The organism is Mesorhizobium sp. P2_B11 (assembly GCF_056404855.1).
The window spans coordinates 951379-1004562 of the sequence record NZ_JBFUDF010000003.1; the positions used below are offsets into that span (position 1 = coordinate 951379).

General features: G+C 62.2%; 64 protein-coding genes and 3 tRNA genes (2 of these 67 cut by a window edge). 54 read left to right on the top strand and 13 right to left on the bottom strand.

Annotated elements, in window-relative coordinates; translation table 11 throughout:
* Both AC1DYJ_RS13235 and AC1DYJ_RS13240 read right to left on the bottom strand, forming a co-directional pair.
* Nucleotides 1–665, bottom strand: the 5' portion of a protein-coding gene (locus tag AC1DYJ_RS13235; RefSeq protein ID WP_477281430.1) for an NAD kinase. Its footprint begins 103 nt before the window's first position; 665 of the gene's 768 nt are visible here — the first part of the coding sequence; the start codon lies at nucleotides 663–665; its stop codon lies off the left edge, out of view.
* A gap of 439 nt (nucleotides 666–1104) precedes the next feature.
* Entirely contained in the window at nucleotides 1105–4149 is a 3045-nt protein-coding gene (locus AC1DYJ_RS13240; RefSeq protein WP_477281432.1) for a caspase family protein, read from the bottom strand.
* A gap of 277 nt (nucleotides 4150–4426) precedes the next feature.
* On the opposite strand from AC1DYJ_RS13240, the gene AC1DYJ_RS13245 reads away from it, so the two are divergent.
* The 4 genes from AC1DYJ_RS13245 (at nucleotide 4427) to AC1DYJ_RS13260 (ending at nucleotide 8434) form a co-directional block, all read left to right on the top strand.
* Nucleotides 4427–5455 carry an extracellular solute-binding protein gene (locus AC1DYJ_RS13245; RefSeq protein ID WP_477281434.1) on the top strand — a complete coding sequence of 343 codons (1029 nt, stop codon included), beginning with the start codon at nucleotides 4427–4429 and terminating at the stop codon, nucleotides 5453–5455.
* A gap of 102 nt (nucleotides 5456–5557) precedes the next feature.
* The gene (locus AC1DYJ_RS13250) at nucleotides 5558–6985 is read left to right on the top strand and encodes an amidase (protein ID WP_477281436.1); all 1428 of its coding nucleotides are present in this window, start codon (nucleotides 5558–5560) and stop codon (nucleotides 6983–6985) included.
* A 67-nt stretch (nucleotides 6986–7052) separates the two neighbouring features.
* Nucleotides 7053–7742, top strand: coding sequence for a TetR/AcrR family transcriptional regulator (locus tag AC1DYJ_RS13255; RefSeq protein WP_477281438.1), 690 nt, complete (start codon nucleotides 7053–7055; stop codon nucleotides 7740–7742).
* Between the two features lie 137 nt (nucleotides 7743–7879).
* Nucleotides 7880–8434, top strand: a complete 555-nt coding sequence (locus AC1DYJ_RS13260; protein ID WP_477281440.1) for a DUF2569 family protein — start codon at nucleotides 7880–7882, stop codon at nucleotides 8432–8434.
* 155 nt (nucleotides 8435–8589) lie between these two features.
* Here the strand turns inward: AC1DYJ_RS13260 and AC1DYJ_RS13265 are convergent.
* Nucleotides 8590–8665 (bottom strand) — tRNA-Thr (locus AC1DYJ_RS13265).
* Between the two features lie 158 nt (nucleotides 8666–8823).
* Between AC1DYJ_RS13265 and AC1DYJ_RS13270 the strand changes: the two genes are divergently transcribed.
* Complete coding sequence (locus tag AC1DYJ_RS13270) at nucleotides 8824–8991, top strand: hypothetical protein (RefSeq protein WP_477281442.1); 168 nt, start codon at nucleotides 8824–8826, stop codon at nucleotides 8989–8991.
* A gap of 163 nt (nucleotides 8992–9154) precedes the next feature.
* On the top strand, nucleotides 9155–9463 hold the full coding sequence (locus AC1DYJ_RS13275) for a BA14K family protein (protein WP_477281443.1): 309 nt from the start codon (nucleotides 9155–9157) through the stop codon (nucleotides 9461–9463).
* A 182-nt stretch (nucleotides 9464–9645) separates the two neighbouring features.
* Here AC1DYJ_RS13275 and AC1DYJ_RS13280 read toward each other — a convergent pair whose 3' ends face one another.
* A complete protein-coding gene (locus AC1DYJ_RS13280) occupies nucleotides 9646–10056 on the bottom strand; it encodes a hypothetical protein (protein WP_477281445.1) in 411 nt (136 codons plus the stop codon).
* 123 nt (nucleotides 10057–10179) lie between these two features.
* Between AC1DYJ_RS13280 and AC1DYJ_RS13285 the strand changes: the two genes are divergently transcribed.
* On the top strand, nucleotides 10180–10536 hold the full coding sequence (locus AC1DYJ_RS13285) for a hypothetical protein (RefSeq protein WP_477281447.1): 357 nt from the start codon (nucleotides 10180–10182) through the stop codon (nucleotides 10534–10536).
* 56 nt (nucleotides 10537–10592) lie between these two features.
* Here the strand turns inward: AC1DYJ_RS13285 and bhcR are convergent, their stop codons facing one another.
* Entirely contained in the window at nucleotides 10593–11414 is an 822-nt protein-coding gene (gene bhcR / locus AC1DYJ_RS13290) for an HTH-type transcriptional regulator BhcR (RefSeq protein ID WP_477281749.1), read from the bottom strand.
* 203 nt (nucleotides 11415–11617) lie between these two features.
* On the opposite strand from bhcR, the gene gcl reads away from it, so the two are divergent.
* The 3 genes from gcl to AC1DYJ_RS13305 all read left to right on the top strand — a co-directional run bounded on the left by gcl (nucleotide 11618) and on the right by AC1DYJ_RS13305 (nucleotide 15361).
* Entirely contained in the window at nucleotides 11618–13399 is a 1782-nt protein-coding gene (gcl, locus tag AC1DYJ_RS13295; protein WP_477281449.1) for a glyoxylate carboligase, read from the top strand.
* A gap of 26 nt (nucleotides 13400–13425) precedes the next feature.
* Nucleotides 13426–14223: a 2-oxo-tetronate isomerase gene (gene otnI / locus AC1DYJ_RS13300; RefSeq protein WP_477281451.1), complete on the top strand. Its 798-nt coding sequence runs from the start codon at nucleotides 13426–13428 to the stop codon at nucleotides 14221–14223.
* A 148-nt stretch (nucleotides 14224–14371) separates the two neighbouring features.
* On the top strand, nucleotides 14372–15361 hold the full coding sequence (locus tag AC1DYJ_RS13305; protein WP_477281751.1) for a 2-hydroxy-3-oxopropionate reductase: 990 nt from the start codon (nucleotides 14372–14374) through the stop codon (nucleotides 15359–15361).
* Nucleotides 15362–15827: 466 nt separating this feature from the next.
* Here the strand turns inward: AC1DYJ_RS13305 and AC1DYJ_RS13310 are convergent, their stop codons facing one another.
* Entirely contained in the window at nucleotides 15828–16685 is an 858-nt protein-coding gene (locus tag AC1DYJ_RS13310; protein ID WP_477281453.1) for a TrmH family RNA methyltransferase, read from the bottom strand.
* Between the two features lie 210 nt (nucleotides 16686–16895).
* Here AC1DYJ_RS13310 and AC1DYJ_RS13315 point away from each other — a divergent pair.
* Together AC1DYJ_RS13315 and AC1DYJ_RS13320 are read left to right on the top strand one after the other, a co-directional pair.
* A tRNA-Tyr gene (locus tag AC1DYJ_RS13315) sits at nucleotides 16896–16980 on the top strand.
* 27 nt (nucleotides 16981–17007) lie between these two features.
* Nucleotides 17008–17081: transfer RNA gene (locus AC1DYJ_RS13320), tRNA-Gly, on the top strand.
* 88 nt (nucleotides 17082–17169) lie between these two features.
* Here AC1DYJ_RS13320 and AC1DYJ_RS13325 read toward each other — a convergent pair.
* Complete coding sequence (locus AC1DYJ_RS13325; protein ID WP_477281455.1) at nucleotides 17170–17559, bottom strand: VOC family protein; 390 nt, start codon at nucleotides 17557–17559, stop codon at nucleotides 17170–17172.
* Nucleotides 17560–17652: 93 nt separating this feature from the next.
* On the opposite strand from AC1DYJ_RS13325, the gene AC1DYJ_RS13330 reads away from it, so the two are divergent.
* A complete protein-coding gene (locus AC1DYJ_RS13330; RefSeq protein ID WP_477281457.1) occupies nucleotides 17653–18534 on the top strand; it encodes a helix-turn-helix transcriptional regulator in 882 nt (293 codons plus the stop codon).
* Here AC1DYJ_RS13330 and AC1DYJ_RS13335 read toward each other — a convergent pair.
* The gene (locus tag AC1DYJ_RS13335; protein ID WP_477281459.1) at nucleotides 18531–18992 is read right to left on the bottom strand and encodes a YidB family protein; all 462 of its coding nucleotides are present in this window, start codon (nucleotides 18990–18992) and stop codon (nucleotides 18531–18533) included. The genes AC1DYJ_RS13330 and AC1DYJ_RS13335 overlap by 4 nt on opposite strands.
* A gap of 132 nt (nucleotides 18993–19124) precedes the next feature.
* On the opposite strand from AC1DYJ_RS13335, the gene AC1DYJ_RS13340 reads away from it, so the two are divergent.
* Complete coding sequence (locus AC1DYJ_RS13340; protein WP_477281461.1) at nucleotides 19125–19382, top strand: GlsB/YeaQ/YmgE family stress response membrane protein; 258 nt, start codon at nucleotides 19125–19127, stop codon at nucleotides 19380–19382.
* 38 nt (nucleotides 19383–19420) lie between these two features.
* Here the strand turns inward: AC1DYJ_RS13340 and AC1DYJ_RS13345 are convergent, their stop codons facing one another.
* Nucleotides 19421–20308, bottom strand: a complete 888-nt coding sequence (locus tag AC1DYJ_RS13345; protein ID WP_477281463.1) for a DMT family transporter — start codon at nucleotides 20306–20308, stop codon at nucleotides 19421–19423.
* A gap of 296 nt (nucleotides 20309–20604) precedes the next feature.
* Between AC1DYJ_RS13345 and tuf the strand changes: the two genes are divergently transcribed.
* The 29 genes from tuf to AC1DYJ_RS13490 all read left to right on the top strand — a co-directional run bounded on the left by tuf (nucleotide 20605) and on the right by AC1DYJ_RS13490 (nucleotide 37758).
* Nucleotides 20605–21780 (top strand): elongation factor Tu, encoded by a 1176-nt coding sequence (tuf, locus tag AC1DYJ_RS13350; RefSeq protein WP_013895701.1) that lies wholly within the window; start codon nucleotides 20605–20607, stop codon nucleotides 21778–21780.
* Between the two features lie 67 nt (nucleotides 21781–21847).
* Nucleotides 21848–22156 (top strand): 30S ribosomal protein S10, encoded by a 309-nt coding sequence (gene rpsJ / locus AC1DYJ_RS13355; RefSeq protein WP_010909272.1) that lies wholly within the window; start codon nucleotides 21848–21850, stop codon nucleotides 22154–22156.
* Between the two features lie 61 nt (nucleotides 22157–22217).
* Entirely contained in the window at nucleotides 22218–22931 is a 714-nt protein-coding gene (rplC, locus tag AC1DYJ_RS13360) for a 50S ribosomal protein L3 (protein WP_112395064.1), read from the top strand.
* A complete protein-coding gene (rplD, locus tag AC1DYJ_RS13365; RefSeq protein WP_023672750.1) occupies nucleotides 22931–23551 on the top strand; it encodes a 50S ribosomal protein L4 in 621 nt (206 codons plus the stop codon). Before rplC ends, rplD begins: the two co-directional genes overlap by 1 nt.
* Entirely contained in the window at nucleotides 23548–23841 is a 294-nt protein-coding gene (locus AC1DYJ_RS13370) for a 50S ribosomal protein L23 (RefSeq protein WP_023672751.1), read from the top strand. The genes rplD and AC1DYJ_RS13370 overlap by 4 nt, the downstream gene beginning before the upstream one ends.
* A gap of 22 nt (nucleotides 23842–23863) precedes the next feature.
* On the top strand, nucleotides 23864–24697 hold the full coding sequence (rplB, locus tag AC1DYJ_RS13375) for a 50S ribosomal protein L2 (RefSeq protein WP_112618131.1): 834 nt from the start codon (nucleotides 23864–23866) through the stop codon (nucleotides 24695–24697).
* A 16-nt stretch (nucleotides 24698–24713) separates the two neighbouring features.
* Complete coding sequence (gene rpsS / locus AC1DYJ_RS13380; protein WP_006205463.1) at nucleotides 24714–24992, top strand: 30S ribosomal protein S19; 279 nt, start codon at nucleotides 24714–24716, stop codon at nucleotides 24990–24992.
* A 2-nt stretch (nucleotides 24993–24994) separates the two neighbouring features.
* Complete coding sequence (gene rplV / locus AC1DYJ_RS13385; protein ID WP_006205462.1) at nucleotides 24995–25384, top strand: 50S ribosomal protein L22; 390 nt, start codon at nucleotides 24995–24997, stop codon at nucleotides 25382–25384.
* Nucleotides 25384–26109, top strand: a complete 726-nt coding sequence (gene rpsC / locus AC1DYJ_RS13390) for a 30S ribosomal protein S3 (protein WP_013895697.1) — start codon at nucleotides 25384–25386, stop codon at nucleotides 26107–26109. Before rplV ends, rpsC begins: the two co-directional genes overlap by 1 nt.
* 26 nt (nucleotides 26110–26135) lie before the next feature.
* Nucleotides 26136–26549 (top strand): 50S ribosomal protein L16, encoded by a 414-nt coding sequence (gene rplP / locus AC1DYJ_RS13395; RefSeq protein ID WP_006205460.1) that lies wholly within the window; start codon nucleotides 26136–26138, stop codon nucleotides 26547–26549.
* A gap of 13 nt (nucleotides 26550–26562) precedes the next feature.
* Nucleotides 26563–26763, top strand: a complete 201-nt coding sequence (gene rpmC, locus AC1DYJ_RS13400; RefSeq protein WP_006205459.1) for a 50S ribosomal protein L29 — start codon at nucleotides 26563–26565, stop codon at nucleotides 26761–26763.
* An 11-nt stretch (nucleotides 26764–26774) separates the two neighbouring features.
* On the top strand, nucleotides 26775–27014 hold the full coding sequence (rpsQ, locus tag AC1DYJ_RS13405; RefSeq protein ID WP_296747247.1) for a 30S ribosomal protein S17: 240 nt from the start codon (nucleotides 26775–26777) through the stop codon (nucleotides 27012–27014).
* Between the two features lie 84 nt (nucleotides 27015–27098).
* Nucleotides 27099–27467 carry a 50S ribosomal protein L14 gene (rplN, locus tag AC1DYJ_RS13410; RefSeq protein ID WP_006205457.1) on the top strand — a complete coding sequence of 123 codons (369 nt, stop codon included), beginning with the start codon at nucleotides 27099–27101 and terminating at the stop codon, nucleotides 27465–27467.
* Nucleotides 27468–27479: 12 nt separating this feature from the next.
* On the top strand, nucleotides 27480–27794 hold the full coding sequence (rplX, locus tag AC1DYJ_RS13415) for a 50S ribosomal protein L24 (protein WP_013531428.1): 315 nt from the start codon (nucleotides 27480–27482) through the stop codon (nucleotides 27792–27794).
* The gene (rplE, locus tag AC1DYJ_RS13420) at nucleotides 27787–28386 is read left to right on the top strand and encodes a 50S ribosomal protein L5 (RefSeq protein WP_477281467.1); all 600 of its coding nucleotides are present in this window, start codon (nucleotides 27787–27789) and stop codon (nucleotides 28384–28386) included. The genes rplX and rplE overlap by 8 nt, the downstream gene beginning before the upstream one ends.
* A 27-nt stretch (nucleotides 28387–28413) precedes the next feature.
* Nucleotides 28414–28719, top strand: coding sequence for a 30S ribosomal protein S14 (gene rpsN / locus AC1DYJ_RS13425; RefSeq protein ID WP_010909282.1), 306 nt, complete (start codon nucleotides 28414–28416; stop codon nucleotides 28717–28719).
* Between the two features lie 12 nt (nucleotides 28720–28731).
* Nucleotides 28732–29130: a 30S ribosomal protein S8 gene (rpsH, locus tag AC1DYJ_RS13430; protein ID WP_006205453.1), complete on the top strand. Its 399-nt coding sequence runs from the start codon at nucleotides 28732–28734 to the stop codon at nucleotides 29128–29130.
* A gap of 96 nt (nucleotides 29131–29226) precedes the next feature.
* The gene (gene rplF / locus AC1DYJ_RS13435; protein ID WP_023682603.1) at nucleotides 29227–29760 is read left to right on the top strand and encodes a 50S ribosomal protein L6; all 534 of its coding nucleotides are present in this window, start codon (nucleotides 29227–29229) and stop codon (nucleotides 29758–29760) included.
* Nucleotides 29761–29900: 140 nt separating this feature from the next.
* A complete protein-coding gene (gene rplR, locus AC1DYJ_RS13440; protein WP_477281469.1) occupies nucleotides 29901–30260 on the top strand; it encodes a 50S ribosomal protein L18 in 360 nt (119 codons plus the stop codon).
* A gap of 92 nt (nucleotides 30261–30352) precedes the next feature.
* Nucleotides 30353–30916, top strand: a complete 564-nt coding sequence (gene rpsE / locus AC1DYJ_RS13445; RefSeq protein WP_006333394.1) for a 30S ribosomal protein S5 — start codon at nucleotides 30353–30355, stop codon at nucleotides 30914–30916.
* 24 nt (nucleotides 30917–30940) lie between these two features.
* Complete coding sequence (gene rpmD, locus AC1DYJ_RS13450) at nucleotides 30941–31138, top strand: 50S ribosomal protein L30 (protein ID WP_006205449.1); 198 nt, start codon at nucleotides 30941–30943, stop codon at nucleotides 31136–31138.
* Nucleotides 31139–31160: 22 nt separating this feature from the next.
* A complete protein-coding gene (rplO, locus tag AC1DYJ_RS13455; RefSeq protein ID WP_477426103.1) occupies nucleotides 31161–31634 on the top strand; it encodes a 50S ribosomal protein L15 in 474 nt (157 codons plus the stop codon).
* 256 nt (nucleotides 31635–31890) lie between these two features.
* On the top strand, nucleotides 31891–33231 hold the full coding sequence (gene secY / locus AC1DYJ_RS13460) for a preprotein translocase subunit SecY (RefSeq protein ID WP_477281473.1): 1341 nt from the start codon (nucleotides 31891–31893) through the stop codon (nucleotides 33229–33231).
* A complete protein-coding gene (locus AC1DYJ_RS13465) occupies nucleotides 33228–33836 on the top strand; it encodes an adenylate kinase (RefSeq protein ID WP_477281475.1) in 609 nt (202 codons plus the stop codon). Before secY ends, AC1DYJ_RS13465 begins: the two co-directional genes overlap by 4 nt.
* 192 nt (nucleotides 33837–34028) lie before the next feature.
* Nucleotides 34029–34397 (top strand): 30S ribosomal protein S13, encoded by a 369-nt coding sequence (gene rpsM / locus AC1DYJ_RS13470; protein WP_006205445.1) that lies wholly within the window; start codon nucleotides 34029–34031, stop codon nucleotides 34395–34397.
* Between the two features lie 126 nt (nucleotides 34398–34523).
* Nucleotides 34524–34913, top strand: a complete 390-nt coding sequence (rpsK, locus tag AC1DYJ_RS13475; protein ID WP_006205444.1) for a 30S ribosomal protein S11 — start codon at nucleotides 34524–34526, stop codon at nucleotides 34911–34913.
* 103 nt (nucleotides 34914–35016) lie between these two features.
* The gene (locus tag AC1DYJ_RS13480; RefSeq protein WP_477281477.1) at nucleotides 35017–36027 is read left to right on the top strand and encodes a DNA-directed RNA polymerase subunit alpha; all 1011 of its coding nucleotides are present in this window, start codon (nucleotides 35017–35019) and stop codon (nucleotides 36025–36027) included.
* A 104-nt stretch (nucleotides 36028–36131) separates the two neighbouring features.
* Nucleotides 36132–36563, top strand: coding sequence for a 50S ribosomal protein L17 (rplQ, locus tag AC1DYJ_RS13485; RefSeq protein ID WP_477281479.1), 432 nt, complete (start codon nucleotides 36132–36134; stop codon nucleotides 36561–36563).
* Between the two features lie 244 nt (nucleotides 36564–36807).
* The gene (locus AC1DYJ_RS13490) at nucleotides 36808–37758 is read left to right on the top strand and encodes an acyltransferase family protein (RefSeq protein ID WP_477281481.1); all 951 of its coding nucleotides are present in this window, start codon (nucleotides 36808–36810) and stop codon (nucleotides 37756–37758) included.
* Here AC1DYJ_RS13490 and AC1DYJ_RS13495 read toward each other — a convergent pair.
* Nucleotides 37740–37886 (bottom strand): hypothetical protein, encoded by a 147-nt coding sequence (locus AC1DYJ_RS13495; protein WP_477281483.1) that lies wholly within the window; start codon nucleotides 37884–37886, stop codon nucleotides 37740–37742. The genes AC1DYJ_RS13490 and AC1DYJ_RS13495 overlap by 19 nt on opposite strands.
* Before the next feature lie 133 nt (nucleotides 37887–38019).
* Here AC1DYJ_RS13495 and AC1DYJ_RS13500 point away from each other — a divergent pair, with 133 nt between their 5' ends.
* The 8 genes from AC1DYJ_RS13500 (at nucleotide 38020) to AC1DYJ_RS13535 (ending at nucleotide 47229) form a co-directional block, all read left to right on the top strand.
* A complete protein-coding gene (locus tag AC1DYJ_RS13500) occupies nucleotides 38020–39513 on the top strand; it encodes a DegQ family serine endoprotease (protein WP_477281485.1) in 1494 nt (497 codons plus the stop codon).
* Between the two features lie 47 nt (nucleotides 39514–39560).
* On the top strand, nucleotides 39561–40871 hold the full coding sequence (locus AC1DYJ_RS13505; RefSeq protein ID WP_477281487.1) for a replication-associated recombination protein A: 1311 nt from the start codon (nucleotides 39561–39563) through the stop codon (nucleotides 40869–40871).
* Between the two features lie 232 nt (nucleotides 40872–41103).
* Nucleotides 41104–41934 carry an aspartyl/asparaginyl beta-hydroxylase domain-containing protein gene (locus AC1DYJ_RS13510; protein WP_477281489.1) on the top strand — a complete coding sequence of 277 codons (831 nt, stop codon included), beginning with the start codon at nucleotides 41104–41106 and terminating at the stop codon, nucleotides 41932–41934.
* A gap of 26 nt (nucleotides 41935–41960) precedes the next feature.
* Nucleotides 41961–42332, top strand: a complete 372-nt coding sequence (gene crcB, locus AC1DYJ_RS13515; RefSeq protein ID WP_477281491.1) for a fluoride efflux transporter CrcB — start codon at nucleotides 41961–41963, stop codon at nucleotides 42330–42332.
* A 123-nt stretch (nucleotides 42333–42455) separates the two neighbouring features.
* Nucleotides 42456–43436 carry an RluA family pseudouridine synthase gene (locus AC1DYJ_RS13520; protein WP_142865539.1) on the top strand — a complete coding sequence of 327 codons (981 nt, stop codon included), beginning with the start codon at nucleotides 42456–42458 and terminating at the stop codon, nucleotides 43434–43436.
* A gap of 62 nt (nucleotides 43437–43498) precedes the next feature.
* Nucleotides 43499–44356 (top strand): DMT family transporter, encoded by an 858-nt coding sequence (locus AC1DYJ_RS13525; RefSeq protein ID WP_477281753.1) that lies wholly within the window; start codon nucleotides 43499–43501, stop codon nucleotides 44354–44356.
* 10 nt (nucleotides 44357–44366) lie between these two features.
* Nucleotides 44367–45161, top strand: coding sequence for an ATP12 family chaperone protein (locus tag AC1DYJ_RS13530; protein WP_477281493.1), 795 nt, complete (start codon nucleotides 44367–44369; stop codon nucleotides 45159–45161).
* A gap of 181 nt (nucleotides 45162–45342) precedes the next feature.
* Complete coding sequence (locus tag AC1DYJ_RS13535) at nucleotides 45343–47229, top strand: MFS transporter (protein WP_477281494.1); 1887 nt, start codon at nucleotides 45343–45345, stop codon at nucleotides 47227–47229.
* 97 nt (nucleotides 47230–47326) lie between these two features.
* Here the strand turns inward: AC1DYJ_RS13535 and AC1DYJ_RS13540 are convergent, their stop codons facing one another.
* Nucleotides 47327–47524: a DUF2735 domain-containing protein gene (locus tag AC1DYJ_RS13540; protein WP_477281496.1), complete on the bottom strand. Its 198-nt coding sequence runs from the start codon at nucleotides 47522–47524 to the stop codon at nucleotides 47327–47329.
* 318 nt (nucleotides 47525–47842) lie between these two features.
* Here AC1DYJ_RS13540 and AC1DYJ_RS13545 point away from each other — a divergent pair, with 318 nt between their 5' ends.
* A complete protein-coding gene (locus AC1DYJ_RS13545) occupies nucleotides 47843–48883 on the top strand; it encodes a glutamine synthetase beta-grasp domain-containing protein (RefSeq protein WP_477281498.1) in 1041 nt (346 codons plus the stop codon).
* 103 nt (nucleotides 48884–48986) lie between these two features.
* Here the strand turns inward: AC1DYJ_RS13545 and AC1DYJ_RS13550 are convergent, their stop codons facing one another.
* Both AC1DYJ_RS13550 and AC1DYJ_RS13555 read right to left on the bottom strand, forming a co-directional pair.
* Nucleotides 48987–50150: a DmpA family aminopeptidase gene (locus AC1DYJ_RS13550; protein WP_477281500.1), complete on the bottom strand. Its 1164-nt coding sequence runs from the start codon at nucleotides 50148–50150 to the stop codon at nucleotides 48987–48989.
* A gap of 133 nt (nucleotides 50151–50283) precedes the next feature.
* Nucleotides 50284–50886 carry a TetR/AcrR family transcriptional regulator gene (locus AC1DYJ_RS13555; protein WP_477281502.1) on the bottom strand — a complete coding sequence of 201 codons (603 nt, stop codon included), beginning with the start codon at nucleotides 50884–50886 and terminating at the stop codon, nucleotides 50284–50286.
* 146 nt (nucleotides 50887–51032) lie between these two features.
* Here AC1DYJ_RS13555 and AC1DYJ_RS13560 point away from each other — a divergent pair, with 146 nt between their 5' ends.
* Both AC1DYJ_RS13560 and AC1DYJ_RS13565 read left to right on the top strand, forming a co-directional pair.
* A complete protein-coding gene (locus tag AC1DYJ_RS13560; RefSeq protein ID WP_477281504.1) occupies nucleotides 51033–52457 on the top strand; it encodes an APC family permease in 1425 nt (474 codons plus the stop codon).
* A 201-nt stretch (nucleotides 52458–52658) separates the two neighbouring features.
* A protein-coding gene (locus tag AC1DYJ_RS13565; RefSeq protein WP_477281505.1) for a hypothetical protein crosses the window boundary here: on the top strand, nucleotides 52659–53184 show its start. The gene runs 557 nt beyond the window's last position; only the first 526 of its 1083 coding nucleotides appear in the window; it begins with the start codon at nucleotides 52659–52661; its stop codon lies beyond the right edge, outside the window.

Sequence of the window (53184 nt, forward strand, 5' to 3'; positions counted from 1 at the left end):
GCTACCGCCTTGACCTCGGTGTGGTCGGCAGCGGCGTTCACCGGGCGCTTCTCCGGCTCCAGAATATCGAAGCGAACGGTCGCCTTGTTGGACAACAGGGCACCCCGCCAGCGGCGCGGCCGGAACGGGCTGACCGGTGTCAGCGCGAGCAGCGGCGCGTCGAGCGGCAGGATCGGCCCGTGCGCCGACAGATTGTAGGCGGTGGAGCCGGCCGGCGTCGCGATCATCACGCCGTCGCAGTTAAGCTCCTCGATGCGGACCTGTTCGTCGACGGTGATACGGATCTTTGCCGTCTGATAGGACTGACGCCACAGCGCCACTTCGTTGATGGCGAGCGCCGACACCGTTTCGCCCTCATGCGTCACCGCCAGCATCTCCAGCGGGCGGATGGTTTCGGCGACTGCGGCGGCGATGCGCTCGGTGAGGCCGCCGACACGATACTCGTTCATCAGGAAGCCGATGGTGCCACGGTTCATGCCGTAGACCTTCTTTCCCGTGCTCATCGTGTCGCGCAGGGTCTGCAGCAGAAAACCGTCGCCGCCCAGCGCCACGATCACCTCGGCGTTGTCGACAGAGGCCTGGCCATAGCGGGCCGACAGGCTTTCCATCGCCGCCTTGGCGTCGGCAGTGTCGGACGAAACGAAGGCGAGACTGGCTGTGCTCATGACTTCCCGATGGCGGTCGGCAGGGGTTGCGTGGGGTAGCATGGGCGAGGGCGTCTGCAAAGGGAGGCGCGTCCGGTTACGCCAAGGCTGGGGCTGAAGCAAAAAAACGGCGGCTCGCGCTTCATGTCGCCGGAGCGGCGAATGTGATGGTTAAGGCGGCGCTTAAACACTCGTAAAGCCTAAGCGATCATGTTAGCCGGCAGAGGATGGGTGGCTGGGGGGCTAGCCAGTTGAGACCTGTCTATTGCCGGTGACACGCCTGATTATCGTCTTCCTCATGCTGGGAAGTTTCGCGCTTCTCTTCGCCGAACTTGTGCGACAGTCCGAGGACATGAGTTCCAGGCCGACGGCCTCACGCTGCGGCGACGCCGGCATGCCATGCCCGCAAAACGCTTTGTAGGCTGAAGCCGCAGCCGATCCGCCGACGGCGATCCATCGCTTACTGCGCGACAATCTGCAGATTGGCGTTGCCGTAGAATGTGTAGGCGAGGTAGGTCGGGTCTCCGGTCCGGTAGAATTCTTTGCGTACGTTCTGCAGGATTTCGGCCAGATAGACCGGGCCGTCCTTGATCCGCGTGCTGATGCCGCCATAGAAATCGGTCGAGAAAGCCGCTGCCCCACGGTCGGTCAGTGGCCACATGCCGCCGATGAAGCCTGAGGCGCCGCCCGCCAGCACCGCCGGACCCCAGCCCTGCACGAAGCCGCCGAGCATCTGGGAACGGCCGGTGTCACAGGCGTTGAAGAAGTAGAACGGATTGCCCTTGCCGTGCGCGGACGCGATCAGCGCGCTCCACGTATCGGGGTCGAGCGACTGATCGACGAGATCGATGGCAAAGACCGGCCGGCCACTGCCCGGCTGGTTGACCTCGCCATGACCGGAAAAATGAATGAAACCGGTCGAGACTTCGCCGACCAGTTTTTCGAAGGAGATGAAATCGCCATCGAAGCGGCGGTAGCCGGCAAGCTTGCTCAACGCCGCGATCTCGTCCTGCTGAAAGCGCAGCGACTGTTTGTCGACATAGGAGGGCGCAACCGTCGCGACACCGGTGAAGGTCATGCGGTCGAGCGGGTTGTCGACCTGTGAGGCAGTGCTGCGCGGCGCCCACCGCGCCAGCCGATAGCCCATGCCGAGAAAACCGTCGGCAGTGGCGCCGTCGTCGCTGCGCGGGCGGATCAGTTCCCAGGGCAGCGTCGGGCTGTTCGACGTGATCTGGATCGAATGCAATTCGCCTTTGCCACGCAGCGACCAGAACACGTCCTTGAACGCTTTCGGCACGTAGTCGCGGTAGAGCGCATCGCCAAAACCTTCGGCGGCGAGCGTGACAAAACGCTTTTGCGCGTCGGGATCGCTGCTTGCCGCGGGCTGCTGCAGCGAAACCGCGCCGCGCAGGCTCAGGCCGAGCTGCAGCAGGCGGCGGTATTCGGAGTCCAGCCATGCCGCCATCTCGGGTGGCGTCGAGAACGTATCGGTCACCGGGCCGGCCAGATGCGGCGAGTGGATGATGATCTGCCCCGAACCCAGCCCGCTCGGATCGTCATAAAGGATGGTCACGTCGAGGTCGGGGACGTCATCCGCGCCTGCGCCGCCAAGGCTGACATTGCCTGTCACTGGCAGCGGCGGCGCCGCAGCCAGCATCAGCATGGCCGGTCCGGCGGAACGCGCGGCTGTGGCGCTTGGCGCGGCCGCCTCCACAGGCGCCGTTCGATGAACGGTCACAGGCCGTGACGCCGATCCCAGGAATTTTCCGGCGCTGTAGATGCGCGCGATGAACTGGCCCGGCTTGCTATCCTTGGCAATCGGCCGTGCCTTGATGTCGAAGCGGACGAAGTCGCTGTCGCCCTGGCGATAGAGCGTCGTGCGCCGGCTCCATTTGCCGCCGTCGGTGAGATCGAAGCCGGAGGCGAACAGATCGATGTCGATCGGCCATTGCTCGGCGCCCGCCGGCATCGCCATGGCCAAGGCGCCATCTTCTGTCACCGACGAGCCCGGCGCAGCCTTCACCTTCACTTCTGGCGTCAATTGCTCTTCGGTCAGGGCAATCGAAACAGTCACCGTCTCGCCGGCGATGACTTCGTCCGGCGCATCGATGGTCGGATGGCGCACCACCTCGATAGCACCTGTGCCGGGATGCGGAAGAGCGGGCGAGCCGCCGGAGGGAGGGGCTTGCGCCTGGTCGACAGGAGGTGGTGCCGGTTTCGGCGGCGCCTGCACCTCCGACGGGCTTTCGGAATCGGGCGGGGCCGGCGATGTCATGCCGTCCTCAGGGGAAATCTCTGCCTGATCGGGGGAAGGCGCTTCGGTGGTGGCAGGCGGTTCGGCGCCGGTGGCTTCGCCGTCCTGCGGATAGGTCTCGCCAAGATTGTTCTGCGCCGCCGCCGCCTCCTGACGTTTCATTTCCTCTTCGTATCGTTGCCGAGCCTGCTCCTCCTGCAACTGACGTTGCTGTTCCTGGCGTTTGTATTCCTCGTAGAGCGCCGCTTCTTTGGCGCTGTCGCCCATCGCGGCGTCGGGACTACCGGAACCACCCGGGGCGACGTCCATGGGATAGGGCTCCTGGCCACTGCCGTCGAAGCCGCCGGAACTGGTGTCGCTGCCACTGCCCCAGCCGCCGCCCCCGGAATCGTAGCCACCGCCGCCAGCGCCGCTTGCCATCGGTGGCGGGGCGGGTTCCGGGACGACCGGCAGCGGCGGCGTTTCCTCTGGCGCCGGTGCTGTGGTCGGTGCGGGTGCCGCAGTGGCCAACTGGTCCGGAGTCAGGACAAAAGCTGTGTCGGCCGAACGGCCATAGGCTACCCATGGCGACTGGGCGCCTAATGTCTTGTCGTCGACTGTCTGGCCGGCAGACGCGAGGATCGTGCGGATATCAGCGCCCCGCCTGACCAGCGCCGCCGTGAGCGCGTCGGCAAACACCGTGACCGGTTTGTTCTCGTCCAGCGCGATGCTTCCCGGCTTGGCGGAAAAGGCGACAATGGCGTTGGACGGCGGATCGACCGCCGCCAGACCTTGCATCAGGCCCGGCGTCGGGTTGTGTCCATCGCCGGGATTGTCCAGCAGAACCACCTTCAATGTCGGGGTTGCCTCGAGCGCTTGCATAAACAGATCGAGTGGCAGTGCCGTCTGGTCGACCGCTTCCTTCGAATCGATCTGGGTGCCGCGCGTCAGCAGATAGTTCCTGTCATTGGCCTGCCCGGTGTGGCCGACATAGTAGAAGATGCCGACGGACTCCGGATCGGCCAGGGATTGGGCGAAGTCGTGCATGGCGCGCGCGACATCGGCACGGTCGCCATCGGACACCTGGCTTACGGTGAAACCGAGGGATCGCAGGGTCGTTGCAACGAGCTCGGCACTGAGGTCGGCGTTGGCGACTGTCCGCGAGCCCTCATAGGCCGGATTGGCGACAACCAGCGCGATCCGCTCTTCGCCGCGCGCGGCGGAGAAGAGGGACAGCAGAAGCACGACCGCCAGGAAAAGGCGCATGACCATGCCCAAGTCTTGCAGGCCGCTGCGCGCACGCCACGGCTTGCCCCAATTCATCAATGGCCCGACCTCGACCATATCATGTCAGCTTCGCCGGCGCACTGTCGGCGCCGATGGGCAGTTTGGTTGGCAAAAAGATATTGACTGTATGTTTAGTAATTAATACCGTTACGGACATACCGAGTTGGTCAGCCGGCATAGAACGGTGAATGGCCACCAAGACGAAGGGAACAGACGGACCTGAGGCGGCAACGCTGCCGGTCCCAACAATGGGAGAATATGCATGCAGCTGAAATTTACTGCGGCGGCGCTCGCGCTGCTGGCCATGACCGGCATTGCCCGCGCCGACGGCGAACTGCAAATCTACAATTGGGGCAACTACACCAGTCCGGAGCTGATCAAGAAGTTCGAGGAGACCTACAAGGTCAAGGTCACCGTCACAGACTACGATTCCAACGACACGGCCTTGGCCAAGGTCCGCCAGGGCGCTTCCGGCTATGACATCGTCGTGCCCTCGGCCAGCGTGATGCCGATCTGGATCAGCGAGGGCCTGCTGCTGGAGACCGATCCCAACCAGATGGAAAACTTTAAAAATGTCGACCCGAGATGGGTCGACGTGCCGTTCGATCCCGGCCGCAAATACTCCGTGCCGTGGCAATGGGGCACGACCGGCATTTCGGTCAACAAATCGGTCTATGCGGGCGACCCGAACACCTCGGCGATTTTCCTCGATCCGCCGCCGGAACTCGTCGGCAAGATCAATGTCGTGCCTGAAATGGGGGACATCATGTTCCTTACCATTGCCTATGAGGGCGGCAAGTACTGCACCGACGACAAGGTGCTGCTGAAGAAGGTGCATGACAAGCTGGTCGAGGCGAAGGGCAAATGGCTGTCGCTCGATTACGCGGCGGTCGATGGCCTTGGCCGAGGCGACATTGCCGCCGGCGTCAACTGGAACGGCATATCGCTGCGCGAGCGGCTCGAGAACGACAAGATCGTCTACGGCTATCCCAAAGAGGGCTTCCCGATCTGGATGGACAATGTCGCGGTGCTCAAGGACGCCAAGAATGTCGAGAATGCCAAGCTCTTCCAGAATTTCATCATGGACCCGAAGAACGCCGCGCTGATTTCGGCCTTCGCGCACTACGCCAACGGCATCAAGGGCTCCGAGCCGTTCCTGCCGGACGACATGAAGGGGGCGCCCGAAGTGGACGTTCCGGCCGAATTTGCCGACAAGGGCCAGTTCATGCCGACCTGCCCCGCCGACATCCAGGCGCTCTACACCAGGATCTGGACCGACCTGCAGAAATAGCAGCGCCGCCAGCCGAACCTGACCAACATCCTTCGGGCCGCTCACGGCGGCCCGACAATCCCTTCATGCCAGATGCGGTCCAGCCGCCGCGGGAGATTTTCGATGTCCGATCTCGACCTTTGCTACATGCCGGCCAGTGAGGCGTTGCGGCTGTTCAAGGCGAAGAAGCTTTCGCCTGTCGACCTGATGCAGGCCACCATCCGTCGCGCCGAGGCGACGAAAGCGACGATCAACTGCTTCACTTTCGAGCATTTCGACGAGGCGATGGCGCTCGCCAGAAAGGCCGAGGCGAAATACGCCAAGGGCGCCAGAACCGGCGCGCTCGAAGGCCTGCCGATCGGCATCAAGGATGAGAGCTACATCAAGGGCAAGCCGACCTCGCATGGGTCGCTGCTGTCGAAGGACGCCATTGGCGGCCATACCTCGACGATGAACGAGCGTGTCATGAAAGCGGGCGGCATCGTGCACGCCCGCACGGCGACGCCCGAATTCAGCTGCGCCGGCTATACCTGGTCAAAGCGTTGGGGGGTGACGCGCAACCCCTGGAATCCGGACTTTACGCCTGGCGGTTCGTCGGGCGGTTCGGCGGCGACGCTGGCCTCGGGCACGTCATCGATTGCCACCGGCTCGGACATTGCCGGCTCGATCCGCATCCCGGCCTCGGCCTGTGGCCTGGTCGGCTTCAAGCCGCCTTACGGCCGCAACCCCGACGAGCCGCCTTTCAACCTCGACTTCTATTGCCACACCGGGCCGCTCGCCCGAAACGTCGGCGATGCGATCCTGCTGCAGAACGTGATGGCCGGGCCGAGCCCGCTCGACATTGCCACGCTGCGCCCAAAACTGCGCCTGCCCAGCGACTACAAGCCGATCAAAGGCTGGATGATCGCCTTCTCTATGGATCTCGGCTCGTTCGAGGTCGACCCTGACGTGCGCAAAAATACGCTCGCCGCCTGCGATGTTTTTCGTTCGCTCGGCGCTACCGTCGAGGAAGTCGACCTCGGCTGGGGTGACGAGGTGCTGAAGGCCGGTATGGCCTACCTAGAACATCTGTTCGGCGCCTCGCTGGCGCCCCTGCTCGCCAAGCACGGCAAGGACATGACCAGCTATGCCAGGCAGTTTGCGCAGGATGGGCAGAAGTCGAAGGCGACGGATTTTGTCGCGACCCTGGAGGTGGCGGCCAGGATGTACCAGACGCTGGGACCGTTGCTGGAAAAATACGATGTGCTGATCTGCCCGACCAATGCGCTTCCCGCGGTGCCGGCGGAATTCGACCAGACCAAAGGCAAGGTCGAGATCAATGGAAGCCAAGTGAACCCGTCGCTGGGCTGGGTGATGACGACGCCGTTCAACATGCTGAGCCGCTGCCCGGTCCTGTCCGTGCCGTCGGGCCGCGCTGCCAATGGCGTGCCGACAGGCATCCAGATCGTTGGCCGCACCTATTGCGACGCCGATGTTTTCCGGGCGGGGATGGCCTATGAGACGGCTCAGGGTCAATGGTACATGAATGCCGGATCACGCCCGTCGCTCTGAGTCCGCAAAGGGGCGGGCGTGCCAAAGCAGCGGCGGGATGTTTTCGCCGGGGAAAGGCCTGACGACAATGGCGCAACGCAAAGCCACCGCTGAGGCGGGAAAAAGCAAGGCGACCAAGGGTGCGGCAAACGACGCCGCGCCCAAGGATCGCCGGCGCGAACGCGGCGAAGCGAGCATCCAGCGCATCATCGACGCCACCATCGAGCTCATTGCGGAGGAGGGCCTAGCCAGCGTCACCATGCAGCGCATCGCCGAGCATGTCGGATCGTCCAACGCGCTGGTGGTCTTTCATTTCCGCAGCAAGGAGAACCTGTTCCGGGCCGTCCTGCAGTATCTCAGCGATCAATATGACGCGCTGTGGATCACGCTGGTGCGCGCGCCCGGCCTGTCGCCTGTGGAACGGGCGCTGGGCGCGGTCGATTGCGCGCAGCGCTTTGCCCGACTGCATCCGAAATGGGTGTCGGTCTTCGTCGTGTTCTCCAGCGACCGCAAGAGCATGCAGATCTACAATGAAATCGGCCTGCCCAGCGATCTCGCCTACACCGCCGAAGCGCGCGATCTGCTGATCGAAATTGCCCGTGACGGCGGCTACACCGGCGTCGACATCGACACGCTGTCAGAGAGCCTGAACTATCTGGTGCACGGCGCCTGGTATTGGGATCATCTCAACCCGTCCAGCCGGGACACCGACGTGCTGCGCAAGACCATGCTGCTGCTGCTGCACCAGGCGTTTCCACGGCATTTTGAGTTGGGGTGAGAGGCGACTTAGCCAAGCGAAGGCCGGCGCACTATTTTCGGCCGAAGCTGCTCGATCCTCTTGAGTTGCAAATGAAACATGATACAATCTGAGGATGCAGTATACGCAACGCAAGGTTGCGCGATGGGGGCGGGCGAATGTGGCATTGGGCAATACTGCTGCTGCTGATTGGCGTGCCTGTTTTCTTCGCTGTCCGCTCGGCACGCAAACGCTCACGACCTCCGACATACCTTGAGGGATTTGGCGGCTGGCTGATGCTGCTGGCGATCAGTCAGTCACTGTCGCCGTTGCGTACACTTGTGGAGTTGAGCAGATCGGTCAAAGACTACCAGCAGCTCATCACCCTGCCTAATGGGCCTTTGGCGGTGTATGGCGAGGTGGCCCTCACTCTGGCCTTTCTGGTGCTGCAGTTGGTCGTGCTCGTTTCGATGCTGCGGCGAAGCCGCCACTTCCCCAAACTGTTCATATACCAATGGCTTTCGATCCCTGTCTTGTTCATCCTGCACACCGTTTGGATATCAAGAATACTCGGTATCCCGATAGACCGGCTCCTGGACGTCGATACATTGATATCGGCCCTGATAGCCGTCACCACCACGGGGCTTTGGGCCGCCTATGTCTACAGGTCTGTCAGGGTGAGAAACACGTTCAGTGGCGATACGGCAGCCATTCAGGCTGCGACGTTCTCCTAGACGGCCCGACGGTTGCGATCTGGCCGGATGTCGGTGCTGCCCGGCTGCGCCGAAACAAAACCGTCGGCGGTTCTCCTTCGCCAAGGCTTCGGAGGACACTCCTTCGTCTAACGAGCTTTGGATGGCCTGCCACCCGAAGCTCGAAGAGTGAAGGCTGGTGCCCCCGGACGGAATCGAACCGCCGACCTTCGGTTTACAAAACCGCTGCTCTACCAGCTGAGCTACAAGGGCACGGCGCTCCGGTTAGCATATTTGCCGCGCCAGTAAAGACAAAACTCCGTTTTCGATTGCTAATGGACCCGCCGGGGCGGCTGGCGCCGCCATGCTGAAAACCGCCAAGTCCTTTCCTACATATCATCGAGGTGCAATCGCCTGGTTAGGGGGCTCGCATGATCAGACTTGTCATCATTCTCCCGCTCGTCGTCATCGCCTGGTTTCTCGTGGTGAAGCTCATCAAGGACGTGAAGAGCGCCAACGTCGACTGGACCGGTATCGCCACCATCGTCGGGTTTATCGCTATGGCGTTCTGGCTGCGGCATGTCACGGGGATGGGGTAGGGAGCGAGTAGACCTCTCGTGGAAGGCGGCTTCGGCCGCCCTTTTTTGTTTTTTGTCGGCCGAGAAAAAATCTCAAAAACCCGTCGAACCTTTTTCTTCGCTGCAACGACAGATGATCAAGAGGCGGATGGATCGCCTCTAGCAACGAAACAAGGAGATCATCATGTTCACGCGCAAAATCGCTTCGGCCCTCATCGCCTCCACCGTCGCCGCCGCCTCGCTGGTCGGCACCGTGCAGCCTTCGGCCGCCCACAGCCATCACCACAACCGCGAAATCGGCATCGGCATCGCCGCCGGCGTTGGCGGCTTCGTGCTCGGCAGCCTGCTCAGCCAGCAGCCGCACACCGTCTATGTCGACGACGAGGGTGGCTCCTGGCACGTCCGCCGCTGCGCCAACCGCTACGCCAGCTACGATCCGTACTCCGACACCTATGTCGGCTATGACGGTTACCGCCACTATTGCCGCCTCTAACAGGTCGGTTTCAGGCAATGAAGAAGGGGCTCCACAGCCCCTTTTTCATTGTTCGCGCTAGAGCGTTTCACCGTTTCACGGAAACGGCGAACCGCTCTATCTCTTTGTTTTTACGCAATTCCCAAGGGAAAGCGCTTCACGCTTTTCCCGGGAAAACCGCGTACACTTTTCCTGGAATTGCTCTAGGATTTTTGCGTGTCGATCGGCAATCCTGCCGCGCGGCAGGCATCCGCAATCGCGCCTTGCTGCGTGTTGCCCATTGCGGCGAGTTCGAAGCTGTTGTCGCCGTCCGGGTAAATCTTGCCAAGGAAAGGCTCATAGTCGGCAGAGCCGCCGGCAGCATCGACAGAGCCGCATACCACGATTTCTTTGCGGCCGTTCATCGTGCGCTCGCCGGCAAGTATGGGTCCGAACCGCGCTGCCACCGGGTTTTTCAAATGCTGGCGCACGCCAATGGTGATGGTCTCCTCCAGGGCGAGCGAGACCGCAATCGGATCGGCGCGCTGGCTCGCGGCGGGTTCGGGTGGCGGCGGTGTCGTCGTCGCGCAACCGCAAAGGCAAGCGAGAAGCAAAAGCTGGATCGTTTTCCGCATGCTCGCCCTTTTGCATGCCTGCGAATGCCGCGGCAAGTCGGGCAACGTCCATGCGACCGGTGATGTACAGCGATTTTGCGAGAGTCTAATCTGTCACCCGAGCGCCAATTGAGGGAGGGGGCATTGGACGAGCAGGACCCGAAGGAAGATCTGGTCGAAACGGCTTTTCGCAACGGCACCGTCACCACCGTCGGGCTCCTGCTCGCCTTTTCGCTGGGTTTCATCACCCACTGGGCCGCCAATCCCATTCCGTGGCGGGCCTACCACCTGGTCGCGGTCGTGCCGATCCTGATCGGCATCGCCTTGCAGATGCGGGCGCTGGCCATATTGCTCGACATCGCGTCGCTGCAACGGCGCATTATTGAGCGCGCCAACCGCATCTTCATCACCGGTCTCATCTTCACCGCCTGCGGCGTCGGCGGGGCGATCCTGCTCGATTTCTTCGAGATTTCGGTGCGGAGCGCGGTGCCGGGCGCATGACGCCCAGAGACGAGGGCCGCTCTCTCGGATCGCTCGCAGCCTGAAAATTCGGCTGGTCAGCCCGACTTATGTCCGCCGATCATCTTGGTCACTTCCGCGGCGGCATCGCGCACCAGCGGCCCAATCTCGTCCAGCCGCTCCGGCGTTACCCGCACGGTCGGGCCGGACACCGAAACACCACCGATCGGTTCGCCGAATTCATTGAAGATGGCGGCGGCCACGCAGCGCATGCCCGGATGGCGTTCCTCGTCGTCGACCGACCAGCCGCGGTGCTTGATGACAGCGAGATCATGGGCGAGGGCCGAAATGTCGGACAGCGTCTTGTCGGTGAAGCGCTGCAGGCCCGATTTGCGCAGGATGGCGGCGACCCGTTCCGGCTCGAGCTGCGCCAGCACCGCCTTGCCGATGCCGGAGGCATGAAAGGAGCTGCGCGTGCCCGGACGGAAGAAGGCGCGTATCGCCTGATGTGTCTCGACCTGGCTGACGAAAACGACGCAATCGTCCTCGGCGACGCCGAGATTGGCGGTTTCGCCGGTCTTTTCCATCAATTCCTGCATGACCACGCGGGCGCGGTCGACCAGCTTGCGCCGGCGCAGGAAGGCCGCACCCATGCGGTAGGTCTCAACGCCGATCGACCACAGCTGGTCCGACGTATCGAATTCGACCATGCCGTGGTTCTGCAGCGTCGTCAGCATGCGGTAGGCGGTGGAGGCGGCAAGGCCGCTTTGCGCCGATATTTCGCTCAGCGACAGGCCGCTGCCTTCGGCAACGATGGCGAGGATGCGCAAGGCGCGGTCGAGCGACTGCACCGAACCGGCCTCGGCAGGTCCATTGAAGGCACGCGGCCGGCCGCGCTGGCGTTTTTCGCTGGTTTCCATGGCGGCATTGTCGCCGATTTCTCCACAAGCACAATGAAAAAGTTTTTCACTCATTTTTCCACTCGGATTGTGGAAAACGAAAAGCTCATTAAAATCAGCGAGTAGTGGCTGTTTTCTAGAAATGAAAAATTATTCTGAAAAAATTGAAAAATAGGCGGCGCGCTGGCATTGTCAGCCAACCAACAATCTTGCGGAGGCTGGACATGGCCAGGATGCGCGCTGTCGATGCAGCGGTTCTCGTTCTCGAAAAGGAAGGCATTTCCTGCGGCTTCGGCGTGCCGGGCGCCGCGATCAATCCGTTCTATTCGGCGCTGAAGGCGCGGGGCTCTATCCGCCACATCCTGGCGCGCCATGTCGAGGCGGCCTCGCATATGGCCGAAGGGTATACGCGGGCCAAGGCCGGCAATATCGGGCTCTGCATCGGTACTTCCGGCCCGGCCGGCACCGACATGATCACCGGGCTCTATTCGGCAGCCGCCGACTCCATCCCGATCCTGTGCATCACCGGGCAGGCGCCACGCGCGCGGCTGAACAAGGAAGATTTCCAGGCCGTCGACATCGCCGCTATCGCAGCCCCGGTCGCCAAGTGGGCGATCACCGTGATGGAGCCCTATCTGGTTCCGATGGCGCTGCAGAAGGCGTTTCACCTGATGCGCTCGTCGCGGCCGGGTCCGGTGCTGATTGACCTGCCGGTCGACGTGCAGCTGGCCGAGATCGAGTTCGACATCGACGCCTATGAGCCGCTCGTCCCGTTCAAGCCGGCCATGTCACGCGCCCAGGCCGAAAAGGCGCTGGCGATGCTTAACGCGGCGGACAAGCCGCTGATCGTCGCCGGCGGCGGCATCATCAATGCCGATGCCTCCGACCTGTTGATCGAATTCGCTGAGATTACCGGCGTGCCGGTCATCCCGACGCTGATGGGCTGGGGCGCGATCCCCGACGACCACCGGCTGATGGCCGGCATGTGCGGACTGCAAACCTCGCACCGCTACGGCAATGCGACCATGCTGGAGGCCGATTTTGTCTTCGGCATCGGCAATCGCTGGGCCAACCGCCACACCGGTTCGGTCGACGTCTACACCAAGGGGAAAAAATTCATCCATGTCGACATCGAGCCGACGCAGATCGGCCGTGTGTTCGCGCCGGATCTCGGCGTCGTCTCGGATGCCGGGGCCGCGCTGAAGATGCTGCTCGACGTCGCCACCGAATGGAAGACGGCGGGAAAGCTGCGCGACTGGTCGGGCTGGGCGAAGGAATGCCAGGCTCGCAAGAAGACAATGAAGCGCAAGACGCATTTCGAGCAGGTGCCGCTGAAGCCGCAGCGCGTCTATGAGGAGATGAACAAGGCGTTCGGCCGCGATACCACCTATGTCACCACAATCGGCCTGTCGCAGATCGCCGGCGCGCAGTTCCTGCATGTCTACAAGCCGCGCAACTGGATCAATTGCGGCCAGGCCGGCCCGCTCGGCTGGACGCTGCCGGCAGCGCTTGGCGTGCGCGCCGCCGATCCGGATCGCACCATCGTGGCGCTGTCGGGCGACTACGACTTCCAGTTCATGATCGAGGAACTGGCGGCCGGTGCGCAGCACAAATTGCCCTACATCCATGTCGTCGTGAACAACGCCTATCTCGGCCTGATCCGCCAGGCGCAGCGCGGTTTTTCGATGGATTTCGAGGTCAGCCTCGCCTTCGAGAACGTCAACCGGGCCAACGATCCGGAGGCCGGCTACGGCGTCGACCATGTCGCGGTCGCCGAAGCGATGGGCTGCAAGGCGGTGCGGGTGCGCAAGCCGGAAGAGTTCGCTGGCGCCTTCAAGGAAGCGCAGCGGTTGATGAAGGAACATCAGGTGCCGGTGGTGCTCGAATTCATCCTCGAGCGCGTCACCAACATTTCCATGGGCACGGAAATCGACAAGATCACTGAATTCGAAGACCTTGCCGAAAGCCATGAGGATGCGCCGACGGCCATCGTGATGCTCGACTAGGCCTGGCGGAGAGAAGGAGAAACAGAATGCCGCGGTTTTCAGCCAATCTGTCGATGCTCTTTGGCGAGCACGACTTCCTCGACCGTTTTGACGCGGCCGCCCGGGCGGGCTTCAAGGGCGTCGAATATATCGGCCCGTACGACCATGCGCCGGAGGTAGTTGCCGCGCGATTGAAGAAGAATGGCCTGACACAGGTGCTGTTCAACCTGCCGGTCGGCGACTGGGGCAAAGGTGAGCGCGGCATTGCCGTTTTGCCCGACCGCGTGCCGGAGTTTCGGCAAGGCATCGCCAAGGCGATTTCTTACGCCCACGCGCTTGGTTGCGAACAGGTCAATTGTCTTGCCGGCATCGCCCCGCAAGGTGTGGATCGCTCGGTGCTGGAAAACACCTTTGCCGAGAACCTGGCGTTTGCGGCGGAGAAGCTGGAGCAGGCCGGCATCCGGCTTTTGATCGAGCCGATCAACACGCGCGATATTCCCGGCTTCTTCCTGAATTACTCCGACCAGGCGCTGGCGATGATCGACCGTGTCGGCTCGAAGAACCTGTTCCTGCAATACGACATTTATCACATGCAGATCATGGAGGGGGATCTCGCCCGTACCATCGAGGCAAACCTTGGCCGCATCGCGCATATCCAGCTTGCGGACAATCCCGGCCGTCACGAGCCGGGGACGGGCGAGATCAATTATCCCTTCCTCTACGAGCACATCGACCGGATTGGTTATTCCGGCTGGGTCGGGGCGGAATACACGCCGAAGGCGGGGACTGAACAAGGGCTGGGGTGGTTCCGGGAGCTTAACGGGCAGGGGAGCGCGGCGGCTTAGCTGTTGCAATTGAAGCCGCGATCCTTCGCGCCCCCCTCTGGCCTGCCGGTCATCTCCCCCACGAGGGGGAGATCAGCTGTCGTTCCGGCTTTCGCCAATCCCCAACGTTGCAGGATGAGCGAGGCGCCGAAACTGCTAGTCTCCCCACCTGTGGGGGAGATGGCCGGCAGGCCAGAGGGGGCGCGAAGGATCGCGACCTAACAAATTACGGAGAACCAAAATGGAAACCATCGGCTTCATCGGCCTCGGCATCATGGGCGCGCCGATGGCGGGGCATCTGCTCGATGCCGGCTACACCGTCGTCGCCAGCGACCATCGCTCGAAACCATCGGCCGATCTCATCGCCAAGGGGCTGAAGACCGTCACCGGCCATGCCGCCGTGGCGAAGGCGGCTGACATCATCATCACGATGGTGCCTGACACGCCTCAAGTCGCAGAGGTTCTGTTCGGTGACAATGGCGTTGCCGCCGGTCTCGGCAAGGGCAAGCTGGTCATCGATATGAGTTCGATCTCGCCGATAGAGACCAAGGTGTTCGCCAAAAAGATCAACGATCTCGGCTGCGACTATCTCGATGCGCCGGTGTCGGGTGGCGAGGTCGGCGCCAAGGCCGCGTCGCTGACCATCATGGTCGGCGGTGAGGAGAAATCCTTCGAGCGCGCAAAACCAGTGTTCGAAAAGATGGGCAAGAACATCACGCTTGTCGGGCCGAACGGCGTCGGCCAGACCACCAAGGTCGCCAATCAGATCGTCGTCGCGCTAACCATCGAAGCGGTCGCCGAAGCGCTGATCTTTGCCGCAAAAGCCGGCGCCGATCCGGCCAAGGTCAGGCAGGCGCTGATGGGCGGGCTGGCGGCCTCGCGCATCCTCGAAGTGCATGGCGAGCGCATGGTCAAGCGCACCTTCGCGCCAGGCTTCCGCATCGAACTGCACCAGAAGGATCTCAACCTGGCGCTGGAAGGCGCCAAGGCGCTCGGTGTTTCGCTGCCCAATACCTCGACCACGCAGCAGCTGTTCAACTCCTGCGCGGCCAATGGTGGGGCGAAAGAGGACCACTCGGCACTGGTTCGCGCGCTGGAGCGGATGGCCAATTTCGAGGTCGGCAGCCAAGCAACCGAAGCCAAGGGCAAAGCAGCATAGGTCGGGAGAAGGCGGCGCAACGTTCCCAAGCCGCCAACTCTTGCCTGCCAAGAACGGGCTCCTGCGTCGATCGCGGGAGCTCGTTTTGGCGTTTCAGCCGAGCTCGCCGACTTCGGGCCGGCTCAGCATGGCCGTTTCGGGTATTCTAGTCCGAGAGCGCCTGGATAGGTCGGCCGTGCTCGGTTGCGTACCCAATGAGATCGGCCAAACGGCTTAGAAAGCGTCTGGATTCTTCAGAAACTCCTGGAGTCTGCTGAAGAGCTGCAACCTCGGCGCTTAGGGACGGAAAGGACTCGATCGGAACTGTCGCGTCTTCATAGAAATCCTTGAACCGCAGAATGAATTCAAACGCATTCTGGCTCGCGAGCGACACGATTTCATGATGCGCGTCTGGACCTATCGGGACATACCGATCGATACGTCCGTTTGGATCAAGCACAGCAAAATCCAATGGCATCACTGAGCCCTATTTGCTGCGCGTGAACCACCGTTGTGCCGCATAAAGGCTCACCGCCGCCGCGTTCGACACATTGAGCGAACGAATCGCGCCGGGCATGTCGAGGCGGGCAAGCGTCGTCACCGTCTCGCGCGTCTTCTGGCGCAAGCCCTTGCCTTCGGCGCCGAGCACCAGCGCGATCTTTTCGCCTGAAAAACTCGTTTCGAGTTCCGCCGGGCCGTCCGAATCGAGGCCGATGGTCTGGAAGCCGGCTTCATGCAGCTGTCCCAGCGCGTCGGCCAGGTTCTTCACCTCGATCTGGTCGATATGCTCCAGCGCGCCGGAGGCCGATTTTGCCAGCACGCCGGATTCCTGCGGGCTGTGGCGGGCCGTGGTGATCAGTGCGCCGGCGCCGAAGGCGACCGAGGAACGCAGGATGGCGCCGACATTGTGCGGATCGGTGACCTGATCGAGCACCAGCACCAATTTTGTGTCGCCAAGCGCGTCGAGGCGTTTCGGCTTCAGCGGCTCGGCCTCGATCAGCACGCCCTGGTGGACGGCGTCCGAACCGGTGATCTTGTCAATTTCCTTTGGCTCGACCAGTTCCGCCTTGAACGGCAAGGCGGCAAGGTCAGCGATCGCCAGCCGCTCGGCGGCGTTGCGCGTCACCAGCATCTTTTTGATCCTGCGCCGGGGGTTGTCTAGCGCGGCCCGCACCGTGTGCAGGCCATAAAGTCGCACCAACCCATCAGCGGCATTCTCACCCGGCGGCACCGGCTGGCGCGGCCGAAAGGCAGGCGCGCCGCCGGCCTTCTCGTCGCGGTGCGCGCGGCGCAGCTTGGCATAATGGGTGTCTTTGGCGGTCTTGGGATTGTTGTCATTGCTCATGGCCGGCTTCTATAGCCGTGTCGCAAGGGCATGGATACAGGCAGAAAGCCGGCTTGCCGGGCGGGCTGTCAAAATCAACGCATTTTGCCTTACGGTGCGGTTGACACCCAGTAGCCTTGCCGCCATAAGGCGCTTCGCTGATTTCGGACAAAACCTTGGTTTCGACCTGATCGGCGAGAATGCCTCGTTGCAAGGCTTCGACGGCAGGCTGGAGAGGTGCCCGAGTGGTTAAAGGGGACGGACTGTAAATCCGTTAGCTTAGCTTACGTTGGTTCGAATCCAACCCTCTCCACCACTGCCAGCCCGCGGAGCTTGAAACGACGCGGGTATAGCTCAGTGGTAGAGCAGCAGCCTTCCAAGCTGAATATGCGGGTTCGATTCCCGCTACCCGCTCCAAATATCTCTTTGAAATCGCTAATAAAATCATCATTCTGAAAATGCGCCGTGTCACTGCTGTGTCACGACCTCACCTCCACAATCCGCATCAGATTTCAGCGAATATCTCGATGACGTTGCCGTCGGGATCGCGGAAGAACACCGTCCTGTGGCCCCACTCCTGGTCGGTGAGCGGCAGAACCGGCTGTACGCCCTTGGCCCGAAGGGCATCAATGCAAGCCACCACCATCTGCGGTGCGACCCGAAAGGCCAGCTGCAGCGACAGCGCGTCCTGTTGCTGCGGCGTGTCGTTGAACATCAGGCCGAGGCTGGTCAATGCCAGCGTGTTGGAGCCGACCCGGTATTCGATCCATTTTTCACCGAGCTCGCGCTGCTGCGGAAACTCCATCACATCCCCGTAGAAGTGCCGCATGGCGGCCATGTCGCGGGCGAAGATGACGGTGTAGTCGATCTGACGGATCTCGTTCAGTGCGTTCATTGGTGGGTGTCCCTTTGTTGCGATCGCCCGCAAGCTAGCTTTCCTTTAAAGGGGTACAAGACTATAGCTTATACTGGTATTGAAGGTGACAGCATGACGGACACCCGCCACTACGAGCTTGCCCGCTTCCTGCGCGAGCGACGGGACCGCTTGCCGCGGCTCGCAGGCGCCAATGGTCGCCGCCGGGCACCGGGCCTTCGCCGTGAAGAAGTCGCCGCCGAAGCGGGGATCAGCACCACCTGGTACACCTGGCTCGAGCAGGGGCGGGAGGTGAACGCATCGCCGCATGTGCTTCGCTCGCTGGCGCGGGTGCTGAAGCTGAGCCGGTCCGAGCAAGCCTATCTGTTCCAGCTGGCGCGGCCCGATCTCGACTGGCGCAACCGCCTCGGCGAACAAGGCCTGCCCAGCGCGCCGCTTCTCAGCCTGCTCGAAGGGCTGGCGCCGCACCCGGCCTACATCGTCAATCGCTACTGGCAGGTCGTTGCCTGGAACCATCCGGCAACGGTGCTGCTCGGGAATTTCGAGACGGACGACGAATGGTCGGGCAGCCTGATCGCCAAGCTGTTTCTCGACGCGGAGTGGCGGCAGCGCTTTGTCGACCGGCCGGAGGTGTCGCGCTCGGCCGTCGCACAGTTCCGGCTCGCGACCGTGGCCATGACCCGCGATCCGGTGCTGGCGGCACTCGTTTCATCACTGGAGGCGGCAAGCGAGGCGTTTGCCGCCTGCTGGAACCGCCGTGATATCGCCGAACCACCGATCTGGCGGAAATCCATCCGGCACCCTGTCGCCGGTGAGATGGCGTTCGATTTCGCGACGCTGCAGCCGGGCGGTCGCGACAGCGATTTTTCGGTTTCCGTCTACACGCCGGTCGATGCGTCGACCGCTGAAAGATTTTCGGCGCTGCTGAAAACAACGCCCGACAACCGCAAGACGGTGCCGGGCGTGTTTGCGCATGGTGCTGGCGCAGAAGTCTAGTTGTTGAACGCCGAGGCGACCTGATGCTGCTGCGGCACCTGGCCGTTCGGCGTCAGCTTGTCGACAATGCCGGGCAGCGCGGTGGACAACTGCTTGAGCAGTTCCTGCTCGTCCAGGCCGGTCCTTTGTGCAATCTCGCGAATGACCTGCGGGCCGATCGCCCTGCCAAGATCATTGGCATTGATCGGCTGGTTCTGCCCGGTGCCGACCCAGGAGTCGGCGACATTGCCGTGGCCGGCATCCTTCAACTTGTCGAGCAGGCCGCCCAGCCCGCCGAGGAGGCCGCCGTCGCCGGAGGCGGTGGTTCCGGTGGGGGCGGGCGCTTGAGGTTGTGCGGGTTCGTCCGGCTGTTCGGCACTTCTGCCGCTCAGCATCTTCCCGACCAGCAGCGCGCCGAGCGCGATCATCAGCGGTTTGGTGATGTTGCCGCCGGGTACGGCGTTGTCAAAGAGTCCCATAGGTCAATCCTCCATTGCGACCAAGCCCTGTCCCATTGGCTAGAATGGAGCGCGCGGGCCGAATTTCAAGTTGGCTTGAGCTTTTGACAATCATGTGACCATGATCGGCCGGCGAGGGAATGGAGAGGAAAAATGGGCATCATCAGCTGGATCATCCTCGGCGTCATCGCCGGCTTTATCGGCAGCAAGATCGTCAACAAGACCGGCCAGGGCCTGATCATGGATATCGTGCTCGGCATTGTCGGCGCCATTGTCGGCGGGCTGATCTTCAGCGCCTTTGGCGCGACGGGCGTGACCGGCCTCAACATCTGGAGCCTGATCGTCGCCGTCATCGGCGCGGTGGTCGTGCTGTGGGCCTATCACCAGATCAGCGGCAAGCGGACGCTTTAAGGCCGTTTGCTGGCTGCCACTGACGGTCGTCGTTAGGATTATGCGACGACGGTCAGCCTGCGTTTGCGTTCATCCAGCGACACGATGGTCAGTCCGCTCGCCACCACCAGCAGAATGCCACACACCGCCAGCGCATTCGGGAACTGTCCGAATACTAGCACGCCGGAAATGACCGCCCAGACGGTGAAGCAGTAGTAGAACGGCGCCACGACGCCGGTCGGGCCGACGCGATAGGCCATGAAGATGAAGAAATGGCCGAAGATCAGGAAAAACCCGGCGCCGGCCATCAACAGCAGGTGACGGGCTTCCGGCATCACCCAGCGCTCGGAAACGAGATGCGCCGCCCCCGCGCCGATCAGCACCACCACGACAGCGGAAATGGCGACGATCATGCCCGGAACCTCGGCTGGGACACGTCTGCCGGCGAGATCGCGCGCGGCCGACAGCGCGGCATTGCCGAGCGCCAACAAGGCATAGACCGAGATGCCTTCCATGGTCGGCTGCGCCACCATGACGGCGCCGACGAAGCCGACCCCGATCAGCGCCATGCGCACGCCGCCAATCCGCTCGCCAAACAGGATCGAGGAGCCGACCAGCATCAGGAGCGGGGTGATCTGCCCGAGCGCGGTCGAGTCGGCGATCTGCATGTTGGCCAGCGCCACCACGTAGCAAAGGATCGCCGCCAGCTCGAGCAGGTTGCGGCGCAGCACTTTGCCGTCGAAGATCAGCGGGATCTGCTTGCCGTAACCCAGCAGGAACAGCAGCGGCATGCCCCACAGCGTGGCCGCGATCCCGCGCAGGAACAGCACTTCATAGGAGGGCAAGCCGCCGGTGGCGAGCTTCATCATCGTGTCGTTGACGAGATACGACCCCGTCGAAACGATCATGAACAGCGGGCCGCGTATGGATGTGGGGATGAAATGCATCGGACGAGCAAATCAGACCGGCGCCGCAGCGGCAATGGGCCACGCGCGGGCCGCCGAACCGGCAGGCAAGGGCCAGAGAGTGCGCGGTGTTTGTGAGCGCATATCGAAGCCGGCTGCCCCATTTCATTTCCCGTAGGGCGTTCCTATATCAGCGCCATATCCCCGCAATCGGATCATCGGTTCGGACCGAGTGGACAGCGCACCCGGCCACAAGGCACTTGTGTTTTTCGGCCGTAGTCGCTAATCGCCCCGCATTCGACTGAACTGAAGGTCAAGGCCGTCCAAGGAAAGAGACTATGGCAAAAGGTAAATTCGAGCGCACTAAGCCTCATGTGAACATCGGCACGATTGGTCACGTCGACCATGGCAAGACGTCGCTGACGGCGGCGATCACGAAGTATTTTGGCGAATACAAGCGCTATGACCAGATCGATGCGGCGCCGGAAGAGAAGGCCCGCGGCATCACCATTTCGACCGCGCACGTCGAATACGAGACGGCCAACCGCCACTACGCCCACGTCGATTGCCCCGGCCACGCCGACTATGTGAAGAACATGATCACCGGTGCCGCGCAGATGGACGGCGCGATCCTGGTCGTGTCGGCCGCCGACGGCCCGATGCCGCAGACCCGCGAGCACATCCTGCTTGCCCGTCAGGTCGGCGTGCCGTCGATCGTGGTGTTCCTCAACAAGGTCGACCAGGTCGACGACGCCGAACTGCTCGAACTGGTCGAGCTCGAGGTTCGCGAGCTTCTGTCGAAGAACGAGTTCCCCGGCGACGACATTCCGATCGTCAAGGGCTCGGCGCTTGCTGCGCTTGAAGATTCGAACAAGACCATCGGTGAAGACGCGATCCGCGAGCTGATGGCTCAGGTCGAYGCCTACATCCCGACGCCGGTTCGTCCGCTGGACAAGCCGTTCCTGATGCCGATCGAAGACGTGTTCTCGATCTCGGGTCGTGGCACKGTCGTGACCGGCCGCGTCGAGCGTGGCGTGGTCAAGGTCGGCGAGGAACTGGARATCATCGGCATCCGTCCGACGACCAAGACGACCTGCACGGGCGTTGAAATGTTCCGCAAGYTGCTCGATCAGGGCCAGGCTGGCGACAACATCGGCGCGCTGCTGCGCGGCGTTGATCGTGAAGGTGTCGAGCGCGGCCAGGTTCTGGCCAAGCCSGGTACGGTGAAGCCGCACAAGAAGTTCGTGGCCGAAGCCTACATCCTGACCAAGGACGAAGGTGGCCGTCACACGCCGTTCTTCACCAACTACCGTCCGCAGTTCTACTTCCGCACGACCGACGTGACCGGCATCGTGTCGCTGCCGGAAGGSACCGAGATGGTGATGCCCGGCGACAACATCACGGTCGATGTCGAGCTGATCGTGCCGATCGCCATGGAAGAGAAGCTGCGCTTCGCCATCCGTGAAGGCGGCCGCACCGTCGGTGCCGGCATCGTCGTCACCATCAAAGAATAATTAGACTTAAACCGATCTGTCGCGGGCGCGGAGTTGCCCGCGCCGCGCCAGAACAAGGAAGTGACGCATGAACGGACAGAATATCCGCATCCGCCTGAAGGCGTTTGATCACCGCGTGCTCGACGCCTCGACGAAAGAAATCGTGTCGACGGCCAAGCGCACCGGAGCAAACGTTCGCGGCCCCATTCCGCTGCCGACGCGGATCGAAAAGTTCACGGTCAACCGGTCGCCTCACGTCGACAAGAAGAGCCGCGAGCAGTTCGAGATGCGCACGCACAAGCGTCTGCTCGACATCGTCGATCCGACCCCGCAGACCGTCGATGCTTTGATGAAGCTCGATCTGGCCGCCGGCGTCGACGTCGAGATCAAGCTCTAAGGGAATGAGAGCGCGGTAAGGGGCGGTGCCCCTGGCCCGGAACTCTAAAGGAATTGAACCGATGCGTTCAGGTGTGATTGCAAAGAAGGTGGGAATGACCCGCATCTATAATGATGCCGGGGAACATGTTCCCGTCACCGTTCTCCAGATGGAGAACTGCCAGGTCGTGGCTCAGCGCACGCAGGAGAAGAATGGCTACACCGCCGTTCAGCTCGGCGTTGGCCTTGCCAAGGTGAAGAACACGTCGAAGGCGATGCGCGGCCATTTCGCGACCGCTTCCGTCGAGCCGAAGGCGAAGGTCGCCGAGTTCCGCGTCTCCGCCGACAACATGATCGATGTCGGCGCCGAGATCACCGTCGAGCACTTCGTCGCCGGCCAGAAGGTCGATGTGACGGGCACGACGATCGGCAAGGGTTTCCAGGGCGTCATCAAGCGCCACCACATGGGTGGTGGCCGCGCGACGCACGGTAACTCGGTTTCGCACCGTACGCACGGTTCGACCGGCCAGCGTCAGGACCCGGGCAAAGTGTTCAAGGGCAAGCATATGGCTGGCCACATGGGCGACACCCGCGTCACCACACAGAATGTCGAGATCGTTTCGACCGACGCCGATCGCGGCCTGATCCTGATCCGCGGTGCGGTTCCCGGATCGAAGGGCGCCTGGATCCTGGTCCGCGACGCGGCCAAGGTGGCACTGCCGGCCAATGCGCCGAAGCCCGCCGCGATCCGCGCCGTTGCGAAGAACGAGGCTCCGGCCGCAGAGGGAGCAGAATAATGGATCTCAAGATCACAACGCTTGGCGGCAAGGACGCCGGCAAGGTGAAACTCTCCGAGGAGATTTTCGGCCTTGATCCGCGCGAGGACATCCTGCAGCGCGTCGTGCGCTGGCAGCTGGCCAAGCGCCAGCAGGGCACGCACAAGGCCAAGGGCCGCGCCGAAATCGCGCGCACCGGCGCCAAGATGTACAAGCAGAAGGGTACGGGCCGCGCCCGTCACCATTCGGCACGCGCTCCGCAGTTCCGCGGCGGCGGCAAGGCCCACGGCCCGGTCGTTCGCAGCCACGAGCACGATCTGCCGAAGAAGGTGCGCGCTCTCGGCTTGCGTCATGCTCTCTCGGCCAAGGCCAAGAGCGCGTCGATCATCATCATCGACGAGCTGAAGCTGACCGAGGCCAAGACGAAGGCGCTGATCGCGAATTTCGCGACGCTGGGCCTGACCAATGCTTTGGTGATCGGCGGAGCCGAGCTTGACCAGAACTTCAAGCTGGCGGCGACCAACATCCCGAACATCGACGTGCTGCCCATCCAGGGCATCAACGTCTACGACATTCTTCGCCGCGGCACGCTGGTCCTTTCGAAGGCCGCCGTCGAGGCTCTCGAGGAGCGCTTTAAATGACCGACCTTCGTCATTACGACGTGATCGTCTCGCCGGCGATCACCGAAAAGTCGACCATGGCTTCCGAGAACAACCAGGTTGTTTTCAACGTCGCCAAGAAGGCGTCGAAGCCGGAAATCAAGGCCGCTGTCGAAGCGCTGTTTGGCGTCAAGGTTACGGCCGTGAACACGCTTGTCCGCAAGGGCAAGATCAAGCGCTTCCGCGGCACGATCGGCCGCCAGAGCGACGTCAAGAAGGCGATCGTGACGCTGGCCGACGGCCAGTCGATCGACGTCGCGACGGGTCTCTGAGCTAGGCCGCGAGGACAGGACAATGGCACTTAAAAAATTCAACCCGGTAACGCCGAGCACCCGCCAGCTGGTCATCGTCGACCGCTCGGGCCTTTACAAGGGCAAGCCCGTCAAGGGCCTGACCGAAGGCCTGACCAAGTCGGGCGGCCGCAACAATCACGGCCGCATCACGGCCCGCTTCATCGGCGGCGGTCACAAGCGTTCGTACCGCATCATCGACTTCAAGCGCCGCAAGTTCGACGTCGTCGGCACGGTCGAGCGCATTGAATACGATCCGAACCGCACCGCTTTCATCGCGCTGATCAAGTACGACGATGGCGAGCTGTCCTACATCATCGCTCCTCAGCGCCTCGCTGCCGGCGACAAGATCGTGGCCGGTGAAGCGGTCGACGTTAAGCCGGGCAATGCGATGCCACTGGCCTCGATGCCGGTCGGCACGATCGTCCACAACATCGAGCTGAAGCCGGGCAAGGGCGCCCAGGTTGCCCGCTCGGCCGGTGGCTACGGCCAGCTGGTCGGTCGCGACCAGGGCATGGCGATCCTGCGCCTCAACTCGGGCGAGCAGCGTGTCGTTCACGGCTCCTGCATGGCCACTGTCGGCGCCGTGTCGAACCCCGACCACGGCAACATCAACGACGGCAAGGCCGGCCGCACGGTCTGGCGCGGCAAGCGCCCGCACAATCGCGGCGTGACCATGAACCCGGTCGACCATCCGCATGGCGGTGGTGAAGGCCGCACCTCCGGTGGCCGTCATCCGGTCAGCCCGTGGGGCAAGCCGACCAAGGGCAAGAAGACGCGGTCCAACAAGGCGACCGACAAGTTCATCCTGCGCTCGCGCCATCAGCGCAAGAGCTAAGAAGAGGTAACGCCAAGTGACTCGTTCTATTTGGAAAGGCCCCTTCATCGACGGCTACCTTCTCAAGAAGGTGGACAAGGTTCGTGAAGGTGGTCGCAATGAGGTGATCAAGATGTGGAGCCGTCGCTCCACCATCCTGCCGCAGTTCGTCGGCTTCACCTTCGGTGTCTACAACGGCCAGAAGCATGTTCCCGTCTCGGTGAACGAGGACATGGTCGGTCACAAGTTCGGTGAATTCGCTCCGACCCGGACCTATTACGGTCACGGCGCGGATAAGAAGGCGAAGAGGAAATAATCATGGGCAAGGCCAAAGCTCCGCGCAGGCTTGCTGATAACGAAGCGCGCGCCGTTCTGCGCACGATCCGTATCAGCCCGCAGAAGCTGAACCTGGTTGCCGCGCTGATCCGCGGCAAGAAGGTCGCGACAGCGCTTTCCGACCTCGAATTCTCGGCCAAGCGGATTTCCGGCACGGTCAAGAAGACGCTGGAATCGGCGATCGCCAACGCGGAAAACAACCACGACCTCGATGTCGATGCGCTGATCGTGGCGGAAGCCTATGTCGGCAAGTCGATCGTCATGAAGCGCTTCCATGCTCGTGGCCGCGGTCGCGCCAGCCGTATCGAAAAGCCGTTCTCGCACCTCACGATCGTCGTTCGTGAAGTCGAAGAAAAAGGGGAGGCCGCATAATGGGCCAGAAAGTCAATCCGATCGGTCTGCGCCTCGGCATCAACCGCACCTGGGATTCGCGCTGGTTCGCGAACACCGGCGAGTACGGCAAGCTGCTGCATGAGGACATCAAGATCCGCAAGTATCTTGAGAAGGAACTCAAGCAGGCTGCGATCTCCAAGGTCGTGATCGAGCGTCCGCACAAGAAGTGCCGCGTCACCATTCATGCGGCGCGTCCGGGTCTGATCATCGGCAAGAAGGGCGCCGACATCGAGAAGCTTCGCAAGAAGCTGATGGAGATGACGAAGTCCGAGACGCACCTCAACATCGTTGAAGTGCGCAAGCCGGAAATCGACGCGACCCTGGTCGCCCAGTCGATCGCCCAGCAGCTCGAGCGTCGTATCGCGTTCCGCCGCGCCATGAAGCGTGCCGTTCAGTCGGCGATGCGCCTCGGTGCCGAAGGCATCCGCATCAACTGCGCCGGCCGTCTCGGCGGCGCCGAGATCGCGCGCATGGAATGGTACCGCGAAGGCCGCGTGCCGCTGCATACGCTGCGCGCCGATGTCGACTACGGCACGGCCGAAGCGAACACGGCTTACGGCATCTGCGGCGTCAAGGTCTGGGTGTTCAAGGGCGAAATCCTCGAGCACGATCCGATGGCTTCGGAGCGTCGCGCGACCGAGGGTGATGCTGCGCATGGCGGTGGTGGTGATCGCGAACGCGGTCGTCGTCGCGAAAACGCCTGATTATTTAGGAATTTGGAGTTAGAACGATGCTGCAGCCAAAGCGCACAAAGTTCCGCAAGCAGTTCAAGGGCCGTATCCATGGTACCGCAAAGGGCGGCACCAACCTGGATTTCGGTGGTTTCGGGCTGAAGGCGCTTGAGCCGAACCGCGTCACCGCGCGTGAGATCGAGGCGGCCCGCCGCGCGATCACTCGTGAGATGAAGCGTGCCGGCCGCGTGTGGATCCGTATTTTCCCTGACGTGCCGGTGACGTCGAAGCCTACTGAAGTGCGCATGGGTAAGGGCAAGGGCGCTGTCGATTACTGGGCGGCGCGCGTCAAGCCGGGCCGCATCATGTTCGAGATCGACGGCGTCAACGAAGAAACCGCCCGTGAGGCGCTGCGTCTCGGCGCGGCCAAGCTCTCGGTCAGGACGCGCTTCGTACAGCGCATCGCAGAATAAGGACGGGCTGATCATGAAAGCCGAAGACATCCGGACCAAGACCCAGGACCAGCTGACCGACGATCTGGCCAGCCTGAAGAAGGAGCAGTTCAACCTGCGCTTCCAGAAGGCCACCGGCCAGCTCGAGAAGACCGCGCGCGTGAGACAGGTCCGCAAGGACATCGCGCGTATCAAGACCATCGCTGCGGAAAAGTCCGCGGCCAAGAAGGCTTAAGGACGAAAACCATGCCAAAGCGCATTCTGCAGGGCACTGTCGTCAGCGACAAGAACGAGAAGACGGTAGTCGTCAAGGTCGAACGGCGCTTCACGCATCCCGTGATGAAGAAGACCGTGCGCATGACCAAGAAGTACAAGGCGCACGACGAGAACAACGCCCACAAGGTCGGCGACGAGGTGTTCATCCAGGAATCGAAGCCGATTTCCAAGGATAAGCGCTGGATCGTCGTGTCTTCGGACCAAGCCTGACCACTGGGCGTAAACAACGAATTTTGGACAGACCGGGGAGGGGCTTCGAGCCCGTCCCGTTAGAAAAGAAGAAGGCGGCCAGTCATGATTCAGATGCAAACAAACCTCGACGTCGCGGATAATTCCGGCGCGCGTCGTGTCATGTGCATCAAGGTGCTGGGCGGCTCGAAGCGGAAATACGCTTCCGTGGGCGACATCATCGTGGTGTCCATCAAGGAAGCCATTCCGCGCGGCCGCGTTAAGAAGGGCGATGTGATGAAGGCGGTCGTGGTTCGCACGGCCAAGGACATCCGCCGCCCGGACGGCAGCGTGATCCGTTTCGACAAGAACGCGGCCGTTCTCGTCGACAACAAGAAAGAGCCGATCGGCACGCGTATCTTCGGACCGGTTCCGCGCGAACTCCGCGCCAAGAACCACATGAAGATCATCTCGCTCGCGCCTGAAGTGCTGTAAGGAGCCGGACCAATGCAAAAGATTAGAAAAGGCGACAAGGTCGTCGTGCTGGCCGGCAAGGACAAGGGCCGTTCGGGCGAAGTCCTCTCGGTTCAGCCGAAGGAAGACACCGCGCTGGTGCGCGGCGTCAACATGATCCGCCGTCACCAGAAGCAGTCCCAGTCCCAAGAGGGCGGGATCATCACCAAGGAAGCGCCGATCCAGCTGTCGAACATCGCGCTGGCCGACCCCAAGGATGGCAAGCCGACCCGCGTCGGTTTCATCTTCCAGAAGGACGGCAAGAAGGTGCGCGTCGCCAAGCGCTCGGGAGAAGTCATCAATGGCTAAGGCTCAAACCACGAAGCCCAAGGCTGAAAGCAAACAGTCCAAGGCCAATAACACGCCGCGCCTCAAGCAGGTCTACAACGAGACCATCCGCAAGGCGTTGCAGGAGCAGTTCGGCTACGACAACGAGATGCAGGTTCCGCGCATCGACAAGATCGTGCTGAACATGGGCGTCGGCGAAGCGACCGCGGATTCGAAGAAGCCTTCGATCGCGGCCGAAGACCTGGCGATGATCGCCGGCCAGAAGGCCGTCGTCACCCGCGCTCGCAACTCCATCGCCGGCTTCAAGGTCCGCGAGAAGATGCCGATCGGCGCCAAGGTCACGCTGCGCAAGGAACGCATGTACGAGTTCCTCGACCGCCTCGTGAACATCGCACTGCCGCGCGTCCGCGACTTTCGCGGACTGAATCCGAAGAGCTTCGATGGCCGTGGCAACTACGCCATGGGCATCAAGGAACACATCGTGTTCCCGGAGATCAACTACGACAAGGTTGATCAGATCTGGGGCATGGACGTCATCGTTTGTACGACTGCGAAGACGGACGACGAAGCCAGGGCATTGCTCAAGGCCTTCAACTTCCCCTTCCGCCAGTAACGGCAGCGAGAAAAGGAAAAATCTGAAATGGCAAAGACCAGCTCAGTCGAGAAGAACAACAGGCGCCGCAAGCTTGCAGACCAGTACGGTCCCAAGCGCGCTGCGCTGAAGGCGATCATCATGGACCAGTCCAAGCCGATGGAGGAGCGCTTCCGCGCTCAGCTGAAGCTGGCTGCCCTGCCGCGCAACTCGGCCAAGATCCGCATCCGCAACCGCTGCGAAGTGACGGGGCGCCCGCGCGCGTACTATCGCAAGCTCAAAGTATCGCGCATCGCGCTTCGTGATCTCGGCAATAACGGCCAGATCCCGGGCCTGGTCAAGTCGAGCTGGTAAGGAGGACATAACATGTCATTGAGCGATCCTCTCGGCGATATGCTGACCCGCATCCGCAACGCGTATGGCCGCAAGAAGTCGAGCGTTTCGACGCCGGCCTCGCGCCTGCGTACCCGCGTCCTCGACGTGCTGAAGGCTGAAGGCTATATCCGCGACTACAGCCAGACCGACTTCGACAACGGCAAGTCCGAGATCGAAATCGAGCTGAAGTATTTCGACGGTGCTCCGGTCGTGCGCGAAATCGCCCGAGTCTCGAAGCCTGGCCGCCGCGTTTACGTCTCGGCCAAGTCGATCCCGCACGTCGCTAACGGCCTCGGCATCGCCATCCTTTCGACGCCGAAGGGCGTGATGGCCGATCACGAAGCACGCGAACAGAATGTCGGCGGCGAAATCCTCTGCCAGATTTTCTAATTCGGCAGCGTGATCCCGAAAAGTGGAATCCGGTTTTCGGGCAAGATCACGCTCGAAACAGAGACCTGAAACAAGAGAAGTGACGAGGACAAACAAATGTCTCGTATTGGTAAGAAACCCGTTTCGCTGCCGCAGGGCGTGACCGCGACCGTCAACGGCCAGACCGTGACGGCGAAGGGCCCCAAGGGCGAGCTGAAGTTCGTGGTGAACGACGAAGTGCTGGTCAAGATGGAAGGCAGCGAGATCGCTGTCCAGCCGCGCGATCAGACCAAGACCGCCCGCTCCAAGTGGGGCATGTCGCGCACGCAGATCGTCAACATCCTGCAGGGCGTCAAGGACGGTTTTGAGAAGAAGCTCGAGATCACCGGCGTTGGTTATCGCGCCGCCCTTCAGGGCAAGAACCTGCAGTTGGCTCTTGGCTTCAGCCATGACGTCGTTTACGAGACGCCGGCTGGCATCACGATCACTGTGCCGAAGCCGACGGAAATCACCGTGACCGGCATCGACAAGCAGCAGGTCGGCCAGGTTGCCGCCGAGATCCGCGAGTATCGCGGTCCCGAGCCTTACAAGGGCAAGGGTGTCCGCTATGCCGGCGAGAAGATCGTCCGCAAGGAAGGCAAGAAGAAGTAAGTGGGCCTGGCCCTGAAAAGTTGCAGACTTTTCGGAAGGGGCCAGACCAACGAAGTGTAACGCCGCGGGGAGCGGTCGCGGGAGGCGCTTTCGCCTACCGCATATGGCGGCCCCCGTTTTTGAAGGCAAGGAAGACCACCATGGCTAACAAAGAATCCATCCAGCGCCGCGCGCAGCGCGTTCGTCGCCAGATCAAGAGGGTCGCCGGCGAGCGTCCACGTCTGTCGGTCCACCGCACGTCGAAGAACATCTACGTGCAGGTCATCGACGACGCCAAAGGCCACACCATCGTCGCCGCTTCGACGCTCGAGAAGGACCTCAAGGGTTCGCTCAAGACCGGCGCCGACACCGCGGCTGCTGCCGCGATCGGCAAGCTGATCGCCGAGCGGGCCACCAAGGCCGGCGTCAAGGAAGTCGTCTTCGACCGCGGCGCCTACATCTATCACGGCCGCGTCAAGGCGCTGGCCGAGGCTGCCCGTGAAGGTGGCTTGAGCTTCTAATTTCGCCCCCGGCGACCGTTTCCCGATTATTCGGGGCGAGGCGCCGGATCTTATCAGCAACCGTGCTTCCGGAAAAAAACAAGGAACAGGATATGGCACAGGAACGTAGGGATGGCGGCCGCGGCCGCGATCGTGAAGAGCGCGATGACGGCATGGTGGACAAGCTCGTCCACATCAACCGCGTCGCCAAGGTCGTCAAGGGCGGCCGTCGCTTCGGTTTTGCAGCACTCGTCGTCGTCGGCGACCAGAAGGGCCGCGTTGGCTTCGGTCACGGCAAGGCGCGCGAAGTGCCGGAAGCCATCCGCAAGGCAACCGAATCGGCAAAGCGCGACATGATCTTCGTGCCGCTGCGCTCGGGCCGCACGCTGCACCACGACGTCGAGGGACGTTGGGGCGCTGGCCGCGTGCTGCTGCGCGCTGCCAAGCAGGGTACCGGCATCATCGCCGGCGGCCCGATGCGCGCTGTCTTCGAGACGCTCGGCATGCATGACGTGGTCGCCAAGTCGATGGGTTCGTCGAACCCCTACAACATGGTTCGCGCCACGTTCGACGCGCTGAAGAGCCAGATGCATCCCAAGGATGTGGCTGCTGCGCGCGGCATCAAGTATTCGACCCTTCAGGCCCGCCGCGGCACCGCCGTTGCGGCTGAAGAATAGTCGATCTGACCAGGGATTTTGACCATGGCCAAGAAAGCAACCAAGACCATCACCGTTGAGCAGATCGGTTCGCCGATCCGCCGCCCGAAGGAACAGCGCGCAACGCTGGTCGGCCTCGGCCTCAACAAGATGCACAAGCAGCGCACGTTGGAGGATACTCCCTCGGTGCGCGGCATGATCGCTGCCGTCCAGCATCTCGTCCGCGTCGTGGACGAGGGCTGAGCAAAAGCGCAGGAGAACCCAGATGAAACTCAACGATCTGCGTGACAAGGACGGCGCGACGCACTCCAAGAAGCGTCTCGGCCGTGGCATCGGCTCCGGCTCGGGCAAGACCGGCGGTCGTGGCGTCAAGGGCCAGAAGGCGCGTTCCGGCGTCGCCATCAATGGCTTCGAGGGTGGCCAGATGCCGCTCTACCGGCGCCTGCCGAAGCGTGGCTTCAACAACATCTTCGCCAAGAGCTTTGTCGTCGTGTCGCTGGCCCGTATCCAGACGGCTCTCGATGCCAAGAAGCTCGACGCCAAGGCGATCGTGACGGCCGAGGCACTGGTTGCCGCCGGCGTCATCCGCCGCGTCAAGGACGGCGTGCGCATCCTCTCGGATGGCGAGCTCAAGGCAAAGCTTGCCTTCGACGTCGCCGGCGCCTCCAAGGCTGCGATCGAGAAGATCGAAAAGGCCGGCGGTTCGGTCAAGTTGCCGGAAGCGGCCGCTGCCGAGTAACGGCAATTTGAAGGGCGATCGGCAGGAACGGTATTCGTTTTTGCTCACGATCGCGCTTTGATCTGATCAATTGAGCGGCCGCGTCAACGCGGCCGCTTGCATGTTGGGAGCCCGGAGCTTATCTCGTGAGCTTCGGTGGAACGCGCCGCCTGAGCTGCGGTCATCGAGCGTGACATAGAAATCAAGAAGTAGCGCATGATGTTGTCCGAAAACCGCTTCACACTTTTCGGCATCATGCTCTAGCGGAGAATCAGGCATGGCTTCGGCTGCTGAACAACTAGCCTCGAATCTGAATTTTGCGGCCTTCGCCAAGGCGGAGGACCTGAAGAAGCGTATCTGGTTCACCATCGGCGCGCTGCTCGTCTATCGTCTCGGCACCTACATCCCGCTGCCCGGCATCAACCCGGACGCTTTCGCCCAGGCCTTCTCTTCGCAGAGCAAAGGCGTGCTCGGCATGTTCAACATGTTTGCCGGCGGCGCCGTGCAGCGCATGGCGATCTTCGCGCTCGGCATCATGCCTTACATCTCGGCTTCCATCATCATGCAGCTGATGACCTCGGTCATCCCGTCGCTGGAAGCGCTGAAGAAGGAAGGCGAGCAGGGCCGCAAGGTCATCAACCAGTACACGCGCTACGGCACGGTTCTGCTGGCGCTGGTGCAGGCCTATGGCATTTCGGTGGGCCTCGAAGGTGGCAACGGCATCGTCAACGATCCCGGCATGTTCTTCCGCATCTCGACCGTCGTTACCCTGGTCGGCGGCACCATGTTCCTGATGTGGCTTGGCGAGCAGATCACCGCGCGGGGCATCGGCAACGGCATTTCGCTGATCATCTTCTCCGGCATCGTCGCCGGCCTGCCACGCGCCATCTCCGGCACGCTGGAACTCGGCCGCACCGGTGCGTTGTCGACTGGCCTGATTCTCGCGATCATCGTGCTGGCGATCATCGTCATCGCGCTGATCGTCTTCTTCGAGCGCGCCCAGCGCCGCCTGCTGATCCAGTATCCGAAGCGCCAGGTCGGCAACCGCATGTTCCAGGGCGACACCTCGCACCTGCCGCTGAAGCTCAACACGTCGGGCGTCATTCCGCCGATCTTCGCATCGTCGCTGCTGCTGTTGCCGGCAACGGTCGCCGGCTTCTCGCAGACGACGAACCTGCCGGCATGGGCAAGCACGGTGCTCGCCTCGCTCGGCCACGGCCAGCCGCTCTACATGCTGTTTTATGCGGGCATGATCGTGTTCTTCGCCTTCTTCTACACGGCCATCGTGTTCAATCCCAAGGACACCGCCGACCAGCTCAAGAAGCATTCCGGCTTCATTCCCGGCTACCGTCCGGGTGAGCGTACCGCCGATTACATCGACTATGTCCTGACGCGCATCACCGTCGTCGGCGCCATCTATCTGGTGCTGGTGTGTCTGCTGCCCGAATTCCTGATTTCGGCGACTGGCGTACCATTCTACCTCGGTGGCACATCGCTTCTGATCGTGGTCAGTGTAACCCTCGATACGGTGGCGCAGATTCAGGGTCACCTGATCGCGCACCAGTATGAGGGCCTGATCAAGAAGTCGAAGTTGCGCGGGGGGAAGAAGGCCAGATGAGATTGATATTGCTTGGGCCGCCAGGAGCGGGCAAGGGGACGCAAGCACAAAGACTGGTAGAGAAATACGGCATACCCCAGCTGTCGACAGGCGACATGCTGCGGGCTGCCGTGCAGGCCGGCACCGAAGTCGGCAAGCGCGCCAAGGCGGTGATGGATGCCGGCGAGCTGGTGTCCGACGCCATCGTCAACGCCATCGTGGCCGAGCGCATCGATCAGCCCGATTGCGCCAATGGTTTCATCCTCGACGGCTATCCACGCACGCTGGTGCAAGCCGATGCGGTTGAATCGATGCTCGCCGAGCGCGGCATCGGCCTTGACGCCGTGATCGAGTTCGTCGTCGACGACAAGGCGCTGGTCGGCCGCATCGTCAAGCGCGCCGAAGACGCCAAGGCCGCCGGCCAGCCGGTGCGCAAGGACGACAATCCGGTGGTGTTCGAAGAGCGCCTGCGGGAATATTACAAGAAGACCGCGCCATTGATCGGCTACTACTACGCCAAACGCACGCTGAAGAGCGTCGACGGCATGGCCGGTATCGACACTGTGACGGCAGAGATCGAAGCTCTGCTCGCGGCAGTGACGCGGGAGACCGTTACGGCAAAGTAAAGATTGCGCTTGACTGAAACGGTTCGCTGGGTTATGGCGGCCCGTCTTCCTATCAGGCATGAGGCTTGCTTGTCCGCAAGGGCAAGGCAGCCGCATTGAAACTAGGGAAACTCCCGCAAGGGCCGGTCTCCACCGGACGCGGGGAATTTTGGATAGCGTCGGTTCGTCCGACCCACATGGAGAAGAGAAGAAATGGCTCGTATAGCCGGCGTCAACATTCCGACCAACAAGCGCGTCGTCATTGCGCTTCAGTACATTCACGGCATTGGCAAGAAGTTCGCCCAGGAGATCGTCGACAAGGTCGGCATCCCGGCCGAGCGCCGCGTCAACCAGCTGACCGACGCGGAAGTGCTGCAGATCCGCGAAACCATCGACCGCGACTACCAGGTCGAAGGCGATCTGCGCCGCGAAGTCTCGATGAACATCAAGCGTCTGATGGACCTCGGCTGCTACCGCGGCCTGCGTCACCGTCGTTCGCTGCCGGTTCGCGGCCAGCGCACGCACACCAATGCACGCACCCGCAAGGGCCCGGCCAAGTCGATCGCCGGCAAGAAGAAGTAAGTGAGCGAATAGCGAGCAGCCATTAGCGAGTAGGGGTCCCTATTCGCTAATCCCTGCTCACTACTCGTTTTCAAAGGTGGAGCCGCTGGCATTACGGCGGTGTAGAGATCAACTGAAAGGACTATCATGGCCAAGGAAGCCGCTCGTGTTCGCCGTCGCGAACGCAAGAACATCTCGTCGGGCGTTGCCCACGTCAATTCGACCTTCAACAACACGATGATCACCATCACCGACGCGCAGGGCAATTCTATTGCCTGGTCGTCGGCCGGTGCCCAGGGCTTCAAGGGTTCGCGCAAGTCGACCCCGTTCGCTGCCCAGATGGCCGCCGAAGACGTCGCCAAGAAGGCCCAGGAACACGGCATGCGCATGCTCGAAGTCGAGGTCTGCGGACCCGGCTCCGGTCGTGAATCGGCGCTTCGCGCCCTGCAGGCGGCCGGCTTCACCATCACCTCGATCCGTGATGTGACGCCGATCCCGCACAATGGCTGCCGCCCGCGCAAGAAGCGCCGCGTCTAAGACATTACCGAACGCCGCGCGAGCGCCTTGAAGGCGCTCCTCCACGGCACTCCAGGTCGCCCGCCACGATTGGATGGTGGCGGGTCAACGGAAGGAAAGCATCATGATCCAGAAAAATTGGCAGGAACTGATCAAGCCGAACAAGATCGAGTTCTCGTCGAAGAAGAAGACGCTGACCACGCTGGTCGCCGAGCCGCTCGAGCGTGGCTTCGGCCTGACGCTCGGCAACGCGCTGCGCCGCGTGCTTCTGTCTTCGCTGCGCGGTGCGGCTGTGACCGCCGTGCAGATTGACGGCGTTCTGCATGAATTCTCGTCCATCGCCGGTGTGCGTGAAGACGTGACCGACATCGTCTTGAACATCAAGGAAATCGCCATCCGCATGGAAGGCGATGGTCCCAAGCGCATGGTCGTTCGCAAGCAGGGCCCGGGTGCGGTTCTGGCTGGCGACATCCAGACGGTTGGCGACATCGAGATCCTCAATCCCGACCACGTCATCTGCACGCTGGACGAAGGCGCTGAAATCCGCATGGAATTCACCGTCGACACCGGCAAGGGCTACGTGCCGGCAGAGCGCAACCGCGCCGAAGACGCGCCGATCGGCCTGATCCCGGTCGACAGCCTGTATTCGCCGGTCAAGAAGGTCTCCTACAAGGTCGAAAACACCCGCGAGGGCCAGGTTCTCGACTATGACAAGCTGACCATGACGATCGAGACCGACGGTTCGATCTCGGGCGAAGACGCGGTGGCTTTCGCCGCCCGCATCCTGCAGGACCAGCTCGGCCTGTTCGTCAACTTCGACGAGCCGCAGAAGGAAGTCGCGACCGAAGCCGTCACCGAGCTCGCCTTCAACCCGGCGCTGCTCAAGAAGGTCGACGAACTCGAGCTTTCGGTGCGTTCGGCCAACTGCCTGAAGAACGACAACATCGTCTACATCGGCGATCTCATCCAGAAGACCGAAGCCGAGATGCTGCGCACCCCGAACTTCGGCCGCAAGTCGCTGAACGAGATCAAGGAAGTGCTCGCGGCGATGGGCCTGCACCTCGGCATGGAAGTGCCGGACTGGCCGCCGGAAAACATCGAAGACCTCGCAAAGCGTTACGAAGACCAATATTGAGCATGAATTCCAAGGATCGGCGGCGTGAGCCGCTCGATCCGACGGTCATGCGGAAAACCATCAGAGGCCATGGCCTCTTGAACAACTGAAGAAGGAAAAGAGCCATGCGCCACGGTTTCAAAGGCCGTCGCTTCGCCAGAAGCATTAGCCATCGCAAGTCGATGTTCGCCAACCTCGCCGTGTCGCTGCTCGAGCACGAGCAGATCGTCACCACCCTGCCGAAGGCGAAGGACCTGCGTCCGATCGTCGAGAAGCTGGTGACGCTCGGCAAGCGCGGCGACCTGCATGCGCGCCGCCAGGTCATTGCCCAGATCGGCAATGAAGGCGTCGTCAAGCGTCTGTTCGACACCATTGCGCCGCGCTACGCCGACCGCAATGGCGGCTACCTGCGCATCATGAAGGCGGGCTTCCGTCACGGCGACAATGCCGCCATGGCGGTCATCGAGTTCGTCGACCGCGACACCGAAGCCAAGGGCGCTGGCGACCGTGCTCGCCTTGAGGCCGAAGGCGCCAACGAGGAAACCGCTGCCGCATAAGGCTCGGTATTTTAGCATAGCGTTCAAAGGGGCCCGCGGGGCCCCTTTTTCGTTTGCTTCGTGTGATAGGCTATCGAACCAGATTCAGGTAGTCCACCTGAGTCACGTTGATTGAAAGTCCCTGCTGCCGACTAGGATCCAGGCAGCTGAGGGCAGGTGGTGCTGATTGCAACATCGTGCGGTTTTAACCTTTGACTGGCTCTCTGCTTGCATTTCACTCGACTTCAGCAATATTGGCGTCGGCATGGGGGGACGACTTTACGGACTGGACGCTCTGCGCGGGGTCGCTGCGATCGCCGTTGCCGTGCATCACTTTGCGCGCGTCAATCATCTTCCCCTGCCGCCGCTCAACCCCTCGACCGCGGTCGATCTGTTCTTCGTCTTGTCCGGTTTCGTCTTGACCAGAACCTATGAAGATCGGCTGCGAAAAGGGCTGACCACCGTCGGCTTCATCGGCCTGCGATACCGCCGGCTGTTTCTGCCGCTGGCGATCGGATCGACCATCGGCCTGGCGTCGATGAGCGCGCTCCACGGCATTTCCGCGCCGATCCTTGCAGCCTATGCGCTGATCCTGCTTTTTCTTCCCGTGGTCGGACGGCCGGCATTCCCGCTCAACGGCCCGGCCTGGTCGCTGTTCGTCGAGATCGTCTGCAATGTGCTGCATGGCGCGATCATCTCGAAAATATCAAGCCTGCAAGTGCTGGTCCTTGCTGTGGCTGCGGCACTGGTTTTCATCGCCAGCTTCGCGACAGGCCTATCCCTGTGGAGCCCGGCCTTTGCGTCGGTGCTTTGGCTGATCCCGCGCGAACTGACCTGCTACCTCGTCGGCGTATGGATGTTCCGCACCTATGGCGATGCCCCTCTCGGCCGATACCCGCTATTGGCCGTCACCGCCTTTGCGGTTTCACTGGCCCTTGCCTCGTTCAACCCGGCATTCGAAATGGGCGCCCTGGTCGGCTGCCCCTTCATGGTGCGCGCATCCCTTGGTCTGCCTCGCATGGGCTGGGCAATCTGGGCCGGTGCGATCTCCTATCCTCTCTACGCGACCCACGTCCCCGCGCTTCAGGCCGCACGCGCCATGGGCTTGCATCCATTGGTTGCCGCTTTGCTGGTGGCTGCCCTCGCCATCTTCACAACGGTGGCGTTCGAAACCCGGCGCGGCGGCATAAAGCCGGCTCACCAGATCAGCGCCTGATCGGCGACCCGCACGAAGATCGTGTTCGATCCGGCCCAGGAATGTGGCGTGAAGTTCTTACCATGCCACACCGGTCCTAACTTGCCGGTGGCCAGAAAATCACGGAATGAGGCGAGCTGTTTTTTCATGCGATCGACAACAGTACCGGTTGCAGACAGAGCTCTAGCCGATTACTGGGCTGAAAATAATTCGATTTCATCGCCTTAGCCTTTCATTCTGCACAATCGTCGGGACAATGACGCCCGATCTGGAGGATTCGGAATGCACTTCAAACGGCTGTTTCTTGTCGCCCTTTGCGCGCTGGCCGCCTTTGCCGCGGCGCCGGCCGTGAGGCAGGCGCTGGCCGAGGACGCTGCCAAGCCAGCCGATCCCGGCCTCTCTGATGTGCTGACCGATCTGTTGCATGGCGTCGAGGGCGAGAACGGCACCTCCGGCCCCGACAAGCGCGTGCCGTTCGGCCGTGAAGAGGTGCAGCTGTCGTTTGCGCCGCTGGTCAAGCAGACGGCGCCGGCGGTGGTCAATGTCTATGCCTCGCAGACCGCCAAGGTCACGTCGCCCTTCGACGGCGATCCTTTCTTCGAGGAGTTCTTCGGTCGCGCACAGCCGCGCGCGCAATCCTCGCTCGGCTCCGGCGTTCTGGTCGACCCAAGCGGCGTCGTCGTCACCAATTTCCACGTCATCAAGGATGCCGACGAGGTCAAGGTGGCAACCGCGGATGGGCGCGAATTCACCTCGAAGGTCATGCTCAAGGACGAGACGCTCGATCTTGCCGTGCTCAAGATCACCTCCGACAAGCCGTTCCCGGTGATCGCTATCGGCGATTCCGACGCGCTCGAGGTCGGCGATCTGGTGCTGGCCATCGGCAATCCGTTCGGTGTCGGTCAGACCACCACCAGCGGCATTGTTTCGGCACTTGCCCGCAGCCATATCGGCGTTTCGGATTCAGGCTATTTCATCCAGACCGACGCGGCCATCAATCCCGGAAATTCTGGCGGCGCGCTGATCAACATGGGCGGCCAACTGGTCGGCATCAACACGGCCATCTACAGCCGCAGCGGCGGCTCGATCGGCATCGGCTTCGCCATCCCCGCCAACATGGTGCGCGCCTTCGCCGATGCGGCCAAGGCCGGGCTCGATTTCTTCGAGCGGCCCTATATCGGCGCCGAGTTCGAAGCGGTCACACCGCAGATCGCCGAATCGCTCGGCATGGAGAAGCCTACCGGCGCGCTGGTGTCTTCGGTCGAGGACGCGGGACCGGCAGCCAAGGCTGGCTTGAAGCCCGGTGACGTGGTGCTGCAGCTCAACGGCACGACGGTCGAAGGCATCGAGGCGCTGGACTACCGCATGGCGACGCTGTCGATCGGCACCAAGGCCACCTTCGCCATTCTGAGCAAGGGCCAGCAGGCGACGATGGAGATTCCGCTGGAGCGTGCGCCGGAAGGCGCCAAGGCCTCGGAACTGACGCTGCATGGCCGCAGTCCGTTCTCCGGCGCAAAGGTGGCGGAACTGTCGCCGCGGCTCGCCCAGCGGCTTGGCCTGCGCACCGACCTCAAAGGCGTCACCGTGGTCGATATCAACCGCGATTCGCCAGCCGCCGATTTCGGCTTCCAGCCGGGTGACATCGTGCGCGAAGTGAACGGCACCACCGTCGATACGGCAGCCACACTGGCGCAGCTCTCGCAGCAGGATACACGCTGGTGGCGCTTTACTGTCGAGCGCGGCGGGCAGACACTGCGGCAGGTGTTGCGCTATTGAGGCGATATCTCCATTTCTGAGGATCGTGCTCCAACCAAAAGACTTGCATGGCCGATCTGTTCAGCGTCGATGAACCGGAAAGAGCGCCACCCGGCCGGCCGCTCGCCGACCGGCTGCGCCCGAAAAACCTCGGCGAGGTCGTCGGCCAGGAGCATCTGACCGGACCCGACGGCGCGCTGACGCGGCTGATCAGCTCCGGCTCGCTCGGCTCGATGATCTTTTGGGGGCCGCCGGGAACCGGCAAGACAACCGTTGCGCGGCTGCTGGCCGGCGAGACCAGCCTTGCTTTCGAGCAGATCTCGGCGGTGTTTTCCGGCGTCGCCGATTTGAAGAAAGTGTTCGAGGCCGCAAAATTGCGCCGCGCCAATGGCCGCCAGACGCTGCTGTTCGTCGACGAGATCCACCGCTTCAACCGCGCCCAGCAGGATTCGTTTCTACCGGTGATGGAGGACGGCACGGTCGTGCTGGTCGGCGCCACGACGGAGAATCCCTCCTTCGAGCTTAACGCCGCTCTGTTGTCGCGCGCGCGGGTCATGGTCTTTCATTCGCTCGGCGAGGAGAGCATCGCCAAGCTGATGGTGCGAGCGGAGGAGACGGAGGGCAGGGCACTGCCGCTCGACGACGAGGCGCGGGCCATGCTCATCCGTATGAGCGATGGCGATGGCCGGGCCTCGCTGACGCTGGCCGAAGAAGTCTGGCGAGCCGCCAAGCCCGGCGAGGTTTTCGATCCCGAAGGCCTGCAGCGCATCGTTCAGCGCCGGGCGCCGATCTACGACAAGAGCCAGGACGGCCATTACAATCTGATCTCGGCGCTGCACAAATCGGTGCGCGGCTCCGATCCAGACGCGGCCCTCTATTATCTCGCCCGCATGTTCGATGCCGGTGAGGATCCGCTCTATCTCGGCCGCCGGCTGGTGCGCATGGCGATGGAGGACATCGGGCTGGCCGACCCGCAGGCGCTGGTTATCGCCAACGCCGCCAAGGACGCCTATGACTATCTGGGCTCGCCCGAGGGCGAGCTCGCCTTTGCCGAGGCGACCGTCTATCTCGCCACCGCGCCCAAATCCAACGCCGTCTACACCGCCTTCAAGGCGGCCACGCGAGCGGCGAAGGAGTTCGGTTCGCTGCTGCCGCCCAAGCACATCCTCAACGCGCCGACCAAGCTGATGAAGGAAGAAGATTACGGCGCTGGCTACCGCTACGACCATGACCAGCCCGATGCCTTTTCCGGCCAGGACTATTTTCCGGAAAAGATGAGCCGGCAGACATTTTACGATCCGCCCGAACGCGGCTTCGAGCGCGATATCCGCAAACGACTGGACTATTGGGCGAAGCTGCGCAGCGAGCGGGAAAAGTAGGCTTTCGTCCACCGTGGTTTGGCCGCCCGGGGCGAAACCCAACTAAAGTGGAGTGCAAACCTCCAAATATTTTGCTCGGCAGCCACCGAGGCCCACCCGGGCGCCGTTCGATGGCATTGTGCGTGGGGACAAAAGACCCTATCAAGGCGCACGGCCTCGGGGGTGGTCGTCGCCAAGCTGCTTGGCGATTGTCGTTCRCAATAGGAATCGCGCCCGACGGCGCGAGAAAAAAATGAAAAAATCCCTTCGTAAATCGCTTCGCCAGGCTGTGATTGCAGTTCCGCTGCTCGCGCTCGGCTTCTATTTCATCCCAATCCTGACGACGATCTGGATCGTCTGCGGCCTGATCGATGTGCTGCGCAATGCCAACAAGGATCTGTCGCTGTTGCGCGGCTATTTCCTTGGCAACGGCCTCTTCACCTGGTTGCTGTCGCCCTTCAACCTGCTGGTCGATCTGATCAGCTACCGGAACCCGGGCGTGTGGAAGCTGGAGCAGTTTCCTGAGGACTATCAGCGCGAGGTCAATGAGGTTCTCGACGTCTTCAAGGCGCGCAAAGACGAGATCATGGCCGATATCGACGCCAATCTCGGCACCGCCAGGCGCGGCATGTATGTCTATCAGTGGTACGGCAAGCACAAGATCGACAACGTTGCCGAATTCAACAAGGATTTCAAATACATCAAGACCATCGCCGTGTCGGTCTTCAGGGGTAAGGAGTCGACCTCCTGGCATTTCGGACCACTGCGGCTCAGCCTGCGCATCCTCTACAATCTCTTGCCGGTGAAGGCCGAGGTTTTCGTCGAGTGCAACGGCGCCAGGAACTACTGGCACGACAATCCGCTCTACATTTTTGATGACACGCTGCTGCACCGCTCGGTCAACGAGTATGACGGGCACCGCTACTGCGTGTTCATGGACATCATCCGCCCGTCGCCATTCCCCGGCCTCATCGCCGGCCTTCTCGCAATCGTCTCGGTCAGCGTCGAGCGCATCAACGCCATGTTCTACAAGAACTGGAAGATGCTCGGTTCGAGCAAGGCAAAGAAGGTCGAAACGACCTGAGGGCGTCACGAGGGCAGTAAACAGGCATGTACAATCTGCTTCTCGTCGTGGTCGGCGGCGGCATCGGCGCCGGCATTCGCCATCTGACCAACATCGGCGCGCTGCGCCTCGTCGGCCCGAACTACCCCTGGGGCACGATGGCGATCAACATCGTCGGCTCCTTCGCCATGGGCCTGTTCATTGCCACGCTGATGCGGCGCGGCGGTTCCAACGAGCTTCGGCTGTTCGTCGCCACCGGCATCTTTGGCGGCTTCACCACCTTCTCGGCCTTTTCGCTCGACTTCGCCACGCTGTGGGAGCGGGGAGCGACGATCCCTGCGCTCGGATATGCGCTGGCTAGCGTCATTGGCGCCATTGTCGCGCTGTTTGCGGGACTTTGGCTGGCGAGGACGGTTTAGGCCCGCGCAAACGTCTTTGAATCTAAGCTTTCCGAAAATCGATTCCGATTTTCGAGCCGATAGTGCTATTGCCGCGCCAAAGAGCAGGCTGAGCCCTGTTCGGGAAACGGATAAACGAAAATCATGGCAGGCGTTGAACAGATCACGGTGGAGGCCGGCGAGGCGGGCATGCGGCTCGATCGCTGGTTCAAGACCCATTTCCCCGGCCTCGGCTTCGGCCACCTGCAGAAGCTCCTGCGCTCCGGCCAGATCCGCGTCGATGGCGGCCGGGTCAAGGCCGACAGCCGTGTCGAGCCGGGCCAGGTGGTGCGCGTGCCGCCGCTCGAGGTCGACAAGAAGGGCGAGAGTGCGCTTACCGGCCATTCGATCCGCAACCAGGGCGACGCCGATGTGCTGGCCAAGATGCTGATCCACGAGGACCCGAAGGTCTTCGTCTTCAACAAGCCGGCTGGCCTGGCCGTGCAGGGCGGCTCGGGTGTCACCCGCAATGTCGACGACATGCTGGAGGCCTGGCGCAGCCAGAAGGGCGAGAAGCCACGCCTTGTGCACCGGCTCGACCGCGACACGTCGGGCGTGCTGGTGGTTGCCCGCACCAGGCTTGCGGCGATGAAGCTCTCCGAGTCTTTTCGCGCACGCGAGACCAAGAAAACCTACTGGGCGCTCGTGAAGGGCGTGCCGCCCAAGCGCGAGGACAAGATCTCGACCTGGCTGATCAAGGAGCCGACCGAGGACGGCGACCGCGTGCGCGTGGCAGCCCACGGTGAAAAGGGCGCCGACCACGCCGTCTCCTACTACCGCATCATCGAGCAGGCGGCGCAGACGATGACCTGGCTGGAAATGGAGCCATACACCGGCCGCACCCACCAGCTTCGCGTCCATGCCGCCTATATTGGCTGCCCGATCATCGGCGACCCCAAATATTTCGAAGCCGATACCAACTGGGACTTCCCGGGCGGCATTCAGAATCGCCTGCATCTGCATGCCCGCCGCATCGTCATTCCGCATCCGGACAAGGGCGTCATCGACGTCACCGCGCCGATGCCGCCGCATATGCGCCAGAGCTGGAACTTGATCGGCTTCGACGACGCCAGCGCGGAGGACTGACATTGGCGGTTGCCTCGGCATTGGATCGCCGCGACGCGGTCGATCTGGCGGCAGCTTCGATCATGGTCGGGCTGACCTTTTCCTGGGGCCTCAACTATGTCGCCGCCAAGATCTCCTATGCCGGCTATGACCCCGTTTTTGTCTCGATCGCACGCTCGATCGTTGGTGGGCTTTGCGTCCTCGGCTGGTGCCGGCTGCGCGGCATAAAACTGTTCGAGGCCGATGGGTCGCTTGTCGCCGGCATCATTGTCGGCGTTCTGTTCGGCGTCGAGTTCCTGTGCCTCTATATCGGGCTGGAATACACGACCGTCGCCCGCAACACGCTGCTGGTCAACACCATGCCGTTCTGGGTTCTGATCGGCGGCCATTTCCTGCTTGGCGAGCGCATCAATGCGCGCAAGCTCGGCGGGCTCGTTCTTGCCTTCTGTGGCCTGGTGGCGGTGTTTTCCGACGGGATTGTCGGTGGCAACAAAGTGACTCTGATGGGTGATCTGCTCAGCCTCGGATCCGGCATTCTGTGGGCGGCCACCAGCATCGTCATCAAGCGCTCGAAACTGGTCGAGACCAGCGCCGAAAAACTGCTGCTCTACCAGCTGGCGGGCGCCGCCGTCGTCGGCTTCCTGGTGATGCCGTTCGCCGGTCCGCCGATCCGTGACGTCACTGCCTTGTCGACATGGGCGCTGCTGTTCCAGTCGATCTATGTCGTTGCCTTCACCTATGTGTTGTGGTTCTGGCTGCTTCGGCGCTATCCGGCATCGGGTCTGTCGAGCTTCGCCTTTCTGTCGCCGGTGTTCGGCGTCCTGTGCGGCGCTGTTATTCTGGGCGAGGCGCCGACGGTCAGGATCTTTGTGGCGCTGGGGTTGATTGCAGTCGGCCTTATCATCGTCAACCGGCCGGCGCGCAAGCAGGTTTTGGGCTAAGGAGTTCAACATGCGCGACATCCTCAACGACCTCGAAGCCGGCAAGCAGCAACTCTCCGATCCGGATCCGGTGCGCCGTGCGCAGATCCAGATGAAGACGCATCTGCCGAAGCGCTTCTACAAGGACGTTTCCGTCGTGCCAGTGGACGACGGCTTTGCCGTGCATCTCGACGGCAAGCCGGTGCGCACGCCGGGCAAGGCGTTGCTGGCGCTGCCGACCGAGAAGGCGGCACAGTTGGTCGCTGGCGAATTCGACGCGCAAGGCGAGACCATCGATCCCGTCACGATGCCGGTGCTGCGTCTGGTCAACACCGCCATCGATGGCGTCGCCAGCGACCCGCAGGCGGTGCTGGAGGACGTGCTGCGCTTTGCCTCGTCCGATCTCACCTGCTACCGCGCCGACGCGCCGCAAGGCCTGGTCGAGCGCCAGAACCAGCATTGGGACCCGGTCATCGATTGGGCACGCAGCGTGCTCGGCGCCCGCTTCAACCTTGCCGAGGGCATCATCCATGTCGAGCAGCCGCGCGAGAGCATCGCCGTGCTCGGCGCCCATCTTGCCCAGCGTGCCGAGCCGCTGCGGCTGGCGGCCATCCATGTCATGACATCGCTGACTGGGTCGGCGCTGTTGGCGCTTGCTGTCGACTACGGCGCGCTTGACGGCGAGGCGGCCTGGGCCGCCGGCCATGTCGATGAGGACTGGCAGATCGAGCATTGGGGCCAGGATGCCGAAGCGGTGTCGCGCCGCGCTGCCCGCAAACGCGACATGATGGCCGCCGTCAGCCTGCTGGAAGCGCTCAAGGCCTGATCTTGGTCTTCGCCGCACTGCACCTAATACCAAAGTCATAATCCCATCGTCGCTCTGCCGTCGCCGGGTCCTTTCTGTCATTTTTTGCGCCGATGGCTGAGCTGAGTCTGCGTTCAGAGGGAACGTGGACGATGACGCACAGCATCGAGGACAGACGGGATTTCACGGGAGGACATTTCTCATGGCATTGGCATCGACCGCCGGCGGAAGCAGCCGCGGCATGACGCGGGAGGAGAAGAAAGTCATCTTCGCTTCCTCGCTCGGCACGGTTTTCGAATGGTATGATTTCTATCTCTATGGCGCATTGGCGGCAGCGATCGGCACCACATTCTTCGCCACTTATCCGGAGGGGACGCGCAACATCTTCACGCTGCTGGTTTTCGCCGCCGGCTTCCTCGTGCGCCCGTTCGGCGCGCTGGTGTTCGGCCGCATCGGCGATCTCGTCGGCCGCAAATACACGTTCCTCGTCACCATCACGATCATGGGCCTGTCGACCTTCCTGGTCGGCCTGCTTCCCGGTTCGGCGAGCTGGGGCATTGCGGCGCCCATCATCCTGGTTGGGCTGCGCATGCTGCAGGGCCTGGCGCTCGGCGGCGAATATGGCGGTGCCGCGACCTATGTCGCCGAACATGCGCCCGACGATCGCCGTGGCTTCTATACGTCGTGGATCCAGACAACGGCCACGCTTGGCCTGTTCCTGTCGCTGATCATCATCCTGGCCGTGCAGAATTCGCTGAGCAAGGAGGATTTTGCGGCCTGGGGCTGGCGCATTCCATTCCTGCTCTCGGCCATCCTGCTCGCAATATCGGTCTGGATTCGCCTGACGCTTTCGGAATCGCCGGCCTTCATCCGTATGAAGGAAGAGGGCAAGGGCTCCAAGGCGCCTTTGTCGGAAGCCTTCGGCCAATGGAAGAATGCAAAAATTGCGCTGCTGGCGCTGTTCGGCCTCACCGCCGGCCAGGCCGTGGTCTGGTACAACGGCCAGTTCTACGCACTGTTCTTCCTCACCAATGTGCTCAAGGTGGACGCGCAGTCGGTCAACATCATGGTCGCGATCGCGCTGGCGGTCGGCGCGATCTTCTTCGTCGTGTTCGGCTGGCTGTCCGACAAGATCGGCCGCAAGCCGATCATCATGGCGGGCCTTGCGCTGGCGATCGTCACCACCTTCCCGCTGTTCAAGGCGCTGACCTGGGCGGCTAATCCTGCTCTGGCAACGGCACAACAGGCAACACGTGCGACGGTGACCGCGGCACCGGGGGACTGCAAGTTCCAGTTCAACCCCACGGGCACGATCAAGTACACGACGTCATGCGATATCGCGACCGCGTTTCTCACCAGGAACTCGGTGCCTTATGATGTCGTGACGACAGCAGCACCCGGAACGCCTGCTACGGTCAAGATCGGCAACGAGACGACTGAGTCCTATGACGCGGTCGCGGCAGGCGACCAGGTAAAGGCCAAAGAAGCGGCCTTCGGCAAGGCAATCAATATCGCCTTGCAGGATGGCGGTTATCCGCTGAAGCGTGCGGCATCGAAGATTGCCGACCAGAAGCTCGACGCCTTTGTCGCGGCCAATCCCGAACTGAAGCTCGACGCCGCGGCCATCCGCGCCGGCGAGAAAGCCGCGGTTCCGACCGATCAGGCGATCAAGGAAAATATCCTGACCAAGGATGAGGCAGCCGGCGCCACCGAGGTGACCGTCTACAGCATTCCGGCTTCGGGTGCGTTCTCGATGTTTGCCGACCCGGCTCAGGTCAACTGGGCAAAGGTCATCGGCATCCTGTTCATCCTGGTCCTCTATGTGACCATGGTCTACGGGCCGATTGCGGCGATCCTGGTCGAGATGTTCCCGACCCGCATCCGCTACACCGGCATGTCGCTGCCCTACCACATCGGCAATGGCTGGTTCGGCGGCTTCCTGCCGGCGATCGTGTTCGCGTTCAGCGCCTTCAAGGGCGATATCTACTACGGCCTTTGGTATCCGGTGGTGATCGCGGCGATGTCTCTGATCATCGGCATGATCTTCGTCAGGGATACGCTTGGCACCGACCTGCACGCCAAGGACTAGGCGGAGCACAATATGCAAAAGAAAAACCCGGCGCGAGCAATCGCGCCGGGTTTTTCCTTTTGTTCAGGCCTGCTTTCGGCTGTTGCCCCGCAAGCGCCTAGCTCTTGCGAGGCTGCTCGGCTTCCGCGATGGCGGCCTCATGGTACCAGGCCTCACCATAGTCCAGCGGGTGATCGCGTAGTGAGGCAAGCTCTGCCGCAAACTTGGCCTTGACGCCTAAATTTGAGGCATTCGCGCGCGCTGCCAGCGGGAACATCAGGATTTTTGCCGACGGACGGGCTGACGTGATTTCCATGGTCGGTCTCCTTTCTTCTGGAGAGGCTTGTCGATTCATCTTTCCATCAAAGTAGGGGCTGCGACTCGTTTAGGCAAGATGCCTAAAGAAAGATCAGCATTTGCCTGTTATTTAAGCAGATTTGGTCTTTGATTGATCCCGGCGCATTGCTTAGGCGGCTTGGCCGGATCGCCGGGATGAATGGGCACTTTTGACGCACCCCGCGCAGCGGAAATGGCACATGACTTGCATTTTATCGCCCGGCAGCCGGTCTGCCGGATGGCTCGGCATGCGTCGGCGTCATCCAGCTTCGGTGATCAAGCAACGAGAGGCTCTAGAATGACGAAATACAAGCTCGAGTACATCTGGCTCGATGGATACACCCCGGTCCCCAATCTGCGCGGCAAGACCCAGATCAAGGAGTTCGCCGAGTTCCCGACGCTCGAGCAGCTGCCGCTGTGGGGCTTCGACGGCTCCTCGACGCAGCAGGCCGAAGGCCACAGCTCCGACTGCGTGCTGAAGCCGGTCGCCGTGTTCCCGGATCCGGCCCGCACCAATGGCGTGCTGGTGATGTGCGAAGTGATGATGCCCGATGGCGTGACGCCGCATGTGTCCAACAAGCGCGCCACCATCCTCGACGACGAGGGCGCCTGGTTCGGCTTCGAGCAGGAGTATTTCTTCTACAAGGACGGCCGTCCGCTCGGCTTCCCCGAGAGCGGCTATCCGGCGCCGCAGGGCCCGTACTACACCGGCGTCGGCTATTCCAATGTCGGCCCGATCGCGCGCCAGATCGTCGAGGAGCATCTCGATCTCTGCCTCGCCGCCGGCATCAACCATGAAGGCATCAACGCCGAAGTGGCCAAGGGCCAGTGGGAATTCCAGATCTTCGGCAAGGGCTCGAAAAAAGCCGCCGACCAGATGTGGATGGCCCGCTATCTCCTGCAGCGGCTGACCGAAAAGTACGAGATCGACATCGAGTATCACTGCAAGCCGCTCGGCGACACCGACTGGAACGGCTCGGGCATGCACGCCAACTTCTCGACCGCCTATATGCGCGAAGTCGGCGGCAAGGCCTATTTCGAAGCGCTGATGGCTCAATTCGACAAGAACCTGATGGACCACATCGCCGTCTACGGCCCGGACAATGACAAGCGTCTGACCGGCAAGCACGAGACCGCGCCGTGGAACAAGTTCAGCTACGGCATCGCCGACCGCGGCGCCTCGATCCGCGTGCCGCATTCCTTCGTCAACAATGACTACAAGGGCTATCTGGAAGACCGCCGCCCGAACTCGCAGGGCGACCCCTACCAGATCGCTTCGCAGATACTGAAAACCATCTCGGAGGTTTCGACCGCCGGCCAGGTTTCGGCCGCTGCCTGATTTTGTGGCGGTTCGAAAAGGATCGCTCCAAGCGCATGACGAGAAAGAGCCCCGGCAGAAAATGCCGGGGCTCTTTTCGTATGGCAGTTTGTGTGCGTGCCCGTCAGCCGATGACGCCGCGCGCTTTGAGCGCCGCCACCACTTTGTCGTGCGGCAGAGCAGGGGTGCGATTGCCGTCGCGGCCGGTCATTTCGGTGTTGGCAATCAGCGCGTTGAGCACGGCCTCTTCGGTCGCCTGCACCACGGCCGTGTAGAAATCGTCCATCCGGCCCCAGGGAATGAAGTCCATATGGCTGTAGCTCTCACTAGTTGGAGCGCCCTTCGGGAAGCGGCCGTTGAGCGCATCCGGATTGGCGGTCGAGAGGGCGAGGAAGATATCGCCGGAAAAATGCGAGCCGGCGGTGCCGGTGCGCGCCAGCCCGAGCGGTACGCGGCGGGCCAAAGCCTTGCATTGGCCGGGCAACAGCGGAGCGTCGGTGGCGACGATACCGATACAGGAGCCGGCGCCGGTCGGCCCACCGCTGAAATAGGCTTCCATCGGATTGTCGTCGGCCAGTGCGGCGCCCAGCGGCGCGCCGGCGATGCTGAGTTCATGGCGCGAGCCGAAATTGGCCTGCAGGAAGACGCCGACTGTGTAGGAGCGGTGGCCGTAATCGACGATCCGCGACGCGCTGCCGGAGCCGCCCTTGAAGGCGTAGCAGTTCATGCCGGTGCCGCCGCCAACCGAGCCTTCCTCGATGGCGCCGCCGGCGGCGCTGTCGATTGCCGCGATGGCATGGTCGACGCCGACATGCGAGCCGTTAATGTCGTTGAGATAGCCGTCCCAGGTTTCCGCCACCACCGGCAGCAGCCATTGGTTGGCGACATCAGGCTTGTTGCGCGCCACCCAGTCGATGATGCCGCGATGGCAGGGACCGACGGCGTGGGTGTTGGTGATCAGGATCGGCATGTTGAGGCTGCCGGCTTCCTCCAGCCACGAAACGCCGGTCATCTCGCCATTGCCGTTGAAGGAATGATAGGCGGCAGCACATGCGGTTCCGACGCCGTTGTGGCCAAGCGGCAGGATCGCGGTGACGCCGGTGCGGACCGGTCCGTGCCCAAGGCTGAGCTTGCCTTCACCCTTGATGATGGTGGAATAACCGACCAGCACGCCACCGACATCGGTGATGGCGTTTGCAGGGCCTGGCGTGCCCGGCAGGGGGATGCCCAGGCTGCGGGCGCGTTGCTTGCCGGAAGGCGTGACGGTCGAGGCGATCCGCTGGTCCATGCTGAAGAGATGCTCCGTTGCTAGAGCAATTCCAGGAAAAGTGTAAAACGGTTTTCCGTCCGGAATTGCGTTAAAAACAAAGAGTTGGAGCCGGTCGTCGTTTCCGTGAAACGGTGAACGGCTCCAGGCCGGCTCAGCGAAGGCTGCAGCCGGTCGCGAGTTCGGCGTAACTGGTGAGGATTGCCGCCGCCGAAGCCTGGTCGACGGCCGGCACGACATTGACGAGGTGGAGGCCGAGGCCGTCTTCCAGCACGACCAAGCTGCGGGCGATGGTCTCGCTTGCACCCTTCAGCTTGAAGGCGCCGGTGGCGGCACCCGCTTCGAGGATGCCGATATAGATGGCCACCTGGCGCTCGAACAAGGTGATGTGGCGGGCGGCATAGCTGGCGTCCGAGCGCGAATAGGCGCCGAGCTCGAGCAGCAGCCGGCAGAGCTGGTCGTCCTGATCGGTCGGCAATCCGCTTTCGATCATTGTCTTCAGCCGCAGGCGCGGATCGGCAATCGCGGCGACCGACGCGGCGCGTTGGGTGCAGAAGCGCTCGACCGCCTTTTTCTGCACGTCGTCCAGCAGGTCCTTGAGGCCGGGATAGTAGTAGAGCAGGGCGCTTGAGCTCATCCCTGCTTCGTTGGCGACATCGCGCAAGGTGACGCCGGCGAGGCCGCGCCGGGCGATCATCGATTCCGCGGCCGCGACCAGCGTCAGGCGGCGATCGGTCTGTGTCTTGGGTCTGCCCATATTTGTTTCCTGAATTCAATTCAATTAAAACTGGCCTGTGGATTTTTGCAAGCCGGCATATCGCATATTTGTTGACGCATTGTGGCGACGTGGATAGGTTCCGCTGCGGATAATAATTTTTATCCAATTAAAAAAAGGGGAGGATAATGTCCACACACGAAGCCACAAACGCGGCCGTCGACAAGGCTGCACCAAGCGCCAAGGGGCTTGACCGGGCGCTCAACGCACTGGGCACGCTGATGATCGTGCTGTCGGCGGTCACGCCGGCATCCTCGGTGTTCATCATCGTGCCGGGTGTCATCGCGCTGGCCGGCACCGGCTCGTTCCTCAGTTTCGTCATCGCCGCGGTCATCGGCCTGTTCATGGCCTTCGTTTATGCCGAACTGTCATCGGCCTATCCGATGGCGGGCGGCGAATACACCATGATCGGCCGCACGCTCGGCCGCTTCTGGGGCTTTGTCACGCTGGTGCTGGTGTTCGTGTCGATCGTGCTGATCGTCGCCGTCATCGCGCTCGGCGTCGGTACCTATCTCGGTGTCCTTATCCCCAATCTCAGCCCGCAATGGGTGGGCGTGTTGACGATTGCCTTGGCCGGCACGGTTGCAGCCATGCGCATCAAGCTCAACGCCTTCGTCACCGGCATCTTCCTCGGCATCGAGATGCTGGCGCTGCTGGTCTTGACCGGGCTTGGCTTCGCCCATGTCGAGCGGCCGCTTTCCAGCCTGTTTACGGCGCCGCAATTGCTCGACGCCACGACCAACACGCTGGTGCCGGCATCGGCAGGCCTGATCCTGGCGGCCACCGCAGTCTCGCTCTTTGCCTACAATGGCTATGGCGCCGCCGCCTATTTCGGCGAGGAGACGCATGACGCCAAGCGCAACATCGGCAAGATCGTCGTCTGGGCGCTGCTGATCACGGTCGCGGCCGAACTCATTCCGCTGACGGCGGTGCTGCTTGGTTCGCCCGACCTTGCCGGGCTGCTCGCGGCCCCGCAGAAGATCGAGTACTTTCTCGAGGCGCGCGGCGGACACGCGCTGACTGTGCTGATCAGCCTGGCGATCGCGGTCGCCATCTTCAACGCGGTCATCGCCATCATCCTGCAGGCGGCGCGGCTGCTGTTCAGCTCGGGCCGCGACAAGACCTGGTTCGGTCCGATCAACGCTGCCGTTGCCTCGGTGCATGGCAGCTACGCTTCGCCCTGGGTCGCAACCATCGTGGTGTCGGTGCTGGCGGCGGTTGCCTGCTTCATCGACATCAATCTGTTGCTGGTGGTCAGCGGCACTTCGCTGGTGGTGATCTACGCGCTGCTTTGCGTGGCGGCATTTGCCGGCCGCCGCAACGGCACGACATCAGGCGGGCACTATCGCATGCCGCTGTTTCCGGTGCCGGCGATCCTTGCCTTCGTGGCGCTGATCTATGTCGCCTACCAGAACCTGCTCGACGCCGCTTTCGGGCGGCCGAGCCTGATTGCCACGGTGCTGATCATGGCGGTGGCGGCAATCTATTACGTGCTGGTGCTGGCGCGGCGGGCCGACTGGACGCTGCACGGTCCCGACGAGCTTGCTGGATAGACGCCAGCCCTCCGGCCTGTCTGTCCATGCGAGAACCCCGGCGAAAGCCGGGGTTCTTTTTGTTGAAATGCAATCAACGGTTACCTGCCGGCTCTATTGGGCTGGTCATGTACAATTCCTGGAACAATCGGCATTTTACTTGGCTGCTTTGTGCAATTTTAAGGAGCCTTCTATAGGGGTCGCTACCAAGGGGGCCTGTGCATGAACCGTATTGGTACGCATTATCCGAAGCTATTTCTTGCAGGGCTGGCGTTTGGCTTCTATCTCGTCGCGGCGAGCATACGCGGCTGGGGCACGGAACCGCTCAGCGATTTCAGCAACGATGCCGTTCTTCTGACGATACTCAAGGGCGGTCTCGTGTTCGCGGTGATATTCACGGCGGGACATCTGGCCTTGCGCCATCTCGGCATCAGCAAGGCCTGGGCCTATGCCGCGCTCGGCACCGTTTGCGCCTTGCCGTTGTTCATATTGCATCTCGCTTCCGGCACGGTCGAACAACTGGCGGCGACGGGAAACCTGTCGACGGGTTTGTTCATACCCGCATGCATCGGCGCGGCGATAGGCTTGGTCTACCGCAAGTCGGCTGGGGTGGACGGCCCTGCCGAAGACCTCGACGGTATGGACGCGGCGTACCGTCGCCTTGCCGCTGCCTCCAGCGGCGAGGGCGTATCTCATGGATATGACCGGCCCGGCCGGCCCAAGGCAGCTGAAAAGGCGGCGGCCACAG

Excerpts from the sequence above, each read along its gene's own strand:
- AC1DYJ_RS13255 (WP_477281438.1), top strand. The coding sequence starts at position 7,053 with ATGGCGCAACGCAAAGCCACCGCTGAGGCGGGAAAAAGCAAGGCGACC.
- AC1DYJ_RS13535 (WP_477281494.1), top strand. The coding sequence starts at position 45,343 with ATGGCATTGGCATCGACCGCCGGCGGAAGCAGCCGCGGCATGACGCGG.
- rplP (WP_006205460.1), top strand. The coding sequence starts at position 26,136 with ATGCTGCAGCCAAAGCGCACAAAGTTCCGCAAGCAGTTCAAGGGCCGT.
- AC1DYJ_RS13330 (WP_477281457.1), top strand. The coding sequence starts at position 17,653 with ATGACGGACACCCGCCACTACGAGCTTGCCCGCTTCCTGCGCGAGCGA.
- rplO (WP_477426103.1), top strand. The coding sequence starts at position 31,161 with ATGAAACTCAACGATCTGCGTGACAAGGACGGCGCGACGCACTCCAAG.
- rplR (WP_477281469.1), top strand. The coding sequence starts at position 29,901 with ATGGCTAACAAAGAATCCATCCAGCGCCGCGCGCAGCGCGTTCGTCGC.
- AC1DYJ_RS13520 (WP_142865539.1), top strand. The coding sequence starts at position 42,456 with ATGGCAGGCGTTGAACAGATCACGGTGGAGGCCGGCGAGGCGGGCATG.
- AC1DYJ_RS13325 (WP_477281455.1), bottom strand. The coding sequence starts at position 17,559 with ATGAACGCACTGAACGAGATCCGTCAGATCGACTACACCGTCATCTTC.
- rplD (WP_023672750.1), top strand. The coding sequence starts at position 22,931 with ATGGATCTCAAGATCACAACGCTTGGCGGCAAGGACGCCGGCAAGGTG.
- rplF (WP_023682603.1), top strand. The coding sequence starts at position 29,227 with ATGTCTCGTATTGGTAAGAAACCCGTTTCGCTGCCGCAGGGCGTGACC.
- rpmC (WP_006205459.1), top strand. The coding sequence starts at position 26,563 with ATGAAAGCCGAAGACATCCGGACCAAGACCCAGGACCAGCTGACCGAC.
- rplV (WP_006205462.1), top strand. The coding sequence starts at position 24,995 with ATGGGCAAGGCCAAAGCTCCGCGCAGGCTTGCTGATAACGAAGCGCGC.
- rplN (WP_006205457.1), top strand. The coding sequence starts at position 27,099 with ATGATTCAGATGCAAACAAACCTCGACGTCGCGGATAATTCCGGCGCG.
- AC1DYJ_RS13465 (WP_477281475.1), top strand. The coding sequence starts at position 33,228 with ATGAGATTGATATTGCTTGGGCCGCCAGGAGCGGGCAAGGGGACGCAA.
- rplC (WP_112395064.1), top strand. The coding sequence starts at position 22,218 with ATGCGTTCAGGTGTGATTGCAAAGAAGGTGGGAATGACCCGCATCTAT.
- AC1DYJ_RS13370 (WP_023672751.1), top strand. The coding sequence starts at position 23,548 with ATGACCGACCTTCGTCATTACGACGTGATCGTCTCGCCGGCGATCACC.
- rpsJ (WP_010909272.1), top strand. The coding sequence starts at position 21,848 with ATGAACGGACAGAATATCCGCATCCGCCTGAAGGCGTTTGATCACCGC.
- AC1DYJ_RS13260 (WP_477281440.1), top strand. The coding sequence starts at position 7,880 with ATGTGGCATTGGGCAATACTGCTGCTGCTGATTGGCGTGCCTGTTTTC.
- AC1DYJ_RS13550 (WP_477281500.1), bottom strand. The coding sequence starts at position 50,150 with ATGGACCAGCGGATCGCCTCGACCGTCACGCCTTCCGGCAAGCAACGC.
- rpsN (WP_010909282.1), top strand. The coding sequence starts at position 28,414 with ATGGCAAAGACCAGCTCAGTCGAGAAGAACAACAGGCGCCGCAAGCTT.
- AC1DYJ_RS13560 (WP_477281504.1), top strand. The coding sequence starts at position 51,033 with ATGTCCACACACGAAGCCACAAACGCGGCCGTCGACAAGGCTGCACCA.
- AC1DYJ_RS13240 (WP_477281432.1), bottom strand. The coding sequence starts at position 4,149 with ATGGTCATGCGCCTTTTCCTGGCGGTCGTGCTTCTGCTGTCCCTCTTC.
- AC1DYJ_RS13505 (WP_477281487.1), top strand. The coding sequence starts at position 39,561 with ATGGCCGATCTGTTCAGCGTCGATGAACCGGAAAGAGCGCCACCCGGC.
- AC1DYJ_RS13490 (WP_477281481.1), top strand. The coding sequence starts at position 36,808 with ATGGGGGGACGACTTTACGGACTGGACGCTCTGCGCGGGGTCGCTGCG.
- AC1DYJ_RS13495 (WP_477281483.1), bottom strand. The coding sequence starts at position 37,886 with ATGAAAAAACAGCTCGCCTCATTCCGTGATTTTCTGGCCACCGGCAAG.
- AC1DYJ_RS13280 (WP_477281445.1), bottom strand. The coding sequence starts at position 10,056 with ATGCGGAAAACGATCCAGCTTTTGCTTCTCGCTTGCCTTTGCGGTTGC.
- AC1DYJ_RS13545 (WP_477281498.1), top strand. The coding sequence starts at position 47,843 with ATGACGAAATACAAGCTCGAGTACATCTGGCTCGATGGATACACCCCG.
- rpsC (WP_013895697.1), top strand. The coding sequence starts at position 25,384 with ATGGGCCAGAAAGTCAATCCGATCGGTCTGCGCCTCGGCATCAACCGC.
- AC1DYJ_RS13500 (WP_477281485.1), top strand. The coding sequence starts at position 38,020 with ATGCACTTCAAACGGCTGTTTCTTGTCGCCCTTTGCGCGCTGGCCGCC.
- rplB (WP_112618131.1), top strand. The coding sequence starts at position 23,864 with ATGGCACTTAAAAAATTCAACCCGGTAACGCCGAGCACCCGCCAGCTG.
- rplE (WP_477281467.1), top strand. The coding sequence starts at position 27,787 with ATGGCTAAGGCTCAAACCACGAAGCCCAAGGCTGAAAGCAAACAGTCC.
- rpsK (WP_006205444.1), top strand. The coding sequence starts at position 34,524 with ATGGCCAAGGAAGCCGCTCGTGTTCGCCGTCGCGAACGCAAGAACATC.
- rpsM (WP_006205445.1), top strand. The coding sequence starts at position 34,029 with ATGGCTCGTATAGCCGGCGTCAACATTCCGACCAACAAGCGCGTCGTC.
- rplX (WP_013531428.1), top strand. The coding sequence starts at position 27,480 with ATGCAAAAGATTAGAAAAGGCGACAAGGTCGTCGTGCTGGCCGGCAAG.
- bhcR (WP_477281749.1), bottom strand. The coding sequence starts at position 11,414 with ATGGAAACCAGCGAAAAACGCCAGCGCGGCCGGCCGCGTGCCTTCAAT.
- otnI (WP_477281451.1), top strand. The coding sequence starts at position 13,426 with ATGCCGCGGTTTTCAGCCAATCTGTCGATGCTCTTTGGCGAGCACGAC.
- AC1DYJ_RS13270 (WP_477281442.1), top strand. The coding sequence starts at position 8,824 with ATGATCAGACTTGTCATCATTCTCCCGCTCGTCGTCATCGCCTGGTTT.
- secY (WP_477281473.1), top strand. The coding sequence starts at position 31,891 with ATGGCTTCGGCTGCTGAACAACTAGCCTCGAATCTGAATTTTGCGGCC.
- AC1DYJ_RS13250 (WP_477281436.1), top strand. The coding sequence starts at position 5,558 with ATGTCCGATCTCGACCTTTGCTACATGCCGGCCAGTGAGGCGTTGCGG.
- rpmD (WP_006205449.1), top strand. The coding sequence starts at position 30,941 with ATGGCCAAGAAAGCAACCAAGACCATCACCGTTGAGCAGATCGGTTCG.
- AC1DYJ_RS13555 (WP_477281502.1), bottom strand. The coding sequence starts at position 50,886 with ATGGGCAGACCCAAGACACAGACCGATCGCCGCCTGACGCTGGTCGCG.
- AC1DYJ_RS13530 (WP_477281493.1), top strand. The coding sequence starts at position 44,367 with ATGCGCGACATCCTCAACGACCTCGAAGCCGGCAAGCAGCAACTCTCC.
- rpsH (WP_006205453.1), top strand. The coding sequence starts at position 28,732 with ATGTCATTGAGCGATCCTCTCGGCGATATGCTGACCCGCATCCGCAAC.
- rplQ (WP_477281479.1), top strand. The coding sequence starts at position 36,132 with ATGCGCCACGGTTTCAAAGGCCGTCGCTTCGCCAGAAGCATTAGCCAT.
- AC1DYJ_RS13525 (WP_477281753.1), top strand. The coding sequence starts at position 43,499 with ATGGTCGGGCTGACCTTTTCCTGGGGCCTCAACTATGTCGCCGCCAAG.
- rpsE (WP_006333394.1), top strand. The coding sequence starts at position 30,353 with ATGGCACAGGAACGTAGGGATGGCGGCCGCGGCCGCGATCGTGAAGAG.
- crcB (WP_477281491.1), top strand. The coding sequence starts at position 41,961 with ATGTACAATCTGCTTCTCGTCGTGGTCGGCGGCGGCATCGGCGCCGGC.
- AC1DYJ_RS13510 (WP_477281489.1), top strand. The coding sequence starts at position 41,104 with ATGAAAAAATCCCTTCGTAAATCGCTTCGCCAGGCTGTGATTGCAGTT.
- AC1DYJ_RS13335 (WP_477281459.1), bottom strand. The coding sequence starts at position 18,992 with ATGGGACTCTTTGACAACGCCGTACCCGGCGGCAACATCACCAAACCG.
- AC1DYJ_RS13345 (WP_477281463.1), bottom strand. The coding sequence starts at position 20,308 with ATGCATTTCATCCCCACATCCATACGCGGCCCGCTGTTCATGATCGTT.
- rpsQ (WP_296747247.1), top strand. The coding sequence starts at position 26,775 with ATGCCAAAGCGCATTCTGCAGGGCACTGTCGTCAGCGACAAGAACGAG.
- AC1DYJ_RS13275 (WP_477281443.1), top strand. The coding sequence starts at position 9,155 with ATGTTCACGCGCAAAATCGCTTCGGCCCTCATCGCCTCCACCGTCGCC.
- AC1DYJ_RS13310 (WP_477281453.1), bottom strand. The coding sequence starts at position 16,685 with ATGAGCAATGACAACAATCCCAAGACCGCCAAAGACACCCATTATGCC.
- AC1DYJ_RS13245 (WP_477281434.1), top strand. The coding sequence starts at position 4,427 with ATGCAGCTGAAATTTACTGCGGCGGCGCTCGCGCTGCTGGCCATGACC.
- gcl (WP_477281449.1), top strand. The coding sequence starts at position 11,618 with ATGGCCAGGATGCGCGCTGTCGATGCAGCGGTTCTCGTTCTCGAAAAG.
- AC1DYJ_RS13540 (WP_477281496.1), bottom strand. The coding sequence starts at position 47,524 with ATGGAAATCACGTCAGCCCGTCCGTCGGCAAAAATCCTGATGTTCCCG.
- AC1DYJ_RS13340 (WP_477281461.1), top strand. The coding sequence starts at position 19,125 with ATGGGCATCATCAGCTGGATCATCCTCGGCGTCATCGCCGGCTTTATC.
- AC1DYJ_RS13480 (WP_477281477.1), top strand. The coding sequence starts at position 35,017 with ATGATCCAGAAAAATTGGCAGGAACTGATCAAGCCGAACAAGATCGAG.